The organism is Enterobacter cloacae complex sp. P1B, assembly GCF_014982345.1.
GTDB lineage: Bacteria > Pseudomonadota > Gammaproteobacteria > Enterobacterales > Enterobacteriaceae > Enterobacter > Enterobacter bugandensis.
Genome location: NZ_JADCLF010000007.1, coordinates 173,015 through 230,001 on the forward strand (window position 1 = coordinate 173,015; position 56,987 = coordinate 230,001).

At 55.9% G+C, this 56,987-nt stretch carries 53 protein-coding genes (2 of these 53 running past the window's edge); 17 read left to right on the forward strand and 36 right to left on the reverse strand.

The genetic code is table 11. The features are described 5' to 3' along the window. From INF77_RS08005 to rfaQ, 6 genes are all read right to left on the reverse strand, one after another. On the reverse strand, positions 1-114 hold the 5' end (the start) of the coding sequence (locus INF77_RS08005) for a glycosyltransferase family 2 protein (protein ID WP_041911668.1). Its footprint begins 657 nt before the window's first position; 114 of the gene's 771 nt are visible here — the first part of the coding sequence; its start codon is at positions 112-114; the stop codon falls past the left edge of the window. Next, positions 114-1,388 (reverse strand): lipid IV(A) 3-deoxy-D-manno-octulosonic acid transferase, encoded by a 1,275-nt coding sequence (gene waaA, locus INF77_RS08010; protein ID WP_028015020.1) that lies wholly within the window; start codon positions 1,386-1,388, stop codon positions 114-116. The genes INF77_RS08005 and waaA overlap by 1 nt, the downstream gene beginning before the upstream one ends. Before the next feature lie 66 nt (positions 1,389-1,454). Further along, positions 1,455-2,444: a glycosyltransferase gene (locus INF77_RS08015; protein ID WP_028015021.1), complete on the reverse strand. Its 990-nt coding sequence runs from the start codon at positions 2,442-2,444 to the stop codon at positions 1,455-1,457. 11 nt (positions 2,445-2,455) lie between these two features. Then, complete coding sequence (locus INF77_RS08020; protein ID WP_041911667.1) at positions 2,456-3,556, reverse strand: glycosyltransferase; 1,101 nt, start codon at positions 3,554-3,556, stop codon at positions 2,456-2,458. A gap of 2 nt (positions 3,557-3,558) precedes the next feature. Continuing rightward, the gene (locus tag INF77_RS08025) at positions 3,559-4,686 is read right to left on the reverse strand and encodes a glycosyltransferase family 4 protein (RefSeq protein WP_041911666.1); all 1,128 of its coding nucleotides are present in this window, start codon (positions 4,684-4,686) and stop codon (positions 3,559-3,561) included. Continuing rightward, positions 4,683-5,753, reverse strand: coding sequence for a putative lipopolysaccharide heptosyltransferase III (gene rfaQ / locus INF77_RS08030; RefSeq protein ID WP_049001246.1), 1,071 nt, complete (start codon positions 5,751-5,753; stop codon positions 4,683-4,685). The genes INF77_RS08025 and rfaQ overlap by 4 nt, the downstream gene beginning before the upstream one ends. Before the next feature lie 150 nt (positions 5,754-5,903). Here rfaQ and INF77_RS08035 point away from each other — a divergent pair, with 150 nt between their 5' ends. Then, entirely contained in the window at positions 5,904-6,860 is a 957-nt protein-coding gene (locus INF77_RS08035; protein WP_150145124.1) for a polysaccharide deacetylase family protein, read from the forward strand. Between the two features lie 24 nt (positions 6,861-6,884). On the opposite strand, the gene INF77_RS08040 is transcribed toward INF77_RS08035, so the two are convergent. From INF77_RS08040 to rfaD, 6 genes are read right to left on the reverse strand one after another with little or no spacing between them, the layout of a single operon-like run. Next, positions 6,885-8,099, reverse strand: coding sequence for an O-antigen ligase (locus tag INF77_RS08040; protein ID WP_150145125.1), 1,215 nt, complete (start codon positions 8,097-8,099; stop codon positions 6,885-6,887). Further along, the gene (locus INF77_RS08045) at positions 8,087-8,995 is read right to left on the reverse strand and encodes a glycosyltransferase family 2 protein (RefSeq protein ID WP_193531961.1); all 909 of its coding nucleotides are present in this window, start codon (positions 8,993-8,995) and stop codon (positions 8,087-8,089) included. Before INF77_RS08045 ends, INF77_RS08040 begins: the two co-directional genes overlap by 13 nt. 5 nt (positions 8,996-9,000) lie before the next feature. Further along, positions 9,001-10,101 (reverse strand): glycosyltransferase family 9 protein, encoded by a 1,101-nt coding sequence (locus tag INF77_RS08050; RefSeq protein WP_049137160.1) that lies wholly within the window; start codon positions 10,099-10,101, stop codon positions 9,001-9,003. Positions 10,102-10,104: 3 nt separating this feature from the next. Next, a complete protein-coding gene (gene rfaC, locus INF77_RS08055; RefSeq protein WP_047366919.1) occupies positions 10,105-11,088 on the reverse strand; it encodes a lipopolysaccharide heptosyltransferase RfaC in 984 nt (327 codons plus the stop codon). A 3-nt stretch (positions 11,089-11,091) separates the two neighbouring features. After that, the gene (rfaF, locus tag INF77_RS08060) at positions 11,092-12,138 is read right to left on the reverse strand and encodes an ADP-heptose--LPS heptosyltransferase RfaF (protein WP_150145127.1); all 1,047 of its coding nucleotides are present in this window, start codon (positions 12,136-12,138) and stop codon (positions 11,092-11,094) included. 2 nt (positions 12,139-12,140) lie between these two features. Next, entirely contained in the window at positions 12,141-13,073 is a 933-nt protein-coding gene (gene rfaD, locus INF77_RS08065; RefSeq protein WP_028015031.1) for an ADP-glyceromanno-heptose 6-epimerase, read from the reverse strand. Between the two features lie 215 nt (positions 13,074-13,288). On the opposite strand from rfaD, the gene kbl reads away from it, so the two are divergent. Next, positions 13,289-14,485: a glycine C-acetyltransferase gene (gene kbl / locus INF77_RS08070; RefSeq protein WP_045260056.1), complete on the forward strand. Its 1,197-nt coding sequence runs from the start codon at positions 13,289-13,291 to the stop codon at positions 14,483-14,485. A gap of 9 nt (positions 14,486-14,494) precedes the next feature. Beyond that, a complete protein-coding gene (gene tdh / locus INF77_RS08075; protein WP_006812404.1) occupies positions 14,495-15,523 on the forward strand; it encodes an L-threonine 3-dehydrogenase in 1,029 nt (342 codons plus the stop codon). Between the two features lie 26 nt (positions 15,524-15,549). Here the strand turns inward: tdh and INF77_RS08080 are convergent, their stop codons facing one another. Both INF77_RS08080 and INF77_RS08085 read right to left on the reverse strand, forming a co-directional pair. After that, positions 15,550-16,464 carry a hypothetical protein gene (locus tag INF77_RS08080; protein WP_193531962.1) on the reverse strand — a complete coding sequence of 305 codons (915 nt, stop codon included), beginning with the start codon at positions 16,462-16,464 and terminating at the stop codon, positions 15,550-15,552. 15 nt (positions 16,465-16,479) lie between these two features. Continuing rightward, entirely contained in the window at positions 16,480-17,685 is a 1,206-nt protein-coding gene (locus INF77_RS08085; protein WP_193531963.1) for a glycosyltransferase, read from the reverse strand. Between the two features lie 205 nt (positions 17,686-17,890). On the opposite strand from INF77_RS08085, the gene INF77_RS08090 reads away from it, so the two are divergent. Next, positions 17,891-18,691 (forward strand): glycosyltransferase family 2 protein, encoded by an 801-nt coding sequence (locus tag INF77_RS08090; protein WP_063943269.1) that lies wholly within the window; start codon positions 17,891-17,893, stop codon positions 18,689-18,691. A gap of 3 nt (positions 18,692-18,694) precedes the next feature. Here the strand turns inward: INF77_RS08090 and INF77_RS08095 are convergent, their stop codons facing one another. From INF77_RS08095 to gpmM, 3 genes are read right to left on the reverse strand one after another with little or no spacing between them, the layout of a single operon-like run. Next, on the reverse strand, positions 18,695-19,627 hold the full coding sequence (locus tag INF77_RS08095) for a divergent polysaccharide deacetylase family protein (protein WP_074147980.1): 933 nt from the start codon (positions 19,625-19,627) through the stop codon (positions 18,695-18,697). Between the two features lie 3 nt (positions 19,628-19,630). Continuing rightward, on the reverse strand, positions 19,631-20,890 hold the full coding sequence (gene envC / locus INF77_RS08100; protein WP_231940812.1) for a murein hydrolase activator EnvC: 1,260 nt from the start codon (positions 20,888-20,890) through the stop codon (positions 19,631-19,633). 33 nt (positions 20,891-20,923) lie between these two features. After that, a complete protein-coding gene (gene gpmM / locus INF77_RS08105; protein ID WP_100171117.1) occupies positions 20,924-22,468 on the reverse strand; it encodes a 2,3-bisphosphoglycerate-independent phosphoglycerate mutase in 1,545 nt (514 codons plus the stop codon). 246 nt (positions 22,469-22,714) lie between these two features. Here gpmM and INF77_RS08110 point away from each other — a divergent pair, with 246 nt between their 5' ends. The 5 genes from INF77_RS08110 (at position 22,715) to cysE (ending at position 25,825) form a co-directional block, all read left to right on the forward strand. After that, entirely contained in the window at positions 22,715-23,146 is a 432-nt protein-coding gene (locus INF77_RS08110) for a rhodanese-like domain-containing protein (RefSeq protein WP_014882007.1), read from the forward strand. 11 nt (positions 23,147-23,157) lie between these two features. Then, the gene (gene grxC, locus INF77_RS08115; protein WP_028015037.1) at positions 23,158-23,409 is read left to right on the forward strand and encodes a glutaredoxin 3; all 252 of its coding nucleotides are present in this window, start codon (positions 23,158-23,160) and stop codon (positions 23,407-23,409) included. Positions 23,410-23,441: 32 nt separating this feature from the next. Then, the gene (gene secB / locus INF77_RS08120; protein WP_003860835.1) at positions 23,442-23,909 is read left to right on the forward strand and encodes a protein-export chaperone SecB; all 468 of its coding nucleotides are present in this window, start codon (positions 23,442-23,444) and stop codon (positions 23,907-23,909) included. After that, complete coding sequence (gene gpsA, locus INF77_RS08125) at positions 23,909-24,928, forward strand: NAD(P)H-dependent glycerol-3-phosphate dehydrogenase (RefSeq protein WP_045630251.1); 1,020 nt, start codon at positions 23,909-23,911, stop codon at positions 24,926-24,928. The genes secB and gpsA overlap by 1 nt, the downstream gene beginning before the upstream one ends. Before the next feature lie 75 nt (positions 24,929-25,003). Further along, the gene (gene cysE, locus INF77_RS08130) at positions 25,004-25,825 is read left to right on the forward strand and encodes a serine O-acetyltransferase (RefSeq protein WP_008502718.1); all 822 of its coding nucleotides are present in this window, start codon (positions 25,004-25,006) and stop codon (positions 25,823-25,825) included. Here the strand turns inward: cysE and trmL are convergent. The 9 genes from trmL to INF77_RS08175 form a co-directional block, all read right to left on the reverse strand. Further along, the gene (gene trmL, locus INF77_RS08135; RefSeq protein ID WP_028015039.1) at positions 25,822-26,295 is read right to left on the reverse strand and encodes a tRNA (uridine(34)/cytosine(34)/5-carboxymethylaminomethyluridine(34)-2'-O)-methyltransferase TrmL; all 474 of its coding nucleotides are present in this window, start codon (positions 26,293-26,295) and stop codon (positions 25,822-25,824) included. The two genes, cysE and trmL, sit on opposite strands and share 4 nt — an antisense overlap. A gap of 45 nt (positions 26,296-26,340) precedes the next feature. Beyond that, positions 26,341-27,681, reverse strand: a complete 1,341-nt coding sequence (locus tag INF77_RS08140) for an aromatic acid/H+ symport family MFS transporter (RefSeq protein ID WP_193531964.1) — start codon at positions 27,679-27,681, stop codon at positions 26,341-26,343. Between the two features lie 180 nt (positions 27,682-27,861). Next, the gene (gene lldD, locus INF77_RS08145) at positions 27,862-29,049 is read right to left on the reverse strand and encodes an FMN-dependent L-lactate dehydrogenase LldD (protein WP_193531965.1); all 1,188 of its coding nucleotides are present in this window, start codon (positions 29,047-29,049) and stop codon (positions 27,862-27,864) included. Further along, positions 29,046-29,819 (reverse strand): transcriptional regulator LldR, encoded by a 774-nt coding sequence (lldR, locus tag INF77_RS08150; protein ID WP_063437270.1) that lies wholly within the window; start codon positions 29,817-29,819, stop codon positions 29,046-29,048. The genes lldD and lldR overlap by 4 nt, the downstream gene beginning before the upstream one ends. After that, complete coding sequence (gene lldP, locus INF77_RS08155) at positions 29,816-31,471, reverse strand: L-lactate permease (protein WP_045630254.1); 1,656 nt, start codon at positions 31,469-31,471, stop codon at positions 29,816-29,818. The genes lldR and lldP overlap by 4 nt, the downstream gene beginning before the upstream one ends. A gap of 272 nt (positions 31,472-31,743) precedes the next feature. Continuing rightward, entirely contained in the window at positions 31,744-32,106 is a 363-nt protein-coding gene (locus INF77_RS08160; protein WP_193531966.1) for a YibL family ribosome-associated protein, read from the reverse strand. A 57-nt stretch (positions 32,107-32,163) separates the two neighbouring features. Further along, positions 32,164-32,754 (reverse strand): mannitol operon repressor MtlR, encoded by a 591-nt coding sequence (mtlR, locus tag INF77_RS08165; RefSeq protein ID WP_028015045.1) that lies wholly within the window; start codon positions 32,752-32,754, stop codon positions 32,164-32,166. Then, the gene (gene mtlD, locus INF77_RS08170) at positions 32,751-33,899 is read right to left on the reverse strand and encodes a mannitol-1-phosphate 5-dehydrogenase (protein ID WP_150145133.1); all 1,149 of its coding nucleotides are present in this window, start codon (positions 33,897-33,899) and stop codon (positions 32,751-32,753) included. Before mtlD ends, mtlR begins: the two co-directional genes overlap by 4 nt. Positions 33,900-34,001: 102 nt before the next feature. Then, positions 34,002-35,909 carry a PTS mannitol transporter subunit IICBA gene (locus INF77_RS08175; RefSeq protein WP_028015047.1) on the reverse strand — a complete coding sequence of 636 codons (1,908 nt, stop codon included), beginning with the start codon at positions 35,907-35,909 and terminating at the stop codon, positions 34,002-34,004. Positions 35,910-36,543: 634 nt separating this feature from the next. Between INF77_RS08175 and INF77_RS08180 the strand changes: the two genes are divergently transcribed. The 5 genes from INF77_RS08180 (at position 36,544) to selB (ending at position 42,062) form a co-directional block, all read left to right on the forward strand. Then, the gene (locus INF77_RS08180) at positions 36,544-36,900 is read left to right on the forward strand and encodes a DUF3302 domain-containing protein (RefSeq protein WP_150145134.1); all 357 of its coding nucleotides are present in this window, start codon (positions 36,544-36,546) and stop codon (positions 36,898-36,900) included. Between the two features lie 2 nt (positions 36,901-36,902). Then, entirely contained in the window at positions 36,903-38,039 is a 1,137-nt protein-coding gene (locus INF77_RS08185) for an HlyD family secretion protein (protein WP_028015049.1), read from the forward strand. 90 nt (positions 38,040-38,129) lie between these two features. Further along, on the forward strand, positions 38,130-38,738 hold the full coding sequence (locus tag INF77_RS08190) for a glutathione S-transferase (protein WP_045630259.1): 609 nt from the start codon (positions 38,130-38,132) through the stop codon (positions 38,736-38,738). Between the two features lie 103 nt (positions 38,739-38,841). Continuing rightward, positions 38,842-40,227, forward strand: coding sequence for an L-seryl-tRNA(Sec) selenium transferase (gene selA, locus INF77_RS08195; protein ID WP_193531967.1), 1,386 nt, complete (start codon positions 38,842-38,844; stop codon positions 40,225-40,227). After that, positions 40,224-42,062, forward strand: coding sequence for a selenocysteine-specific translation elongation factor (gene selB, locus INF77_RS08200; protein ID WP_193531968.1), 1,839 nt, complete (start codon positions 40,224-40,226; stop codon positions 42,060-42,062). The genes selA and selB overlap by 4 nt, the downstream gene beginning before the upstream one ends. Before the next feature lie 3 nt (positions 42,063-42,065). On the opposite strand, the gene INF77_RS08205 is transcribed toward selB, so the two are convergent. Beyond that, positions 42,066-42,950, reverse strand: a complete 885-nt coding sequence (locus tag INF77_RS08205; protein ID WP_028015053.1) for an ROK family protein — start codon at positions 42,948-42,950, stop codon at positions 42,066-42,068. Between the two features lie 165 nt (positions 42,951-43,115). Between INF77_RS08205 and aldB the strand changes: the two genes are divergently transcribed. Further along, entirely contained in the window at positions 43,116-44,654 is a 1,539-nt protein-coding gene (gene aldB / locus INF77_RS08210; protein ID WP_041911639.1) for an aldehyde dehydrogenase AldB, read from the forward strand. On the opposite strand, the gene INF77_RS08215 is transcribed toward aldB, so the two are convergent. Next, on the reverse strand, positions 44,651-45,616 hold the full coding sequence (locus INF77_RS08215; RefSeq protein WP_065366019.1) for a LysR family transcriptional regulator: 966 nt from the start codon (positions 45,614-45,616) through the stop codon (positions 44,651-44,653). The two genes, aldB and INF77_RS08215, sit on opposite strands and share 4 nt — an antisense overlap. A 117-nt stretch (positions 45,617-45,733) precedes the next feature. Between INF77_RS08215 and INF77_RS08220 the strand changes: the two genes are divergently transcribed. Continuing rightward, a complete protein-coding gene (locus INF77_RS08220) occupies positions 45,734-46,474 on the forward strand; it encodes a MipA/OmpV family protein (protein ID WP_193531969.1) in 741 nt (246 codons plus the stop codon). Between the two features lie 52 nt (positions 46,475-46,526). Here the strand turns inward: INF77_RS08220 and INF77_RS08225 are convergent, their stop codons facing one another. Both INF77_RS08225 and INF77_RS08230 read right to left on the reverse strand, forming a co-directional pair. Continuing rightward, positions 46,527-48,476: a glycoside hydrolase family 127 protein gene (locus INF77_RS08225; protein ID WP_193531970.1), complete on the reverse strand. Its 1,950-nt coding sequence runs from the start codon at positions 48,474-48,476 to the stop codon at positions 46,527-46,529. Between the two features lie 10 nt (positions 48,477-48,486). Beyond that, on the reverse strand, positions 48,487-49,887 hold the full coding sequence (locus INF77_RS08230; RefSeq protein WP_193531971.1) for an MFS transporter: 1,401 nt from the start codon (positions 49,885-49,887) through the stop codon (positions 48,487-48,489). A gap of 225 nt (positions 49,888-50,112) precedes the next feature. Here INF77_RS08230 and INF77_RS08235 point away from each other — a divergent pair, with 225 nt between their 5' ends. Then, complete coding sequence (locus tag INF77_RS08235; protein WP_045260037.1) at positions 50,113-50,931, forward strand: AraC family transcriptional regulator; 819 nt, start codon at positions 50,113-50,115, stop codon at positions 50,929-50,931. On the opposite strand, the gene araD is transcribed toward INF77_RS08235, so the two are convergent. From araD to INF77_RS08265, 6 genes are all read right to left on the reverse strand, one after another. Then, a complete protein-coding gene (gene araD, locus INF77_RS08240) occupies positions 50,932-51,627 on the reverse strand; it encodes an L-ribulose-5-phosphate 4-epimerase (RefSeq protein WP_041911632.1) in 696 nt (231 codons plus the stop codon). Further along, the gene (locus tag INF77_RS08245) at positions 51,621-52,481 is read right to left on the reverse strand and encodes an L-ribulose-5-phosphate 3-epimerase (RefSeq protein ID WP_045260035.1); all 861 of its coding nucleotides are present in this window, start codon (positions 52,479-52,481) and stop codon (positions 51,621-51,623) included. The genes araD and INF77_RS08245 overlap by 7 nt, the downstream gene beginning before the upstream one ends. A 2-nt stretch (positions 52,482-52,483) precedes the next feature. Continuing rightward, a complete protein-coding gene (gene ulaD / locus INF77_RS08250) occupies positions 52,484-53,137 on the reverse strand; it encodes a 3-keto-L-gulonate-6-phosphate decarboxylase UlaD (RefSeq protein WP_049137185.1) in 654 nt (217 codons plus the stop codon). Continuing rightward, on the reverse strand, positions 53,134-54,639 hold the full coding sequence (locus INF77_RS08255; RefSeq protein ID WP_193531972.1) for an FGGY-family carbohydrate kinase: 1,506 nt from the start codon (positions 54,637-54,639) through the stop codon (positions 53,134-53,136). Before INF77_RS08255 ends, ulaD begins: the two co-directional genes overlap by 4 nt. Before the next feature lie 76 nt (positions 54,640-54,715). Further along, a complete protein-coding gene (locus INF77_RS08260) occupies positions 54,716-56,035 on the reverse strand; it encodes an MFS transporter (protein ID WP_041911629.1) in 1,320 nt (439 codons plus the stop codon). A 42-nt stretch (positions 56,036-56,077) separates the two neighbouring features. After that, a protein-coding gene (locus INF77_RS08265) for a DUF4862 family protein (protein ID WP_045260032.1) crosses the window boundary here: on the reverse strand, positions 56,078-56,987 show its 3' portion. 17 nt of this gene lie beyond the right edge of the window; the window shows 910 of its 927 coding nt (coding positions 18-927); its start codon lies off the right edge, out of view; its stop codon occupies positions 56,078-56,080.

Genomic DNA, 56,987 nt, shown 5'->3' on the forward strand with positions numbered 1-56,987 from the left:
GCTTCCGGAGTCGAGGATAACAATTTCGTCAGCCCAGGCGACGGAGGCCAGGCAGTCCGGAAGCAGGTCGGCGGCGTTTTTGGCAATCATGACGACCGACAGACGCGTAGACATTAGTGGCTCCGCTGAGGCAGATAAGGTTGCAGAAGCTGCAGCAGACGGGTGAGTGCGCCCTGGTTCTGGTGCAGCACTTCGACGGCGTGGCGACCGTACCACAGGCGGTAATCTTCATCCGTCAGAAGGGTCGATACTTCTTTGACGACCGAGTCCGCATCGGTCACGGTAATTAAACCATCGGCCTGCTGCAATTTAGCGCAGATATCTTTGAAGTTAAACGTGTGTGGACCCATCAACACAGGAATGGCGTGGGCTGCCGGCTCGAGCGGGTTATGGCCTCCGCGCTCCACCAGGCTGCCGCCAACAAAGGCGAGGTCAGCAATGCCGTAGAGCAGCATCAGTTCGCCCATCGTATCGCCAATCACCACCTGGGTACTGCCGGAAGGGATCTCTCCGCTGCTGCGCAGGGTGAAGCTGAAGCCGCCTTTCTGCACCATTTCGCGGGCATCTTTAAAACGTTCGGGGTGACGAGGCACCAGAATCAGCAGTAGGTCCGGGAAGGTTTCCAGCAGCTTACGGTGCGCCTGCAGGATAATCGCCTCTTCGCCCTCATGAGTACTGGTCGCTATCCAGACCTGGCGACGCGGAGCCCACTGGCGGCGTAGCGTGATGGCGCGGGCGGCCAGTTCAGGGGTAACGGAAATATCGAATTTCAGGCTGCCGGTCACAGCAAGCTGGTTGCGCTTCAGGCCCAGGGAGATAAAGCGCGCCGCGTCTTCTTCGTTCTGCGCGGCAATCAGCGTGATTTTGCTCAACAGGCGGCGCATAAATTTGCCCAGCTTGCCGTAGCCTTTCGCCGAGCGCTCTGACAGGCGCGCGTTGGCAATCACCAGCGGAATTTTACGGGCGTGCAGAGCGGAAATCATGTTCGGCCACAGCTCGGTTTCCATCACGATCACTAGCTTCGGGCGAACGGTGTTCAGGAAACGATTCATAGCGCAGGGCAGATCGTAAGGGAGGTAGACGTGATGAACGTCTTTGCCAAACGCGGATAACGCGCGCTCTGAGCCGGTCGGCGTCATGGTGGTGACGGTAATCGGCAGAGACGGGTAGCGGTGGCGCAGAGCGCGAACCAGCGGGATCGCCGCCAGCGTTTCACCGACAGAAACGGAATGCAGCAAAATACCGTCCGGGGCGACTTTATTGCGGCAAAAGCCATAGCGTTCAGCCCAGCGTTTACGATACGCAGGCGCTTTACGGCTACGAAGCAACAGTCTCAGCCACACCAGTGGCTGAATGATATAGAGCAGGGCGGTATACAACAATTCCAAGCGATTATCCGTCTTTTTAGTTTCGGCGGGCAAATTCTAAGCATTTAAGCCAGGTAAAGCTATCTCTTATGCCAGATACCGTTTTAAACGGAAGTAGCGTCGGCCCAGGCGCCAGCGCAAACGCGGGCTTTTGGCACTTTTCCAGATAAGCTTCCAGATCCCGGTGTCGAAGAACTCTTTGATAATCATTGTTTTCTTTGTCTCATCCTTCATGTTGTCGAAGGTATGAATGATCCCCAGCCCCTCTTTGGCGATTTGCCAGTGGCAGGCGGGGATATTTTTCACTTTATCCGGGTAACGCTGGTTAATGGCATCAAGCATCTGCAGGATTTTCATGTAGTGGCGCGCGGAGCGGATCAGCGTGTCGTCATTATCCGGCGTATGCGATACCGAGGCAGAGTGAATGTAGTAGTCATAAAAGCGTTCACTGGTGTACTGAACGCGCTCTGCGGCAAGCAGCACCTCGGTAGTCCACGGGATATCCTGATGGCGCAGGCCGGGTTCGAAATGGAAACTGTGTTTACGAATAAAATCGTGGCGATAGATATTAAGCCAGGTCACGTGCAGGAACTTACGTGAATCCAGCGCCATCTTTAACCATGCCGGGCCCGTCATAACGCCCGTTGAGGCGAGTTTATCCTCGGGGAAGATAGGTCGAGACGGTTTCTTATCATTTTCCCAGACGTAGTTGCCGTTGCAGGTGGCGACATCCAGATCCTGCGTGACGGCCATATCCAGCAGACGCTGGTACATGCCAGGTTTGAAGACGTCATCAATATCCGGGAAAGAGAGATACTGACCGGTTGCAACGGCCAGGCCGGTATTTCGCGCAATGGAAACGCCCTGGTTTTGCTGTTCAATCACCTGCATCTGCGGCAGTTTTTCACGCCAGCTTTCGACGATCTGCATCGAGCGGTCAGTCGAGCCATCATTGACAATAATGACTTCCATGCTGTCGATGCGTTGATTCACAAGGCAGGTAAAGAACTGATCCAGAAAAGCTTCGCCGTTATAAACGGCAACCACCACGCTTAACAATGGCGCTGAATTTTGCATAAGAAACCTGATTATTTTTGATTGTCGACCAAAGCAATGTACTGCTGGCAAATGGCATTGATACCGAACGACGCAATCGTTGCATCGCCAACGACCGGCGGGGCGGTATAAATATCTACCAGGGTTTTTGCCAGTGACGCGTCATTTAGCTCTGCCAGCCCGCGCGCTAAGGCGCCGGTGAGGATTTCTGCGGGGCCACCCGGACAATTGGTACTGACCGGTGGCGTCTGGCAGATAATGGATTCCACCAGCACATTACCAAAACCTTCGCAGTCAGAACTTAACACTAAGAGGCGTGCCCCTTTAATCCAGGGGTAGGGATTGGAGTCGAAGGGACGGAAAACCGTCTTGTCTTCAATACCCAGGTCGCGGGCAAGCTGTTTGAGCTTTTGAATTTTGGCTTCGGAACCATTGCCCATCATGACAAGCGTAGTGTCGAGCTGGCTCTGTGCGAACGCGCGTAAAAGACGGTCGTGGCGTTTGTGTTCATGGAAGCGGCCGACATGGATGATGTAATCCTTCCCTTGCATCTCGAAGGGGGCATCCGCCAGACGCTGAATTTCAGGGATATCAAAAGGATTGTGGATAACCGCTTTACGCCGGAGTTTCAGAGCCAGGGTCTCGGAAAGGTCTTTCAGCACGGCGCCTGAGACGGCGACAACGTTTCGGTTTTCGTAGGTATGACGAATTTTAAGATGCTTAAACCAGCGCGACAGCCCGCTGCGATGGCGAAGATAGGAGAAAGAGAACATGCCATGCACGCAGAACCAGACTTTTTCACGCTCCAGCGCGCGGCAGTGCGCCACAATGCGGTCAGTTTTGTGCAGATGAGAGAACACAACGTCAAATTTTCCGCTGCGCTCAGCCCGCTCAATTGCCTGATCCAGCAGGCGGGCTCGGCGTGGGATCTCCGTCAACTTGCGCCACGGTTTTTTGCAGGTATCCTGAACCACCTGATAATCAATGCCTTCCGGGATGGCGTAATCACACACTTTCCGCAGAGAGAAAAGGGAGACCTGATGCCCCATTTCCGTTAATCCGCTGGAAAGTGTAAGAACTGTTTTTTCAGCTCCCCCACCGGGTAAACCATCAATAATCATTAGGATGCGCATTTTTAATCCAGTAATTTTTGATAAAGCGAAATAAGCTGACTTGACAGTTTTTCGGGGGTGGCGTCTTTTACCCGTTCACGTGCCGCTTGCCCCATCGTGTTATTTTTTCCCAGAGAAGGAGTGGCTGCAATTGCCTCCTTCAATGTGTTGATATCCAGGGCGTCACAATAAAATCCGTTCTGGCCTTGCTGAATAAATTCAGCGCCTCCGCAACTCTCTGAAGTAATGACGGGCAAGCCGCAGGCCATCGCTTCAAGAATGACGTTTGGAAAGGGATCATACAGCGTTGGCAACAGTAAACCATCGGATAGCTGATAAAAAGGCAGCGTTTCTTTCTGCATCCCCAGGAAACGGATTTGCCCTTCGCAGCCCAATGAACGGGCGAGGTCACGATAACGATGTTCTGCTTTATCCTGTCCAACCACAATCAGCCAGGCTGAAGTTCCTGCGATAGCGCGTATGGCGCTGGCCAATCCTTTTCGTTCAAATCCCGATCCTACAAAACAGAACACCACGGCATCGGCTGGCAAACCAAATTGCTGACGCAGCGCGGCACGCTGTGCTTCCTGGGCCGGAACGAAGCGGCTGGAATCAATTGAATTATAAATCACATGGATCTTTTTTGCGTCAATATCAAAGTCTTCGACGATTTCGCGTTTGATCATCTCCGCATTACAGATAACCGCTTTCAGCTCTGGCGCCTGGTACATTTCACGCTCGGCGTGCATCACGTAGCGGTGATAGCGGTCGACCATCAGCATTTTCGCGCGCCAGGCGGGCAGGATGCGCGCACGCTGTAGCAGCCAGCGGCGATGAACGCCATCGCCAGCGCGGTAGATATCACAGCCCGGAATCCGCTCGTGGCTTTGCACAATATCAAACTGCTGTTGCTGCCACAGCGCGCGGGCAGCATGGGCAAACCCGCGTTCGCGGCTAATTCGGCCCCATTTGCGCGGGTCGCAAATATGGATATGCCAGTCGTCCTGTCTCTCGCCCTGCCATTCACGCGTAATGACGTTGAGTTCAAGATTCTGATTGCTCAGCGCGGTGAGCGCACGTGAAACGAAGCGCTCCGCTCCGCCATCAGGGCGATACTTTTGGCGAACAATCGCCAGACGATGGTGTTTCATGACAAATATCTCCTTGCAGCGGAGACGACAGCATCAACAGGAATGGCGTCGAGATAGCGTTCTTTCGTTTTGGTATCAATAGCGTCGGGATCGGGAAGGGGACCGTAGTCGCCAGCCCAGATGACTTCACCGTTGACTTGCCATGGAGACCAAAACGTCAGTTTGGAAGGGCCAAACAGCGCCACGCAGGGCGTCTGCAGCGCGGCGGCCATATGCATCGGAACGGAGTCAACGCCAATAAAAAGACACGCGTGGTCGATGAGTGAGGCCAGCTGGCGCAACGTTAGCTGTCCCGCCAGCGAGACGACCCCCGTTTTCGGTGAGGCGGCGAGTATGCGATCTATCATCGCCAGCTCTTTTTTATCCGGCCCGGCCGTGAGTACAACGGTATGCCCATCCTGCTGCAGCGCGGTGATGGTTTGCGCCATTTTGCTTTCATCCCAGCATTTGAAGAACCAGCGTGATGTCGGCTGAATGACGATGTAGTTATCGCCCACTCCTTTTTGCACCAGCTGCTGGCGGGCGTGGTGCCAGTCTTCTGCGCTGTAGGCCATGGTAACAGCTGGCTCAGGTGCGACCTGTAATGGTGACAGAATGGAGAGATTTTGTTCGACAGTGTGCAGGGATTTGTGATTTGCAACAGAGACTAAATCGCTATGACAGAAACGCCAGAATGGATTGTTGCGTTTGTTAAAGGCGAATCCGAGGCGAACCGGCGCACCAGTGAAACGGGTGACGATAGCGCTACGCCACTGATCGGCAAGATTTATCACCAGATGATAATGTTGCTTTCGTAACGCGCAGAGTAACTGCCACTCCTTTTGAAGGTGCTTTAGCGTGCCCAGTTGCTTCCATTTACGATCGATTCCATAAATAGTGCCAATCGTCGGATGCGCGGCGAGCATATCGCGCGTTTCTTCATACAACAGCACGTCAATTTGCGCTTGTGGCCATTTTTGACGTAATGAATCAATGACGGGGGTGGTCAATAACATATCGCCATGATGGCGGAGTTTGATCAGTAGAATGCGCAAATCAGGCGTGTCAGGTAAGTTATTCATCATCATCTTATCGGCGTTGTACTGTTGGCAATTCTAATAGACCTGGTAGCGACTTGCACTCTTTCTCCATAATCTCAGGAATTTCCCAGGGAGGCTTTACTCAGGCTTTGGTGAGTGCGTAACATAGCGCTAACTTCCCTGTCATGCGGACTCATTATGAAAAAACCAGCGTTTATCATCACGATTGATACTGAGGGCGATAATCTCTGGGAGAATCACCGCGTCATTAAAACGGAAAATGCGCGCTATCTGGCCCGGTTCCAGGCCCTCTGTGAGCGTTTTGGTTTTAAGCCCGTATGGCTGACAAACTATGAGATGGCAATCGAGCCCGTTTTCATTGAATTCGCCAGGGACGCGATCGCTCGTGGTCAGGGGGAGGTGGGTATGCACCTTCATGCATGGAATAGCCCACCTGAGCACGATCTCACGGGAGATGACTGGCGCTGGCAACCGTATCTGATTGAATTTTCAGACGAGGTGATGCGTGAGAAAGTGCTGTTCATGACCCGTCTGCTGGAAGAGACATTTCAGACCAAAATGCTGAGCCACCGCGCCGGGCGTTGGGCATTTGATAGCCGCTATGCAAAATTGCTCGTTGAACTGGGCTACCAGGTTGATTGCTCCGTGACGCCACGCGTGAACTGGCGCAATGCGAAAGGTGCTCCGCAGGGCAATGGTGGAACGGATTATCAGCATTTCCCCGACCACGCCTATTTTATGGATTTAGATACTATTTCCCAGGCGGGAAATAGCCCCTTACTCGAAGTGCCGATGAGCATTCAGTATAAACATCCGGCCTGGTTGAACACGATCAAACAGGGATACGATCGGCTTCGCGGTAAATATCGCTCGCCTTCCGTGAACTGGCTACGACCGACCGGTGGCAATGCGTCGCAGATGATTCAGGTCGCGCAGCAATGCCTGTCGCAGGGACAGGATTATGTGGAGTTTATGCTTCACTCGTCTGAATTTATGCCAGGCGGAAGTCCGACCTTTAAAGATGAGGCGGCGATTGAAGGTTTATATCAGGATTTAGAAGCGCTTTTTAGCTGGCTATCCGATAAGACGGTGGGGATGACGCTGGCGGAGTTTTATCAATACAAGAAAAAATAATGCCCGGCTGGCGGGCATTATCTCTTAGTGATGTTGTCTGGTTTGCGAGAAGGGAGTACTCAATGCAAACAGAGTAACAAAGAATATTAGGGCTTCTGAGCTCAATAAAATGACGTCCGTCAGGCCATAGAGTAATAAAAGAAGCATCGTTGTCAGCAGCAGGCCATTTCGGTTTTTAAGCGCGTAAGCAATCATCGAAACGAAGAAAAAGAGTAATATCGCCAGACCCGGAAGCCCCTGCAGAGAGTATTTTTCAATAAATTCATTGTGTAGGTGTATTTTTAAATAGCCAAGTGCAGTGATTAGATTAGGATGTCCATCATTAATATAATGTTGCGTCCAGAAATACCTTTCTTCTAATGATTGCCCTAGTGGATGTGCAAGCCCGTTCTGAATACCTACATTCCACATGGTAAAACGAGAGCCAAGTGAGGTGCCGTCTACTCCGCTTTCATATTTCTCAAGCTCAGCCTGTGCTTGCATAATCTTGGGTGAAATTAATGGTTTGTAACTAACGACAACCACACCTGCCACAATACATAAAAAAATCAGCGTTGATTTCATATGAATTCTTCTGAAGTGGTAGAGCGTGAGTACAATCGCAAGGAGCAAATATAATCCCATTGCAGCACGCGTCCCCGTTAAAAGAATAACGAAGTAAGATATTAAGATGGTAAGACCCGCGACGACATACAGTTTTCTGTTTTTTTGAAGATAAAGGCTGTATACCAGCGCCAGTGACAGTACGGAGTAAACATAGGCAGACACGGTGGCGCGATTGATGGCCATCTCTATACGTGCCATGCCCTGCGTCGCCTGCCATAAGCCATATCCCGTGGCGAGGACAAACCCTGTACCTGCCGCGTACAGGAAGTACTTCTGGAAAGCGCTTTTATCGACGTAAGTTTTAAACCGGTCAAGATAGAAAACGAGAATGCTCGCTAATATCAGTTTCTTACTGGCACCCAGATAATCGCTGTAAGCGTTTAAACCTTCGCTATGATATTCGTACACCATATACCAGACAAGATTGAGTAGCCCAATCAGCAATATGGGGAGCGCGATTGAAAAGGGGCGCAGGGTGATTTTTTTATATTCGCAAGCTAAGCCGATAATGCTGGCATAAACCGCAATATAGAAAAATTCGCGTTGTTTACCTGAGCTCAGCAGCGCCAGCGCAAGCGAAATGAGGCTCAAAATCAGCGTCAGCTGATAGAGCCGCAGTTTTACTTTTTCCATAATGCCTCAATGACCCTTTTTTTGTAGCTGAAACGTACATCTCTGGAGAAGAAAAAAGAGAAAGAATAAAGTGCATTCACCCGCAGCTTAACCAGTTTGAGCTGCAGGTCGGTCAGATATTGTCGGTGATTACTGTAAATATCAAACCAGTGGCAATTAATAAGATGCTTAAATGATTGCGGGAATGTATTTTCCATCTGTAGTGTACATTCAATCAGCGTAGCGATTTTACTGGCGTCAAGACGGCTCGACAAACTGTCGCTGCGTTTGATGTAAAAATAGTGTCCCTGATACTGAAAAAAGATTTTACGCGATTGCATCAGCATGCCGGGAAATACCGCGAAATCTTCATAGCAGACCATAGAAGGGATAGGGTTGGTTGCGTATAGCCTGCGGTGGATGAATTGCCCGATCAGATGCGCCTGAAAATCTTTGTGCTGCAGGAAACGCTTTATTGCATCATTTTGCGATAATGAGAGGGGCGTGAATCCCTGCCAGGCGGAGGTGATTTTCCGCATATCGCGTATTTCCAGCAGGCGCGTCAGCAACATATCAGGACGCTCTGCTTTCAGGAAGGCGACGGCATCCCGGATGCTACCCGGCTTTAACAGATCGTCGCTATCAAGCATCGTGATGTAATCGCCTGACGCCAGCGAGACTGCGCTGTTTCGAACATGCCCTACGTTACGGTACTCAACGTATTGGCATTGCGCATGCGGAAGCTTTGGCAACCACGCCTCAATAATATCCTGTGTGGAATCGTTGGAACTGTCATTAATGATAATAACTTCTACATCATCGCCTGCATTCTCAATCGCGTTTTGCAGACTTTCCAGCGTGGCGTGAAGCGTGTTTTCGGCATTATGTGCGGCAATAATGATGCTGAGAAAAGCCATAGTAATTAGTTTCCCTGAGCATCAAAGGCAGATTTTGCTGTTGGTAGACCGCAAATGAAATGTTTGAGTTCGTCCAGCGATTCATCTGTTACCGCGAAGAGTTCTTCCCGGCCTTGCGAGAAATAATAACGAGTTTCAAAAACATACGAGCAAATATTGTCATCGTTGCCAATCAGCAACACGTTGCCAAGCGGGCGCTGCTCGTAGTGACAGCACGGACCGAACAGTAAGACGACCGGCACGCCAACCGCATCGGCGATGTAGACATTCCCCGAGTCGGAGGCGATATAACAATCCATTTTAGAAATTGCCCACGGAAGCTCTTCAAGCGAGATCTTGCCAATCAGATTAATAAAGTTGGGCAGTTCACCGTAAGCGCGGGTGATGTCATCCATCCAGGACTGTTCATTCGGGGCGCCAAAGACATAAAACTCGCAGGGCAGGTCGGCGAGACGATCGGCAATTTGCTTCCAGATGACAGGCGGAACGGTTTTGGCTTTATTCCCGGCGGCGATACTGATGCCAATGCGGACCGCGCCGGGTTTGTCAAGGATTGCCGGATAAGTCGCGGGTTTAAACAGTGGCTTTGTGGCGTGCTTTGGAGAGTCTTGCCAGGTCAGAGCGCGGTCGGCCAGCTTAAGATAGTTAGTGACTGTTAACGTTTTTCTACCGTGGTCAACCGTACCATCGGCCGTTGAATAGAAAATCCCGTGATACCACCTGCGCGTGTAAGTGCTTAAGAACTGCTTGTTTTTGGCGTTACAAACGGAGGCGAAAAAAAGATTCACGCTGTTAGGCTGCAGAAGGTAGACGTTGTCATAGCGGTTCATGATCCTGCAGGCGAAACAGAGCTTTCGCCACAGGTTACGCTTATGCTGCTCGATAAAATAAATCTCTTCGACCGTCTCGTCGTGCTTCGCCAGCGCACCCACGCTGCGGCTGATGAGCACGTCGCTTTTTTGCAGCCAGGCCAGAAGAGGCGTTGCATTAACAAAATCACCGATTTTGGCTGTCTGAATGACCAGGTTTTTCCCTGTCTCTTTGCGCAACAGCTTCCGGATAAGCTTCACCGGAAAGAGTAAAATCAGCAGAAATACGTAACTCATGGGTTAAATATCCCTGTTGGAAAGCCAACGGCTGCCCTGTAAAAATGAAAAAATCGCATCTGCGCTGATATCCTTCGTTTGCTGAGTCGGGCTGACCATCTGATGCTGGTTTTTGCCATAGCCCCCGATCAGGCCGGGATCGGTCGGGCCAAAAAGGGTGATATTTGGGCGATCCAGCGCCGCGGTTAAATGGCTTAAACCCGTATCCACGGAAACAACGGCGTTAGCGCCTGCCAGCTCTGCGGCAACCTGCGCCAGCGTGAGTTTGGGTAACACCTCGACGTGGGAAAAGCCTGCTGCCAGACGCGCCGCACGCTGCCGCTCATGCTCAGCGCCCCACGGGAGTTTAATATGGATACCGGAGGGTTGCATTAGTTCAATCAGCCTTCGCCAGTGTGTTTCCGGCCAGTGCTTATCGTCGCGCGTTGTGGCATGCAGAAAGACAAGATAAGGCTGAGCACAGGGATCTGTATTGCGCAAAAAGTGCTGCGCAATGGCGTAGTCGCCCTGCGCTTCCGGTTTCGCATAGCCGAGGCTTTTCGCAAACAGCTCGCGGGTGCGTTCTACGGCGTGCTGCTGCTTTGCGATGTGGTGGCGGCGGTTATAGAACAGACTCGCCAGCGGTTCGCGGGCGGTGTGCCAGTCCATGCCGTGCTTTACGCCGTGTGCCAGACGCGTGACCAGCGCCGCGCTTTTCACCAGCCCCTGCGCGTCGATAATCGCGTCGTAACGCTGCGCCTGCACCGTTTCACGGAAGGCTTTACGCTCGGCTTTAATCGGCGCGGAGAACCACGCTTTGCGCCAGCGGCGAATCGCGACCGGGATCACGCGGTCAACCGCTTCATGCCAGGTGGGGATCTGCGCGAAGCCTTCTTCTACCACCCAGTCAAAACGGATGCCGGGGATGGCCCGCATCGCGTCCGTCAGCGACGGTAGCGTATGCAGCACATCGCCCATTGAGGAGGTTTTAACGATCAATACCCGCATCCGTTATCCTTCTTCGCTCAACAGCAGTTCGTTGAGCTCTTCGAGAACGCGCTCTGGGGTAATGTCGATCAGGCTCTGATGGTAACCTTCAGCGGCATCGCCTTTGCGTACCTTGTGGTAGCCGGTGATCAAACGGATTACGCGCGCTTTGTGCGACAGCGGCGGCGTGAAGTCCGGGCTGCTTGGGCCATACAGCGCAACCAGCGGACGATCCAGCGCGGCGGCGACGTGCATCAGGCCAGAGTCATTGCTGACCACGGCCTTACAGGCGGCAATCAGGATAACGGCCTGCTCAAGCTGCGTTTCTCCAGCCAGGTTGCGGCACCAGGCCTGTTGCTCGGTGCTCAGCGTGGCGAGAATTTCGTTGCCCGCCTCGTGATCCTTCGCCGAGCCAAACAGCACAATCTGGTAGCCCTCGTCGATCAGCTGTTTCGACAGTTCGGCGTAGTGGTAGTGCGGCCAGCGTTTTGCCGGGCCAAACTCGGCGCCGGGGCAGAAGCCAATCATTGGGCGTTCGGACGAAAGGGCAAACGCGTTGCAGGTGTGGGATTTCTCCCCCTCGTTCACCTGAAGCTGCGGCCACAGCAGCGGCTGCGGCAGGTCTTTCGCGCTGCGCATCACCCCTTTGTCGTAGGCCAGCGCCACGTAGCGCTCCACCATCAGCGGCCAGGCCGCTTTATCCAGCACCCGCGCGTCGTTCAGCAGACCGTAGCGCATTTCGCCGCGCCAGCCGGTACGGTGCGGAATGCCCGCAAAGAAAGGTACGAGGGCGGATTTAAAGGAGTTTGGCAACACGTACGCACGGTCATAGCGCTTCTCGCGCAGGCTATGACCGAGCTTGCGGCGTTCGCCGATTTCCAGCGCCCCGTGGCCGAGCGGCATCGGGATCGCCTCGTTTACTTCCGGCATACGCGATAACAGCGGACGGCACCAGGCGGGTGCCATCACGTCGATTATCGCCTGGGGATAACGCGCCTTGAGCGTGCGATAGAGACTTTGCGACATCATCATGTCGCCCACCCATGACGGGCCGATCACCAGAATCTTCATACTTACGCGTCGCGGTTCAGCCAGGCCATATATTCCGTTACGCCTTCGGCAACGGTCTTGAACGGCTTGTCATAACCCGCTGCGCGCAGGTTAGTCAGGTCGGCCTGCGTGAACGCCTGGTAGCGGCCTTTCAGCTTATCCGGGAACGGAATGTACTCGATGCTGCCTTTCTTATGGTATGCCAGCGTGGCGTCAGCCACCGCCTGGAAGGATTCCGCGCGGCCCGTGCCCAGGTTGAAGATGCCGGACACACCGTTTTCCAGGAACCACAGGTTTACGGCTGCAACGTCGCCTACGTAGACGAAGTCGCGCTTGAAGCCGTCGCTGCCTTCGAACAGTTTCGGGCTTTCACCGTTATTCAGCTGGGTGTTCAGGTGGAACGCCACGCTCGCCATGCTGCCCTTGTGCCCTTCGCGCGGCCCGTAAACGTTGAAGTAGCGGAAGCCGACAATCTGCGAGTTCGCTTCCGGCAGGATCTGACGCACGTACTCGTCAAACAGGAACTTGGAGTAGCCGTAGACGTTCAGCGGCTGCTCGTATTCGCGGGACTCGATGAAATCAGAAGTGCGGCCGCCATAGGTTGCCGCAGACGAGGCATACAGGAATGGAATTTCACGCTCCAAGCAGTAGTGCAGGAGCTCTTTAGAGTACTGATAGTTGTTATCCATCATGTACTTGCCGTCCCACTCGGTGGTGGAAGAGCACGCACCTTCGTGGAAGATGGCTTCGATCTCGCCGAACTCTTCACCCGCCATAATCTGGATAAGGAAGTCTTCTTTATCCATGTAGTCAGCGATGTTCAGATCCACCAGGTTAACGAACTTGGTGCCGTCTTTCAGGTTGTCCACCACCAGAATGTCGGTGATGCCCTTATCATTGAGAGCCTTGATAATGTTGCTGCCGATAAAGCCCGCGCCGCCGGTAACGATGATCATAACTGTAACCTTTGAAGTGTTGAGCCCGGGGACAATCCCGGACGCTAATATTCATATCATATCATCACAATGCCCGGTCTTCAGCCATTCACCGATATGCAGCAGGGGTACACGTGATTTATGCTGCAAAAACGAGAAGAGATACGGTGTCATCTCGTCATGAACTATAGGTTTGGGTAATATGTGCCAAAATTTGCCGAGTCTGGAGAATTGCAATGCGTGGTGATTTTTACAAACAGTTAAACAGCGACCTCGACACCGCACGTGCGGAAGGGTTGTTCAAAGAAGAGCGTATTATCACGTCTGCCCAGCAGGCGGATATCACCGTTGCCGACGGCAGCCATGTGATCAACTTTTGCGCGAACAACTACTTAGGTCTTGCGAATCACCCTGAGCTGATTGCCGCCGCGAAAAACGGCATGGACACCCACGGCTTCGGCATGGCCTCCGTGCGCTTCATCTGCGGCACCCAGGATAGCCACAAGCAGCTTGAGCAAAAGCTGGCGAACTTCCTCGGAATGGAAGACGCGATTCTGTACTCCTCCTGCTTCGACGCCAACGGCGGTCTGTTTGAAACCCTGCTCGGCGCAGAAGATGCGATTATCTCCGACGCCCTGAACCACGCCTCCATCATCGACGGTGTCCGCCTGTGTAAAGCGAAGCGTTTCCGCTACGCCAACAACGACATGGTTGAGCTGGAAGCGCGCCTGAAAGAGGCCCGTGAAGCGGGGGCCCGCCACGTGCTGATCGCGACCGACGGCGTGTTCTCCATGGACGGCGTGATCGCCAACCTGAAGGGCGTGTGCGACCTGGCGGATAAATACGATGCGCTGGTGATGGTCGATGACTCCCACGCGGTCGGTTTTGTCGGCGAAAACGGCCGCGGCTCCCACGAATACTGTGACGTGATGGGCCGCGTGGACATCATCACCGGTACGCTGGGCAAAGCGCTCGGCGGCGCGTCCGGCGGTTATACCGCTGCGCGTAAAGAGGTGGTTGAGTGGCTGCGTCAGCGTTCCCGTCCGTATCTGTTCTCCAACTCCCTGGCGCCGGCGATTGTGGCCGCCTCCATCAAAGTGCTGGAAATGGTGGAGTCCGGCGCCGAGCTGCGCGACCGCCTGTGGGCAAACGCCCGTCTGTTCCGCGAAAAAATGAGTGCCGCAGGGTTCACCCTGGCCGGCGCTGACCACGCGATCATTCCGGTGATGCTGGGCGACGCAGTTGTGGCGCAGCAGTTTGCCCGCGAACTGCAGAAAGAAGGAATTTACGTCACCGGGTTCTTCTTCCCGGTGGTACCAAAAGGTCAGGCGCGTATCCGCACCCAGATGTCTGCGGCGCATTCGCCTGAACAAATTGAGCGTGCGGTGGAAGCCTTTACCCGCATCGGCAAACAGCTGGGCGTCATTGCCTGAGGACGTGTGATGAAAGCGTTATCCAAACTGAAAGCGGAAGAAGGGATTTGGATGACCGACGTGCCGGAGCCGGAAGTCGGTCATAACGATCTGCTGATCAAAATTCGTAAAACCGCCATCTGCGGTACTGACGTTCACATCTACAACTGGGATCAGTGGTCGCAAAAAACCATTCCTGTCCCAATGGTTGTCGGTCACGAATATGTTGGTGAAGTGGTCGGCATCGGCCAGGAAGTCAAAGGCTTTAGCATTGGCGATCGCGTCTCTGGTGAAGGCCATATTACCTGCGGTCACTGCCGTAACTGTCGCGGTGGCCGTACGCACCTGTGCCGCAACACCGTCGGCGTGGGCGTAAACCGTCCGGGCTGCTTCGCGGAATACCTAGTGATCCCGGCGTTTAACGCCTTCAAAATCCCGGACAATATCTCTGACGATCTGGCCTCCATCTTCGACCCGTTCGGCAATGCGGTACACACCGCGCTCTCCTTCGACCTGGTAGGTGAAGACGTGCTGGTTTCCGGCGCCGGCCCAATCGGCATTATGGCGGCAGCCGTGGCGAAGCACGTGGGCGCGCGCAACGTGGTGATCACCGACGTGAATGAATACCGCCTGTCGCTGGCGCGCAAAATGGGCGTCACCCGCGCGGTGGATGTCTCGAAAGAAAGCCTGACCGACGTGATGGAAGAGTTGGGTATGACCGAAGGCTTTGACGTCGGCCTGGAGATGTCCGGCGCGCCGCCGGCGTTCCGCACCATGCTGGACACCATGAACCACGGTGGCCGTATCGCGATGCTGGGCATTCCGCCGTCAGATATGTCCATCGACTGGAACAAAGTCATCTTCAAAGGGCTGTTCATCAAAGGCATCTATGGCCGCGAGATGTTCGAAACCTGGTACAAGATGGCAGCGCTGATCCAGTCCGGCCTGGATCTGTCCCCGATTATCACTCACCGTTTCTCCATCGATGAGTTCCAGCAGGGCTTCGACGCGATGCGTTCCGGTCAGTCAGGGAAAGTGATCCTGAGCTGGGATAAGTAATAAAAAAGGGGCCAGCGGCCCCTTTTTTACTGATTCTTTTTCTCTTCGTCCGTCAGGTAGCGCACCTTGCGGGTATAGTCCTGCCCTTTGAACAGCAATTTGTTATCCGGAGATTCCAGATACTTCTGCCATTCGGAAAGCGGGAAACCCCCGTGCGCGCCAATCACCTCTTTCGGCACAACGGCTTCCTGACCGCCGATCTTCTTGGAGACCGGCCAGTTCATCCAGTCACCCAGATTAACCGTTTTAACATCCAGCATGTCCAGCAGCGCAGCGAGCGGCAGCTGATCGGTCGGCGGCTGGGTATCGTCCATCAGTTCCCAGGTATCCTGGAACAGCGTCAGCCACAGCGGGCAGATGCGACGCCAGGTCTTTTTGGTTGCGGCAAGAAACGCGCCGTTAACGTGATCGACCAGATACGGGCGCACCGTTTCTTTGTAATATGCCGGCACTTTTTCTGCGGGGGCGCCGTCCAGCTTGGCGATCATTTTGCCCTGACGGAAGCTGGAGTAGATGTGCATATCGGCCATGTTGATCTGGGGCATCTTCAGCAGGTTGAGATCGGAGTCGATCATCAATACGCCTTCTCCGCGCGCCTGAAGCGGAGCGTTAAGCTTCACCAGACGGCTGAGGTAGATTTGCTTATAGCGGTACCCCTCTTCACGTTTAGGCAGCGTGAGGGTCACAACGCGGGTTTTTGGCGGCAGCTCGCCGAAAGCGGATTCAGGCTGATCGCTGACGATAACAATCTCGCTGACGTCGGCGGCGTAACGCTCTGCAAAGGTCGCTGACAATAACGCCTCTTCGACGAAATCCGCGCCCGTACAAGGGATCACGATGGAATCAACCGCAACGAGATCGCGCGTGACCGGAAGGGAAGCGTACGGAATGTTATGACGCCCGGTAATGTGGCGGTAGCGAGCATTCAGGAATTTAAACATGTTCTTCTCGTTTGGTTATTGCGCGCCAAGAACGGCCTCGACACCGTTAACATAGCTTTCAATGGTATACACGTTGCAGACATTCTGGTGCGCGGCTGCGGCGAGCCGGGCGCGCAGAGCAGGATCCTGCCAGATATTATCCAGATGTTGAGCAAGTTGCGACACATCGCTCCACGGAAACAGCAGCCCGGTCGACTCATGGTCGATCAATTCTGCCGTGCCGGTTACCTTTGAGCCAATCACCGGGATATTCAGCAGCATTGCCTCCAGCACGACGCGGGGCAAACCTTCGCTCTTCGAAGCCAGAATAAACGCGTCAAAGGTGGCGAGATAGTCAAAAGGCGTGTTCTGGAAACCGGTAAAAATGATGTGCTCAGCAATCCCCAGCGCGTCAGCCTGCGCCGTCAGCGCGCCGCGTTCAGCCCCTTCACCGACCAGCACCATCTTCCATTTTGCCTGCGGGTGCATCTGGCTGAACTGGGCCAGCGCCTCCAGAGTATGGTGGTTGGACTTGCGAGGGATAAGCGACCCAATGCTGCCGAACACAAAGGTGTCGTCATCAATGTTCAGACGCTGGCGCATGGCGCGTCGGTCGGGCAAAGGCTGGTGGATGTCGATGGCGTTGTTGACCGTGGTACACAGCTCGGGCCGGACGCCATGCTGAAGAAGCACGCGTTCAACGCCGTGCGAAACCGCGATAATTTTTGTGGCATGTGCGTTGACCAGCTTCACCAGCGGCGGGGTCAATACAGGTTCAATGCGACAGTGCTGAATCAACCGCGCCTGCAGTTTCGCTGCCGCGAGATAGCCTTCCTCATTTGAGCCGGGTTGGTTATTCATATAGAGCGTATCGAAACCGCCCTCCATGAAAAGCGTCTCGATTTTGCTGACGTTAGGCCTGATTCGCCACAGGATATCCACGTAACGAGTCAATGCCTTACGGGCGCTGCGTGAGAAAAAAAGCAGGCTACGTCCCGCTTCCTTCAGTAATTTGGCCCAGAGCGGCTGCTGACGCTGAGGGATCACGATGAGCGGGATCCCGATGCTGTTGAGCACCTGACCAATCGTCTCACCTTCAGCGCGACTATAATCACTGTAAAAACAACACGTAATATCGAATTTATCGCGATTGATCCGCTTCAGGAGCTCAAGCATACTGTTGGTGCCTCCCCCCCATTCTTTACCCGTATCCAGGAGGAGAATTTTACTTTTGTGCGGCATGTCTGAATCCGTGTGCTACCCTTCATTTGACTGCATTATAAAGAATCTGTTGAAATAAAATAGATTTTTCTATTTTATTGCGCTTCAGAATTAGACAAAACGTCATACGTGCTTATTTGAAAAGTGTGATTCAGGACTTTAATCATCTCTACTCATTTATATAGTATTAATCATATTCATTTATGCTGCTGTTGAGAGTGGAAACATGTTTAAAATAACGATCTGCTTATTAACGTTTAATTCTGAAAGATTATTGCACGATGTTATTCCGCCTCTTTTAAAAATAGCGGATGAGATCGTCGTTGTAGATTCAGGCAGTACGGACAAAACACGTTTTATTTGTGAGAGCTATGGACTGCTCCCTGTCTATAAAAAATTTGGCTGGCATGGTGAGCAGATGAATCATGCCATATCCTTAGCCAGCAATGACTGGGTCCTGTGCATCGACAGTGATGAAATTCTTGACCAGGAAACAGTTGATGCTATTTCAGCGTTAAAAGCAGGTGATGAGCCTGACCCCGGAACGGCATGGCGAATATGCCGCCACTGGTTTGTTCTGGGTAAAGAAGTCCGGACGATCTATCCTGTTTCATCCCCTGATTACCCTGTACGTCTTTTTAACCGTAAACAGTCCCGATTTAATAACAGACCGGTAGACGATCAGGTGGAAGGTTTTCTCCGTTGTGAATGTATTCCGGGCTATGTAAAACATGATACGTTTCCCACTCTGCATGAGCTTTTTAACAAATTAAATTGTTATACAACCCGTCTGGTACAATATCATAAAATACGCCCCTCTATCGGGCGCGGCATCATCAGTGCCATCGGGGCTTTTTTTAAATGGTATTTGTTTAGCGGCGCCTGGCGTCAGGGTAAAGTGGGAGTGGCGACAGGACTGTATGCCACAGCCTACAGCTTTTTGAAGTATTTCAAATCTTGGTATTTGCATCAGGAGAAAAAAGAGCCCGTTGCGAATGAGCAGACGGGCTCTCAGATTGCGAAATAAGCGTCAGGCTTTCTTGCCCCATCCCTGCCACTGCTGCTGGACGTATTTCACCAGCGTACTGTTACTGATGCTGTCTCCTATGACAGAGAAGACTCGGGTCGCGTAGACCGGTTCTAGCGGCTGCTTCGGTACACAGCGCTTCACGCCGCGGAACGGGTTACGCGGTGCCGTCGGGACGGGCTGCGCAGAATTCGGCGTAGAGGTATCCACCTGCGGCTCGTTCAGCAGATCGCTCGGGCGTACCAGGGTGATATCGGCGGGTAAGGTCGGCAGCATTTGCTGCAAAACGCGAACGGTAGACGGATGCGGGTGCCCGATGGCAATCGCCGAACCGTTACGGCGCGCCAGCTGTACCGCGCGGTTGAACTGCACGCGGATATCCGCTTCGTTCTGGGAGTCGTCCAGGAAGACTTTACGCTTGATGACCTTCACCCCCGTACCCTGAGCGGCACGCATCGCCTGGCTGTTGCCAATGGTCATGCTGTCGAGGAAATAGAGATTGTAACGCTCCAGCGCCTGCATCACCTTCAGCATACCGTACAGGCTGGAGGTCATCGCGCTACCCATATGGTTGTTCAGACCCACGGCATACGGCACCTTGTTGTAGGCGTCGCGGATGATGCGTTCGATCTCATCGCTGCTCATATCCGGGCGCAGGGTGTCTTTTTCCAGCGGCTGCTTGCTGAGCGGTGCCATCGGAAGATGGATGAGGACCTGGTGGCCGCTATTGTGCGCTTTGGTCGCCATTTCATGCGCGTGAGGCGCATTCGGCAGGACGGCGACGGAGATGGCTGATGGCATCGCCAGCACCTGATTTTCATAGTGTGGTCGATAACCGAAGTCATCAATCACGATGGCGAGTTTACCTGCATATACCGGTGCAGCCAGCGCCAGTGCGCTGACGACGGAGAGAACCATTCGACGAAATTGAAGCAAAACTTATCTTCCCAACCACGGCTGTGGATTGACCGCCTGACCCTGACGACGAATTTCGAAATAGAGTGACGGGCGGCCCTGACCGCCACTGCTGCCCACAAGGGCGATGGGTTGGCCGGCGCGCACCTGGGTGCCGACGCTGACCAGCGCGCTCTGGTTGTAGCCGTAAAGACTCATGTCGCCTTTACCATGCTCGACCACCACCACCAGCCCGTAACCCTGCAGCCAGTCGGCCAGAATCACGCGGCCATCGGCGATGGCTTTCACTTCGCTACCTTCAGACGCACCGATAACGATCCCTTTCCAACGTAGCTCACCCTGCAGCTGTTCGCCATAGCGATGCAGAATAGTGCCGCGAACGGGCCAGTAGGCCTGACCGCGCGGGGAACCCAGACCGCCGGTACGCGACATCAGGGAGCGTTCGCTTTCGCTTGGCTTGTAGGTGGTCCCTTTGCGGGAGGCTTCCTGCTGCTTGTCGCGAACCGCCTGCGCCTCGCGGGCCTCTTTTTCGGCGCGCGCCTTCGCTGCGGCTTCCGCACGGGCAATGCTGTTACGCAGTTTTGATTCGTTGGCGCGCATTTCGCTCAGCTGGCTCTGTCCTGCCTGAATGGAGGACTCAAGACCCGACAGCGTTTTCTTGCGTTCGTTACGGGCCTGCTCAAGTTTCGCCTGCTGCGCTTTTTGTTCGTAGAGCAACGTCTGCTGCTGGCTCTGCTTCTCTTCCAGCTCCGCTTTTTGGGTGGAGACCTCTTCACGCGTTTGTTTCAGCTGTGCAATGGTCTCCTGACGCGCCTGGTTCAGATAGCCGAAATAGGCCTGCAGACGCTGGCCGCGCTGGCTCTCTTCACCGCTGAGGATCAGCTGGAGTCCGGTATGTTCACCCTGGCGGAATGCGGCATCCAGCTGTGCTGCGAGGTTGCGCTCCTGCGCATCACGCTGGCGCTCCAGTTTGGCAATCGACGCATTCATCTCGTCGATCTGTTTGTTCAACTGGGTGAGGGTGTTTTGCGTTTCACGGAGTTTACGTGCGGCAGCGGAGATGGCCTCTTCCTGCTGCTTAAGCTGGGCGAGCAGGGTGGCGCGCTGCTGTTGCTGCTGGCGTACCGCACGCTCTTTGGCGGCGATATCGGCCTGAATGGATTTCAGCTGGTCGCGGTCATCCGCGTGGGCGGATGCGGCGCACAGCAATACGCCAGCGCTGAGTGCGCTGGCGCAAAGCAGAGGTCTGACTGATAGCCTAAGCGGCTTCACGACCCATGTGATTGAAAAAATCGCCTTTCCCCTCATGGGGAGCGATTATTCCACGATGAACAGCGGCTTACCAGTCATCTCTTCAGGGATCGGCATACCCATCAGCGACAACATGGTTGGCGCGATGTCGGAAAGCTTGCCGCCTTCTACTGCTTTCAGTGATTTATCACCCACATAAATCAGCGGAACAGGCAGGTTGGTATGGGCGGTGTGCGCCTGACCGGTTGCCGGGTCACGCATCTGCTCGGCGTTACCGTGGTCAGCGGTGATCAGCAGCTGGCCGCCAACGGACTCAACCGCTTTCGCAACCTGCTCAACGCAGTGGTCCAGCGCTTCAACCGCCTTCACTGCCGCTTCCATCACGCCGGTATGGCCGACCATGTCGCCGTTCGGGTAGTTACAGATGATGGTGTCGTACTTGCCGCTTTCGATGGCCGCGACCAGTTTTTCAGTCAATTCCGCAGAGCTCATCTCTGGCTGCAGATCGTAAGTCGCGACTTTCGGCGAGTTGATCAGAATGCGCTCTTCGCCTTTGAACGGCTCTTCAACGCCGCCGTTAAAGAAGAAGGTCACGTGCGCGTATTTTTCCGTTTCGGAAATACGCAGCTGGGTTTTGTCGTTCTTCGCCATCCACTCACCGAAGGTGTTAGCCAGCGAGGCTGGTGGGTAAGCGCAAGGGGCTTTGATGTCTGCCGCGTATTCGGTCAGTTGGATGAAGTCGATGTTCACCACTTTCTTACGGGCAAAACCGTCGAAGTCGCTGTTGACGAACGCACGGGTGATTTCGCGCGCACGGTCAGCGCGGAAGTTCATAAAGATCAGCGCGTCGCCATCTTCCATTGCGGCATCGGCCTGGCCTTCCGCGCGAATCACGGACGCTTTTACGAATTCATCGTTTTCATCACGCGCGTAAGCGGCTTCCAGCGCTTCAACCGCAGTCGGGAAATGGAATTCCCCTTTTGCCAGAGTCATCAGGTCATAGGCCTGTTCAACGCGATCCCAGCGGTTGTCGCGGTCCATAGCGTAGTAACGGCCAATGATGGAGGCCACGCGGCCTTTGCCCAGCGCAGCGAATTTGTCTTCGAAAGCTTTCAGGGACCCTTCTGCGCTGCGCGGTGGCGTGTCGCGACCGTCCAGGAAGGCGTGCAGGTAGATTTTTTCCGCACCGCGTTCAGCGGCCAGTTCAACCATCGCCATGATGTGATCTTCGTGGCTGTGCACGCCGCCTGCAGAAAGCAGACCCATGATGTGTACCGCTTTACCTGCCGCAACGGCTTTATCTACCGCACCGCAGAGAATCGGGTTAGCGAAGAAGGTGCGTTCTTTGATTTCGACGTCCAGACGGGTCAGATCCTGATACACGATACGACCCGCGCCGAGGTTAACGTGGCCAACTTCGGAGTTGCCCATCTGGCGATCCGGCAGGCCCACTTCCAGACCGGATGCGTCAATCAGGGTATGCGGACGTTTTGCCCACAGTGCATCCATGACCGGGGTTTTTGCGTTGAAAATAGCGTTATCCTGGCTATCTTCACGGTAGCCATAGCCATCCAGAATCACCAGTACCATAGGTTTTTTAGAAACCGACATTGCAACAACCTCATGCTCAAGAGTCAAAATTTGCGTAATTTTACTACAGCTGAATCGATCAAATAGCCGCAGAAGATCAAAGAAAACGCGGGGGCAAGATGCTGACCGGACCATTTTGAGGCATTTTTTTAGGTGGCATGCCGCAGAAAATGGATTAGGTTATGGTCGCTGGCTGTATTTGCCAGAACGCACAGGTATACTCCTGTCCTGGTTTTTTTATCACTTAGTCGGGAGTAGTTACCCTCCATGCAAGAAATTATGCAATTCGTTAGCCGCCATCCGGTACTGAGCATCGCGTGGATTGGCCTGCTGGCTGCTGTGCTGTTCACCACATTTAAGAGCCTGACGTCTAAGATTAAGGTTATCACCCGTGGTGAAGCGACGCGTCTGATTAACAAAGAAGATGCCGTCGTTGTCGATCTGCGTCAGCGTGACGATTTCCGTAAAGGTCACATTGCCGGCGCAATCAACCTGTTGCCAGCTGAAATCAAAGCCAACAACGTTGGTGAGCTTGAGAAACACAAAGCCCAGCCCATTATCGTTGTGGATGCGACCGGTATGCAGGCGCAGGAATCTGCCAGCGCGCTTTACAAAGCGGGCTTCGAAAACGTAACGGTACTGAAAGAAGGGATTTCCGGCTGGAGCGGGGAAAATCTTCCTTTGGTTCGCGGTAAATAAGGAGTTCAGTCATGGCCAATATTGAGATCTACACCAAAGCGACGTGCCCGTTCTGCCACCGTGCGAAAGCGCTGCTGAGCAGCAAAGGCGTCACGTTCCAGGAACTGCCAATCGACGGTGACGCGATCAAACGCGAAGAGATGATCCAACGTAGTGGTCGTACGACGGTTCCGCAGATTTTTATTGATGCGCAGCACATTGGCGGCTGTGATGACTTGTATGCGCTCGACGCCCGTGGTGGACTCGATCCGCTGCTGAGCTAAGAGACTTTAGGACAATTAAAAAGGGTATTTCCATGTCAGAACAAAACAACACCGAAATGACTTTCCAGATCCAGCGTATCTACACCAAGGATGTCTCTTTCGAAGCGCCAAATGCGCCGCACGTTTTCCAGAAAGACTGGCAGCCAGAGGTTAAACTTGATCTGGATACCGCATCCACCCAGCTGGCGGATGACGTGTATGAAGTCGTACTGCGTGTGACCGTGACCGCCTCTCTGGGCGAAGAAACTGCATTCCTGTGCGAAGTACAGCAGGGCGGTATCTTCTCCATCGGCGGCATCGAAGGCAACCAGATGGCGCATTGCCTGGGTGCATACTGCCCGAACATCCTGTTCCCGTATGCCCGTGAATGCATCACCAGCCTGGTTTCTCGCGGTACATTCCCGCAACTGAACCTTGCGCCAGTGAACTTTGATGCGCTGTTCATGAACTATCTGCAGCAGCAGGCTGGCGAAGGTGCCGAACAACATCAGGATGCCTGATGAGCACTGTTAATGCGTCAATGACTGTGATCGGTGCCGGCTCATACGGCACCGCTCTTGCCATCACGCTGGCAAGAAATGGTCACGACGTGGTCCTGTGGGGCCACGATCCAAAACATATCGCCACGCTGCAGCGCGACCGTTGCAATGTGGCGTTTCTCCCGGACGTTCCGTTCCCTGACACCCTGCACCTGGAAAGCGATCTTGCAACCGCGCTGGCGGCCAGCCGCAACATTTTGATTGTGGTGCCAAGCCATGTCTTCGGCGACGTGCTGAATCAGATCAAGCCGCTGATGCGCCCGGATGCGCGTATTGTCTGGGCGACCAAAGGGCTTGAAGCGGAAACCGGACGTCTGCTGCAGGACGTTGCCCGCGAAGCGCTGGGGGATGAGATCCCGCTGGCGGTCATCTCCGGGCCGACCTTTGCCAAAGAGCTGGCTGCGGGCCTGCCGACGGCGATCTCGCTGGCATCCACCGATCAGGCCTTCTCCGACGATCTCCAGCAATTGCTGCACTGTGGCAAGAGCTTCCGCGTCTACAGCAACCCCGATTTTATCGGCGTGCAGCTGGGCGGCGCGGTGAAGAACGTGATTGCCATCGGGGCCGGGATGTCTGACGGTATTGGCTTTGGCGCCAACGCGCGTACGGCGTTGATTACCCGCGGCTTAACCGAGATGTCCCGTCTGGGCGAAGCGCTGGGTGCCGATCCGGCCACCTTTATGGGGATGGCGGGTCTGGGGGATCTGGTGCTGACCTGTACCGATAACCAGTCTCGTAACCGCCGCTTTGGCATGATGCTCGGACAGGGCAGCGATGTAAAAAGCGCGCAGGAGAAGATTGGACAGGTGGTGGAAGGCTACCGCAATACCAAAGAAGTCCGCGAATTGGCGCACCGGTTTGGTGTCGAAATGCCAATAACCGAGGAAATTTATCAGGTATTGTATTGCGGAAAAAATGCGCGCGAGGCAGCATTGACCCTATTAGGTCGTGCGCGCAAGGACGAGCGCAGCAGCAATTAGCCGGGAAGTATCGTCACCTGAATGACCCAGCCAGCGCAGAACTGGCTGGTCATTAACTATCGTCTGGAGTTAGCAATGCCGTGTGAAGAACTGGATATCGTCTGGAATAATATTAAAGCCGAAGCCCGCGCTTTGGCGGACTGTGAGCCTATGCTGGCCAGTTTCTATCACGCGACGCTACTCAAGCACGAAAACCTCGGCAGCGCCCTGAGCTATATGCTCGCCAACAAGCTGGCTTCCTCCATCATGCCTGCTATCGCCATTCGTGAGGTAGTGGAAGAGGCCTACGCCGCCGACCCGGAAATGATCGCCTCTGCCGCCTGTGATATCCAGGCCGTGCGCACCCGTGACCCGGCGGTCGATAAATACTCCACGCCGCTGCTGTACCTGAAAGGCTTCCACGCGCTGCAGGCGTACCGCATTGGCCACTGGCTGTGGAATGAAGGCCGCCGCGCGCTGGCGATCTTCCTGCAAAACCAGGTTTCCGTGACGTTTCAGGTTGATATTCACCCGGCGGCGAAGATTGGCCGCGGGATCATGCTCGACCACGCCACCGGGATCGTTGTCGGGGAAACGGCGGTGATTGAAGACGACGTCTCGATCCTGCAGTCGGTTACCCTGGGCGGTACCGGGAAAACCAGCGGCGATCGCCACCCGAAAATTCGTGAAGGGGTGATGATTGGCGCAGGCGCCAAAATCCTCGGCAATATCGAAGTCGGGCGCGGCGCGAAGATTGGCGCGGGGTCGGTTGTGCTCCAGCCCGTGCCACCGCACACCACCGCCGCTGGCGTACCGGCGCGCATCGTTGGTAAGCCAGACAGCGATAAGCCGTCGATGGATATGGATCAGCACTTCAACGGCATTCACCATACCTTCGAGTATGGTGACGGCATTTAACTTCTGAGAATGGCGCCCGGGTAACCCAGCTGGCGCCAGGCCTCATACACCACCACCGACACCGCGTTCGACAGGTTCATGCTGCGGCTGTCCGGCATCATCGGAATACGGATTTTCTGCTCAGCGGGCAGGGCATCCAGGATCGTGGCCGGCAGGCCGCGGGTTTCCGGGCCAAACATCAGATAGTCACCCTCCTGATAGCTCACGGCGCTGTGCGCTGGCGTGCCTTTGGTGGTCAGGGCGAACATGCGCTGCGGCTTCTCTGCTTCCAGAAACGCGGCGTAATCGTGATGGCGAACCACGGCGGTAAATTCATGGTAATCCAGCCCCGCGCGGCGCAGGCGTTTGTCGTCCCACGTAAAGCCCATCGGCTCGATGATGTGCAGACGAAAACCGGTGTTGGCGCACAGGCGGATGATATTGCCGGTGTTCGGCGGAATTTCTGGTTCGAATAAAACGATGTTAAGCATGCTGCCCCCTTAATTGCGGGGGCAGAATAGCAGAAAAGAGAGGAACTACGCGACGCCGGGTTCCTGCGAGCGGCTATACAGCATTTTGTAGACGGTTGCCGCAGCGGCCACTAAAGCAGGCACGCTGAGGATCATTAAAATACTGTCTGCCTGCCACTGCATCGAAAGAAGCTGGGCGCTGGTCATGGTTCCCGCCACGCCGCCAAAGCGGCCGATGCCCTGCATCCAGGCGATGCCCGTCGCGCGGCACTCGGTAGGGTAAAAGGTGGCCGCGAGGGTTTGCATGCCCGACTGCGCGCCGTTCATCGCGATCCCCATCAGGAAAATCAGCCCGCCAAACAGGGCGATATGGTTATGCTCAAGGCCAAGCAAAAGAATCAGGCCCATCGTCAGCACAAAACCACCTGCGACCACCTTGTGCGCTTCCCAGCGGTCCATCATCCAGCCCGCGAGCAGAATGCCTGCGGTGCCGCCGAAGGTAAACAGCGAGGTGAGCCAGGCGGATTCCGCCAGGGCATAACCCATCCCCTGCATCAGCGTCGGCATCCAGCTAAGCAGGACGTAGTAAATCACCAGCCCCATAAAATAGGTCACCCACAGCATCAGGGTGCCGGGTAGCCAGGGCATGGAAAACAGCTGCCCCACGCTTCCTTTTTTAGACGCGGCTTTCTCTTCCGCCAGGAAAAAGCCCGTAACGCTCTCCAGCGTGCTGCGGCTGAACCGGCTGGCAATGCGGCGAACCTGCGCGACGTCTTTCCCGCGCTGCACCAGAAACTTCACCGATTCCGGCAGCAGCAGCGCCAGCAGCACGGTTAAAATCAGCGGCGCAATCGCGCCGGTCAGCAGCACGCTTCGCCAGCCGTGGTGGGGAATTAGCCAGGAAGAGATCGCGCCGCCGCCCGCCGCACCCAGAGGGAAGCCGCAGTACATGGTATTAATCGCCATGGCGCGGCAGCGCTGGGGGGCAAACTCTGAGATCAGCGTGATGGCGTTTGGCATGGCGGCGCCGAGCCCGAGACCCGTCAGAAAGCGCCACAGCGTCAGGGTATTCAGGCTTTGCGCCCAGGCCGTCCCCAGGCTCGCCAGGCCGAAGAACAGGCACGAAAAGACCAGCACGCGCTTGCGTCCCATCCGGTCCGATACCGGACCTGCAATAAGGGCTCCCAGCGACAGCCCCAGAAGCGCCGCACTCAGCACCGGCCCCAAATCCTGTTTGTGTATTCTCCACTCCGCCGACAGCGTAGGCGCGATGTAGCCCATCGCTGCCGTATCAAAACCATCGATCGCCAGAACCAGAAAGCCCAGCACGATAAGAAGCCAGTGAAACCCTGAAAAAGGACTCTCGTCGATCACCTGCTGAATATCCACCTTACCTGAATAGGTCATACGCTCCCCTCCGATGTGATGTTGTTTTTGTGTTCTTGTATTTGCTTGTCTATACAATTGCGAACGGGAGGGATGTGTCAAATTTTCTTATCCAGAATGTTACGCAGGTGTTATTTTCAACAAAAAAAGCGCCCGAGGGGGAAATCGGACGCATGGGAAAGGTGGGGGAACGGGAGAGGATCAGGCCGCGTCGCCACGTGACAGCGGAGCCAGCGCCGCCGGTAGTTTGCTCAACTCCTGCACCAGCGAATCCTTGCTGATTTCACTGATCGACTTCGCGCCGGTCAGGGTCATCGCCACCTTCATCTCTTTCTCGATCAGGTTCAGCAGATTTGCCACGCCCGCCTGGCCGCTGGTGGCCAGCGCGTACAGGTACGCGCGGCCCAGCAGCACGCTGTCGGCACCCAGCGCAATCATGCGCACCACGTCCAGCCCGTTGCGGATGCCGCTGTCGGCCAGAATGGCAATATCGCCTTTCACCGCATCGGCAATGGCCGGCAGGGCGCGGGCGGAAGAGAGCACGCCGTCGAGCTGGCGTCCGCCGTGGTTAGAGACCACAATCCCGTCTGCACCAAAGCGTACCGCATCGCGGGCATCTTCCGGATCGAGGATCCCTTTGATCACCATCGGTCCATCCCAGAACTCGCGGATCCACTCCAGGTCTTTCCACGAGATCGACGGATCGAAGTTGTTCGCCAGCCAGCCGATGTAATCCTCCAGCCCGGTCGGTTTGCCAAGGTAGGCCGAGATGTTCCCCAGATCGTGCGGACGGCCGTTCAGACCCACATCCCATGCCCACTGTGGATGCGTTACCGCCTGCCAGTAGCGGCGCAGGGCGGCATTCGGGCCGCTCATGCCGGAGTGGGCATCACGGTAGCGCGCGCCGGGCGTGGGCATATCGACTGTAAAGACCAGCGTGGAGCAGCCCGCCGCTTTAGCGCGCTCCAGCGCGTTACGCATAAAGCCGCGATCGCGCAGGACGTACAGCTGGAACCACATCGGCCGCTTGATGGTCGGGGCGACCTCTTCAATCGGACAGACCGAGACGGTAGAGAGGGTAAACGGAATGCCTTTAGCATCTGCCGCGGCGGCGGCCTGCACTTCACCGCGACGGGCGTACATGCCGCATAAGCCGACAGGTGCGAGCGCCACCGGCATGGAGAGCGTTTCGTTAAACAGTTTCGTCTCAAGGCTCAGGTCAGACATATTCTTCAGCACGCGCTGGCGCAGGGCCACTTCTGACAGATCCTCCACGTTGCGGCGCAGGGTGTATTCGGCATACGCCCCACCGTCGATGTAGTGGAACAGGAACGGCGGCAAAATGCGCTGCGCCGCGGCGCGGTAGTCACTGGCTGCTGAAATAATCATGCTTTGTTCTCCCTGGAAATATCACTGTCGCCAGGCAGACGGGTAATACGCGCCTGTCGGGCCTGGTCTTCATCAAATCGTTTAATGGTGGTGTGCACGAAGCCGAGATGCGCCATCATCGCTTTGCGCGCGGCTTCGGCATCGCCGGCCAGAATGGCGTTGAGCACCGCCTCGTGCTGTTCGGTCAGCTGGGCAAAGACCGGCGGGACCAGATACATACGCTGGCGGCTCTGCTTCACGGAGGATTGCAGCAGGTCGAAGAACCCGCGCATGGTCTGGAGCAGCACCACGTTGTGCGACGCCTCGGCGATTGCCAGATGGAAACGCACGTCCGCCTGGGAGGCGATGTCCGGGTCGCTGCTTTGCGTGGCTTCGAAGCAGGCTTTGAGCTTCTCTTTGTCGGCTTCGGTTGCCCGCATCGCTGCGTGCCATGCGGTACTGGTTTCGATGGCGTGACGCGCTTCAAGGATGTCGAAGCTGTAGTCCGGGTCGTTTTCCAGCAGCGTCTTCAGCGGCTGAACGATGTTTTGCTCGGACCAGTCATCATGCTGCCAGCGCACAAAGGTGCCGCCGCCGCGACGGCTCACCAGTACGCCTTCGCTGACCAGCGTCGCCAGCGCCTCGCGCAATGAGTTACGCGATACGCCAAGCCGGGCGGCAAGCTGGCGCTCGGCGGGCAATTTCATGCCCGCTTCCAGCTGTTGTTCTTCAATCAGCGCCCGCACGCGAGAGGCAATCTCGTCGGACAGGCGTCTGGGCATCACTATCATGGGATCATCCAGGTTAAGACATAGGCCTGCAGGGTGGTGATCACGCCCACCATGCAGGTGAATATCAGGCTGTGCTTCACGGTGAAGCGGAACAGGTCCGACTCTTTGCCCACCAGTCCCACCGCCGCACAGGCAATGGCGATGGACTGCGGGGAGATCATTTTGCCGGTCACGCCGCCGGTGGTGTTCGCGGCGACCAGCAGCACGTCCGACACGCCAATCTGCTGCGCAGCCGTCGCCTGCAGGGCGGCAAACAGAGCGTTAGACGAGGTATCTGAACCCGTCAGGAACACCCCCAGCCAGCCGAGGAACGGCGAGAAGAAGGTGAACGCGTGTCCGGTGTGCGCCAGCGCTAACGCCAGCGTTGACGACAGGCCGGAGTAGTTCGAGATAAACGCGAACGCCAGCACCATGCCGATGGAGTAGATCGGCAGCATCAGCTCTTTAATCGTTGCCGCAAAAGTCTGTACCGCGGCGGCAGGCTTCATGCGCAGCCACACCACGGAAAGGAGTGCCGCAAACAGGATGGCCGTACCGGTGGCGGAGAACCAGTCAAACTTAAACACTGCCGCATACGGCGTGGCGTCGTGCACCACCGGCGGCATACGGGCGACCATCTTGTCGAGGAACGGCACGGAGATGTTAATCACCATGTCGTACAGCGCGCCGCCGGGAGCGAACAGCGCTTTAAACGGCGGTATGCTCCACAGCGTCACGGTGGCGGTCAGGAACAGGAACGGCGACCACGCGCGGACGATCTGTCCTGCGGTATAGCCCGTGCGGGCGAGGGTCTGATCCACATGCGACGCGCCCATGTCGGCAAAGCGGAAGATGCGCACCGGCTGCCAGCGTTTCAGGAACAGCGTCAGACAGACCAGCGACACCAGCGAAGAGATGATGTCCGGCAGCTCCGGGCCAAGGAAGTTCGAGCTGAGGTACTGGGCAATCGCGAACGAGCCGCCTGCCACCATCACCGCAGGCCAGGTCTCCTTCACGCCGCGCCAGCCGTCCATAATCGCCATGATCCAGAACAGCACGATAATGGTCAGGAACGGCAGCTGGCGGCCCACCATCTGGCCGATCTCAAAGCTGTCCAGCCCGGTCACCTGACCCGCGACCAGAATCGGAATCCCCATCGCGCCAAACGCCACCGGTGCGGTGTTCACAATCAGGCACAGGCCAGCGGCGTACAGCGGGTTAAAGCCCAACCCGACCAGCAGCGCGGCGGTGATCGCCACCGGTGCGCCGAATCCTGCCGCGCCTTCAAGGAACGCCCCGAAGGAGAAGCCGACAATCAGCATCTGCAAGCGCTGGTCCGGGGTGATGGAGAGAATCGACGAACGAATGATGTCGAACTGCCCGGTCTTTACCGAGATTTTATAGACAAAGACCGCGGCGATGATGATCCACGCAATCGGCCACAGGCCGTAGAAGAAACCGTAGACGACGGAGGCCAGCGCGCGGTCGACCGGCATCTTGTAAAAGAACAGCGCCACCAGCAGGGCGATGGCAACGGTGTACGTCGCGGCGAGGTAGCCCTTCAGCTTGAGCTTAATCAGCGCAAAGAAGAAGAACAGGATCGGTAACGATGCGATCAGGCTCGACAGCCAGATATTGCCGGCCGGGTCGTAGTTTTGTTGCCAGAGGCTCATGCAGGTCTCCTGGGGACCAGACAGCCTGTGCTGCGGGTGAGTCTCCGCTCAACTCTGCGTCACAAGCTGTGTAAAAGTGGTCCTGCCAATATTGTGTTGTAGGGTTAATGACAATGAATGGTTAACCAGATGTTATGGAGTGGCAATGGTTTTGTGAGCGCAAATAATGGAATTGTGAACCGGGGGAGGATTGATTGCGCTATTGGTTGGACCAATTCACGCGAAGGGGGAAAAGAGTAGGCCGGGTAAGCGCAGCGCCACCCGGCATGAAATCAGAATGCGGTCTTACAAAAACCCGTCATCTCTTTCAGGCCCATTTCGCGGCCAAGCTCGGTCATCGGGTGTACCACCACCAGACCACGGAAGCTTTTCTTCAGCTTGCCCATATCGGCCTGCTCTTTTTTGGTGATCGCGCGGCGGTGCGGCATGTTCATCAGCTTCTGCGCTTCTTTGCTCAGCTTCTGGCCTTTCACTTCGCGCAGGCGCTCAATCTCCGCTTCCAGCTTCGCGGTCTCTTTTTCCAGCTCGGCATATTTCTCGGCGGAATCAACCAGAGACAGGCCAGCCATCTGGTGACGGATCAGATCCAGACGGTCGCTCAGGCGTTTAATTTCGTTCTTTTCGACTTCTTTCATGACAATTGACTCTAAATCGGGGGAATTACAGGGAAGGATACACCAATGTGAACGGGCTTACTTCTGAAACGCTTTTTTTAAGCTGATTTTAGAAATCAGCTCAGTCAGGGAGAGGACCATAGTGGAACGGACAACCTGTTGATAGCGCAGCTTTTGCATCGCGTACAGTTCAGGGTCGCTGTTATCAAAATGGGGAGCAGGAGGCAGGGCGGTGACGCAGTGCAGCTCGCCGAACGGCCCCAGGATTTCATCATCGGTAAAAGTGTACTCATTACCGTCATGATTGAGCTCTTCGCGCAGCGCCATTAACAGTTCAGCGTCTTCATACTCCTGGCGGTTGAGCACGCCAAGACCATAAATCAGCTTCAGACGCACCGACAGATCGCCCAGCGGTCCGTCTCCGTCCAGTAACGGCTCTACAGCGTACTTTACCGCGTAGTCGTCTTTGCGAAACACCTGAAGCACCAGGATATTCACCGCCTCGGTTAACAGCTCGACGGCGGCAATCAGGAAACTTCGTACGGTTTTGCCAGCATTCAGACGCTCAAGCACACGATTTTCAAAGGCCTGGGTTTGTTCCATTATTGCCTGCATATCTGACAATCTGTTATTCGGGCGCAGGCTTACCTGCGCCGGATTCTGCATCATTTGGTTGCGTTGTATGCGTTAACCGCCTCCGCAACCACGTCGCTGCTGGCGTCCAGACCGGAAATCTGCGCCAGCGCAGCCTGCGCGCCTTTGTCATCAATCAGCTGAGCCAGCTCAATCGCCTGCGGGTCCTGCTCGCTGCGGTAGTGCATCGCGGCAGCAATTCCTTTCACCAGGTTGGCGTGCGGCAGACCGTATTCCAGCGTGCCCAGCAGCGGCTTAATCAGGCGGTCGCCCGCGCTCAGCTTACGCAGTGGCTGACGGCCCACGCGCTCAACGTCATCTTTCAGATACGGGTTTTCAAAACGACCGAGGATTTTCTGGATATATGCTGCGTGTTTATCAGCATCAAAACCGTAGCGTTTGATCAGCACCGCGCCGCTCTCTTCCATTGCCCCTTTCACCACCGCGCGGATCTGCTCATCGAGGATCGCGTCGCGAATGGTCTGATGACCGGCCAACTTTCCGAGGTACGCGGTTATAGCATGCCCGGTGTTCAGCGTGAAGAGTTTGCGTTCGACAAATGCCATCAGGTCATCAGTGAGTTCCATTCCCGGAATGGTCGGCAGCGCGCCCTTGAACTGAGTTTTATCGACGATCCACTCGCTGAAGGTTTCAACAGTGACTTCCAGCGGATCGTTGGTGGCGGATTCGGACGGCGGAACGATGCGGTCTACAGCGGAATCCACAAACCCGACGTGCGCTTCAACCCAGGCTTTATCTTCCTCAGCCACGGCCGCCATAACGTGGCCTTTCAGCTGCGTGGTGCCGCGCACCATGTTTTCACAGGCGATGATGTTCAGCGGTGTTTCAATGCCCTGTGCTTTACGCTTCGTCAGGCCTTTCGCGACCGCAGGAGCAATACGTTCAAGCACCACCGGGCCCACGGCGGTGGTCACCAGATCAACGCTGGCGATCAGGTCAATCACGTCGTCGCCGATGCTGCTGACCGCGTTGACGCCAGAGACGGTTTCAACCTGTTCGTTTTCACCCACCACATGAACCTGATAGCTATGACGGGCATTCAGGGCATCCAGAACCACCTGATTCACATCGGCGAATGTCAGGGTAATGCCCGCGTCTGCCAGCAGTTTACCGATAAAGCCACGACCGATATTACCTGCGCCAAAATGTAATGCTTTCATAGTGTTAACCTTCATCAATGTTTTTACCCGAGAGGGCTGGGGTGAGGAACGTTTCCCCCTCACCCTAGCCCTCTCCCCGAAGGGGAGAGGGAAGAGGCGCTGCTATTTGTTGAGCAGGGCCAGAACTTCTTCAACGCTTTCAGTTTGTGCCAGGCGCTCGATGACGGACTCATCATCCAGCGCGTTGGTCAGGCTGGTAATCACCTGAATATGCTCGTTGTTGCGAGCGGCGATACCAATCACCAGACGGGCGATGTCGTCCTCTTCTTCACCGAAGCGCACGCCGTCAGGATACTGACAGAACACCACGCCGGTTTTCAGCACGCGGTCTTTCGCTTCAACCGTACCGTGCGGAACCGCGATGGATTCACCCAGGTAGGTTGGCGTCAGTTTTTCACGTTCCAGCATCGCGTCAACATATTCTGGCTGAACGTAGCCGCCCTTCACCAGCTGTTCACCGGCAAAGCGAATCGCCTCTTCTTTGGTGCTCGCGGTACGGCCGAGGAAGATGTTCTCCGCGCCCAGCTTAAACAGGTGAGCGTTGCTCTCGTCAAAACTGTCCTGCAGGCTGGTGCGCACCTTCACTTCGTTGTCTTCGTGGCGCTGCGCGGCAACCAGACGTTCGGTCAGGCTGGTGTACAGGCCGCTGTCCAGGAAGTTGGTCAGCGAGATGTGCTGTGCCTGCGGTACCTGACGCATAGCGCGCTCGGTCAGATCGCGGTGCGTGATGACCAGGTCAACGTCCGGCGGCAGGTTGTTAATCGCGCTGTTGGTCACAGAGATATTGGTCAAACCCGCATCCTGCACTTTCTTACGCAGCACGCCGGCACCCATTGCGCTGGAACCCATACCGGCGTCGCAGGCAACGATGATTTTACGCACGTGGCTCAGGTCGTTAGAAACATCGCCAGCCGCCAGCGGGGTCGCACCTTTGGATTCGGCTTTCATGTCGTGCATACGACGGGTTGCCGCTTCGATATCGTCGTCTTCTTTCACCTTGCTGGTTTTCAGCAGGATAGAAGAGACCACGAAGGAGACCGCCATCGCCGCACAGATCGCCGCGATGTTCGCGAAGTATGCGCCTTTCGGCGTCATCGCCAGCACCGCCAGGATAGAGCCTGGAGAAGCAGGGGAGACCAGACCGCCGCCCAGCACGCTCAGGGTGAACACACCAGTCATACCGCCGAGGATAACGGCCAGGATCAGACGTGGGTTCATCAGCACGTACGGGAAGTAAATTTCGTGGATACCGCCCAGGAAGTGGATGATAGCCGCGCCGCCAGCAGACTGCTTCGCGCTGCCGCGACCAAAGAACATGTACGCCAGCAGAACGCCCATACCCGGACCCGGGTTCGCTTCAATCAGGAAGAAGATGGACTTGCCGAGATCGTGAGACTGCTGAATACCCAGCGGCGAGAAGATACCGTGGTTAATGGCGTTGTTCAGGAACAGGATTTTCGCCGGTTCAACGAAGATAGACGCCAGCGGCAGCATGTCGTGCGCCACCATGAAGTTAACGCCCGCCGCCAGCAGTTTGGACAGCACTTCAACAGCCGGACCAATGCCAAGGAACGCCAGAATCGCGAGGATCATCCCGATGATGCCCGCAGAGAAGTTGTTCACCAGCATTTCGAAGCCGGACTTGATCTTGCCATCAACCCAGACGTCGAATTTCTTAATCGCCCAGCCGCCCAGAGGACCGGCAATCATCGCACCGAGGAACATCGGCATATCCGCACCGACGATCACGCCCATGGTTGTGATGGCACCCACGACGCCACCACGGTCACCGCCCACCAGACGACCACCGGTATAACCGATGAGCAGCGGCAGGAGATAGGTAATCATTGGGCCAACAAGTTTCGCCAGCGTTTCGTTAGGCAACCACCCTGTCGGAATGAACAATGCGGTGATAATACCCCACGCGATAAACGCGCCGATATTTGGCATCACCATGTTGCTGAGGAAACGACCAAAGCTTTGAACTTTGATCTTGAAATCGGATGACATAAAACACCCCTTCTTCTGTTTACGCTTAGGCTTGCGGCCCGAGGTTTATTGTTAATGAGGCGGCAGAGGTAGCCGGACCCTGTTCTGATGCTGTGAAATCTGGCACTGAATCGTTCAACTGTCCAGACAGCGGAATTTTGTGTGATGTATGTCACGTAAATGTAGGGGGTGTGGCGTTGAATGAAGTGATCTGAGTCACAAAATAGGCGAGTAAAAAAAATACGATGGCGAAAAATAGAGCAAAAACCACCTCTTTATGTGATTGATGTCACATTTTGTTTTTGCGTGTTTGTTTCCGGATTGTGACTGATTTCACAAAATATTTTTATGCGGATTTCTCCGACTGCGATCGGCGTCAGGACGGCCTCGAGTAACACGGAAAGCTAATAAAACAGTTTTCATATGTAGTATGGCGGAAAGTTGAAACCTGAATTACGCTCATAATGTAAGGTTGAGTATATTATTATTCAGGATATATTTTGACACGCTTATAAACTTGCGTGGAGATATTATAAAAACCGATACTCCCCGGCTCTGAAATAATCAGTGTGCCTTTTAAATTTAAAAATAAATTAATTAGGCTGCGTGCTGTTTTATTAATGTAATGAGTTGACGTTGTTTAAGTGAGGAGACTATGTTTCTCAACTATTTCGCGCTGGGCGTATTGATTTTTGTATTTCTGGTTCTTTTTTACGGAATCATCGCCATCCATGACATCCCCTATAATATGGCTAAAAAGCGTAATCATCCCCATGCCGATGCTATTCATACGGCAGGCTGGATCAGCCTGTTTACGCTCCATGCCATCTGGCCGTTCCTGTGGATTTGGGCCACGCTGTACCGCGAAGATCGCGGCTGGGGCATGCAGAACCACATTACTAAGCCTGATGAGGTTCCGGGGATGAATGCGCTGGCCAAACGCGTGGCCGAGTTAGAACACAAGCTGGCAGCGGTTCAGCCCTCTGATGATAAAAACACGCTGGAGCGCTAATCATGGATCTGTTGATTATTCTAACCTATGTGGCATTTGCCTGGGCAATCTTTAAAATATTCCGTATTCCGGTAAATCAGTGGACGCTTGCTACCGCGACGTTAGGCGGGGTGTTTATTGTTGCCGGACTCATTCTACTAATGAACTATAACCATCCGTATACCTTTACGGCGCAAAAAGCGGTAATTTCCATTCCGATTACGCCGCAGGTCACGGGGGTGGTTACTGAAGTGACCGATAAAAATAACCAGCTCATTAAAAAAGGCGAAGTGTTATTTAAACTGGATCCGGGCCGCTATCAGGCGCGCGTCGACAGACTGAAGGCGGACCTGGTGACCGCGACGCACAATATCGACACTCTGAAAGCGCAGCTTTCGGAAGCGGTTGCCAATACGACACGCGTCTCCGCTGAGCGCGATCGACTATATAAAGATTATCAGCGCTACCTCAAAGGCAGCCAGGCGAAGGTGAATCCGTTCTCTGAAAGCGATATTGATAACGCGCGGCAGAACTATCTGGCGCAGGATGCCATGGTGAAAGGCTCCGTTGCTGAGCAGACGCAGATTCAAAGCCAGCTGGACAGCATGGTGAACGGCGAGCAGTCGCAGATTGCCTCGTTACGCGCCCAGCTTGCTGAAGCAAAATACAACCTCGATCAGACCGTGGTGCGCGCGCCGAGCAATGGCTATATCACCCAGGTGCTGATTCGTCCGGGAACCTATGCCGCCGCGCTGCCGCTGCGCCCGGTGATGGTCTTCATTCCTGAACAGAAGCGCCAGATTGTGGCCCAGTTCCGTCAGAACTCGCTGCTGCGTCTGAAGCCGGGCGATGAAGCGGAAGTGGTATTTAACGCGCTGCCGGGCCAGGTTTTCACCGGTAAGCTCACCAGCGTTCTGCCGGTAGTGCCGGGCGGGTCGTATCAGGCGCAGGGTGCCTTGCAGGCACTGACCGTTGCGCCGGGTACGGATGGGGTACAGGCGCTGATTGAACTGGAGCCTAACGCCGACGTCGATGCTTTGCCGGACGGTATTTATGCCCAGGTGGCGGTCTATTCGGATCATTTCGCCCACGTCTCGGTGATGCGTAAAGTGCTGCTGCGTATGACCAGCTGGATGCACTACCTCTATCTCGATCACTAATCCTTCCGGGGCGGGAATGCGACACGCATAACTGCCCTTTTTTCATCGCTTGATCCATACTGACTTTTTCCCGGCATCAAGGATCAGGCAATGAAACTCATCGGTAGCTACACCAGTCCCTTCGTGCGAAAAATCTCGATTCTCCTGCTGGAGAAAGGGATTGAATTTGAATTCGTTAATGAACAGCCCTACAACGCCGAAAACGGCGTCGCGCAGTATAACCCGCTGGGGAAAGTTCCGGCGCTGGTGACGGACGAGGGCGAATACTGGTTCGATTCCCCCATTATTGCGGAGTATATCGAGCTGCTGGGCATCGCCCCGGCAATGCTGCCGTCTGACCCTAAAGCGGCGCTGGCGGTGAAGCAAATTGAAGCCCTGGCCGACGGCATTATGGATGCAGCACTCACCTCCGTTCGCGAGCAGGCAAGGCCCGCCGCCCAGCAGTCAGAAAGCGAGCTGCTGCGCCAGCGGGAAAAAATCAGCCGCAGTCTGGATATGTGTGAAAAGCTTATCCGGGAGGGCAAGATCCACACCGACAGCCTGGACCTGGCAACCATCGCCATCGCCTGCGCCATCGGCTATCTCAACTTCCGCCGGGTGTCCCCTGGCTGGTGCGTTGACCGTCCGCTGCTGGTGAAACTCGCAGAAACACTCTTTAGCCGCGAGAGCTTTGCCCGCACCGAACCGCCAAAGGCTTGACGCGGGTTATAACACTTCGGCGTCGGAGGCGGTACAATCCCTCCACATGTTAACTCCCTCTCCCGTCGGGAGGGGGGAAGATATTTACTCGCCAGGCGCTTTCATGACTACTCATCATTCGCTGTACAGCCAGATCCCCGCGACCGACCGACTTCTTCGCGAGCCCCGCATTCACGCTGCCGTTGAGCGCTTCGGCCATACCGCGACGGTGGAGATGTTACGTCTGCTTCAGGATGAAGCCCGAGGCCATATCCAGGCCGAAAACGCCTTGCCCGACTGGTGCGCAGCGTGGGAGCAGGAAGTTGAGTATCGGCTGGGTGAGAAGGCGCAAAGCGCGTTACGCCCGGTGGTCAACCTGACGGGGACCGTGCTGCACACCAACCTGGGACGCGCCCAGCAGGCGGAAGAGGCGGTGGCTGCGGTCGTGCAGGCCATGCGCTCGCCGGTGACGCTGGAGTACGATCTGGACGGCGCCGGGCGCGGGCATCGCGATCGCGCGCTGGCGGATCTGCTCTGCCAGCTAACCGGTGCGGAAGATGCCTGCATTGTGAATAACAACGCGGCGGCGGTGCTGCTGATGTTGGCGGCGACCGCGAGCGGCAGAGAGGTGGTGGTGTCCCGCGGCGAGCTGGTGGAGATTGGCGGGGCGTTTCGCATCCCGGACGTGATGCGCCAGGCGGGCTGCACGCTGCATGAAGTGGGTACGACTAACCGTACCCATGCGAAAGATTATCGCGCGGCGGTGAATGAAAACACCGCCCTGCTGATGAAGGTCCACACCAGCAATTATCATATTGAAGGCTTCACCAAAACGGTTGAAGAGGCCGAGCTGGCGGCGATTGGGGGTGAGCTGAATATTCCGGTGATTGCCGATCTCGGCAGCGGTTCGCTGGTGGATCTCAGCCAGTACGGGCTGCCTAAAGAGCCGATGCCGCAAGAGATGATTGCGGCGGGCGTGAGCCTGGTCAGCTTTTCCGGCGACAAACTGCTGGGCGGGCCGCAGGCCGGAATTATCGTCGGCAAGCGCGAGCTGATTGCGCAGCTGCAGCAGCACCCGCTCAAGCGCGCCCTGCGGGCCGATAAAATGACCCTTGCCGCGCTGGAGGCGACGCTGCGCCTCTATCTCCACCCGGAGAAACTGGCTGACCGCCTGCCCACGCTGCGCCTGTTAAGCCGGGATGCCGCCTCGATTCGCGCCCAGGCCGAACGGCTGCTGCCGCGCGTTGCCCCGCACTACCCCGATTTTGACGTTCGCATTGAGCCCTGTCAGTCGCAAATTGGCAGCGGTTCGCTGCCGGTGGACAGGCTGCCGAGTCAAGCGCTCACCTTCACCCCGCGTGACGGGCGCGGTAGCCGCCTTGAGGCCCTGTCGTTGCGCTGGCGTAGCCTGCCGACGCCGGTTATCGGACGGATTTACGACGGCCGCATGTGGCTGGATCTGCGCTGCCTTGAAGATGAAGAGCGATTTCTGGAGATGTTGTTGAAATGATTATTGCCACCGCCGGTCACGTCGACCACGGAAAAACCACGTTACTGCAGGCAATTACCGGCATAAATGCCGATCGTCTGCCGGAAGAGAAAAAGCGCGGCATGACCATCGATCTGGGCTATGCCTACTGGCCCCAGCCCGATGGCCGCGTGCTGGGCTTTATTGATGTTCCGGGGCATGAAAAATTTCTTTCCAACATGCTGGCGGGCGTGGGGGGCATCGATCATGCCCTGCTTGTGGTGGCCTGCGATGACGGCGTGATGGCGCAAACCCGTGAGCATCTGGCGATCCTCCAGCTGACAGGCAACCCGCAGTTGACCGTGGCGCTGACTAAAGCCGATCGCGTTGACGACGCGCGCGTCAGCGAGGTGCGCGAAGCGGTGCAGGCGACCTTACGGGAATATGGTTTTGCCGATGCACCGCTTTTTGTCACCGTAGCGACAGAAGGGCGCGGTATCGGCAAACTTCGCCACCATTTGCAGCAGCTTTCGTCGCGAGACCACGCCAGCCATCACCGCTTCCGTCTGGCGATTGACCGGGCGTTTACCGTCAAAGGCGCGGGGCTGGTGGTCACCGGTACGGCGTTAAGCGGTGAAGTGAAGGTGGGCGATAGCCTCTGGCTGACGGGCGTTAATAAACCGATGCGCGTGCGCGGCTTACATGCGCAAAATCAGCCTGCGGAGCACGCCCACGCCGGGCAGCGGATCGCGCTCAACATTGCCGGGGATGCGGAAAAAGAGCAGCTTAACCGCGGCGACTGGCTGCTGGCCGACGCCCCGCCCGAGCCGTCTGAACGCGTCATCGTCTCCCTGCAGACAAACGTCCCGCTGACCCAATGGCAGCCGCTGCATATTCACCACGCGGCCAGCCATATCACCGGGCGCGTGTCCCTGCTGGAAAACGATCTTGCCGAACTGGTTTTTGATTCGCCGCTCTGGCTGGCGGATAACGACCGTCTGGTACTGCGGGACATTTCCGCACGGGAAACGCTGGCCGGGGCGCGGGTAGTGACGCTGAACCCGCCGCGACGCGGCAAGCGTAAGCCTGAATACCTGCAATGGCTGGCTGCGCTTGCGCAGGCTCAGGATGATAACGCCGCGCTGCGGGTTCATCTTGAGCGCGGGGCCGTGAGCCTGAGTGATTTTGCATGGGCACGCCAGCTGAGTGGCGAAGGGTTGCATCAGCTGACCCAACAGCCGGGCTTTATTCAGGCCGGCAACAGCCTGCTCGATGCGCCGGTTGCGGCAAACTGGCAGCGTAAGATCCTGAACACGCTCGCCACTTACCATGAACAGCATCAGGATGAACCCGGTCCTGGTCGTGAGCGCCTGCGACGCATGGCGCTGCCGATGGAAGACGATGCGCTGGTGCTGCTGCTGATTGAAAACATGCGCGAAAGCGGGGTGATTAAAAGCCATCACGGCTGGCTGCATCTGCCGGATCACAAAGCCGGGTTCACCGCAGAGCAGGAGGCAATCTGGCAAAAAGTGGCCTCGCTGTTTGTCGATGAACCCTGGTGGGTTCGCGATCTGGCGCGTGAAACGAACACCGACGAGCAGGTAATGCGCCAGGTATTGCGCCATGCGGCGCAGCAGGGGCTGATAGTCGCGATCGTGAAAGATCGTTATTACCGTAACGATCGCATTGTGGCGTTTGCTAACCTGATCCGCGAACTGGATCAGGCGCGCGGCTCCACCTGCGCAGCCGATTTCCGCGACCGGCTGAACGTTGGCCGCAAGCTGGCGATCCAGATCCTGGAATATTTCAACCGCATCGGTTTTACGCGTCGCCGGGGTAATGACCATCTGCTTCGCGACGCGCAGTTGTTCCCCTGAGCGCTACGTGCGGCGGGAGAGTTTTTGCTTAGCCAGCCATACCGCGCCCAGCCTTCCCGCCTGGTTACCCAGCTCGCAGGGCAGAATGGGCACCTTGAGCGCCTCCCACTCCTCGAATCGCTGCAGGTACTTATCGAGCAGGAGATAGATTTTCTCCTGCTCGCTTACCCCGCCGCCAATCAGCACTGCCTGTGGATCGAACATCGAGATTACGCTGTAAACGCCGCGCGAGAGGCAATGGGCCCACTCCTCAATGGCCTCACGCAGATGCACGTCGCTCTCCATGCGTTTAAACAGCTCCTCGCCGTCAGGCATCTCTTCTTCTGATACGGCCAGCGCGCGGCGGCAGGCTTTCATCAGGCCGCTGGCCGACGCCACGTCATGCATGGGTTCGCCGTTATTACCCACGGGCAGCACGCCAAATTCGCCGGCGCGGTAATGCGACCCGCGATAAAGATCGCCTTCCATCACAATCCCGCCACCGATGCCCGTGCCGATGGTGATGCAGACGAAATGCTCGTAGTCCTTACCCGCGCCCTGCCAGCGCTCGCCCAGCGCCGCACAGTTGGCGTCGTTTTCCACGGTGACGGGAAGATCGGTCAGACCGGCGAAGAGTTCGCACAGGTTTTCGCCGTCGAGATAGTCGAGCGCGCCCGCTTTTGCCGCTTCGCCGCTGTGGTGGTTAATATGGCCGGGAAAGCTCACGCCGATGCCGACGATGTCGTGTTCGTCCTGATACGCTTCAACTACCGCTTTCCACTTCTTTTTGAAGGTGTTTTTATCCTCAGGAGTATCGTACTCGTCCGTCGTCAGCTCCTTGCCATTTTCATCAATCACGCCGTGTTTGATGTGGGTTCCGCCTACGTCAAAACCGATAAACAGCTGCATCGCATCGTTCCTCATGAGCCCTTGAGCTGTTAAGTATGGCTCAGTGGCAGAAACGAAACGTAAAGTACGGTAATCCGTGATACGGCTCGTAAACCCGTCACCCACTGGCGAGAAAACCGCCAGCCGGGACTACCCTTGTTGTACACCAACAGCAAGGAGACGGTCATGACAAACAATCCTCCCTCTTCGCGAATCCAGCCCGGCGAGTATGGTTTTCCCCTCAAGCTGAAGCCCCGTTATGACAATTTTATCGGCGGCGACTGGGTGGCCCCCGTCGACGGCGAATACTATTCCAACCTGACGCCCGTTACCGGCCAGCCGCTGTGCGAGATTGCCAGCTCCGGCAAGCGGGATATCGATCTGGCGTTGGATGCGGCGCACAAAGCGAAAGATAAATGGGGCCATACCTCCGTTCAGGAGCGCGCGGCCATTTTGTTCAAAATCGCCGACCGGATGGAGCAGAACCTGGAGCTGCTGGCGACGGCGGAAACCTGGGATAACGGCAAGCCGATCCGGGAAACGATGGCGGCAGACGTGCCGCTGGCTATCGACCACTTCCGCTATTTTGCCTCCTGTATTCGCGCGCAGGAGGGCGGAATAAGCGAGGTAGATAGCGACACCGTGGCGTACCACTTCCACGAGCCGCTGGGGGTCGTCGGGCAAATTATTCCGTGGAACTTCCCGCTGCTGATGGCGAGCTGGAAAATGGCACCCGCGCTGGCCGCCGGGAACTGCATTGTGCTTAAACCGGCGCGTTTAACCCCGCTCTCTGTCCTGCTGCTGATGGAAATTGTTGCCGATCTTCTGCCGCCGGGGGTGATTAACGTGGTGAACGGCGCGGGCGGTGAGATAGGGGAATATCTGGCCACCTCAAAACGGATCGCTAAAGTGGCGTTTACCGGGTCGACGGAAGTGGGCCAGCAGATTATGCAGTACGCCACGCAAAACATCATTCCCGTGACCCTGGAGCTGGGCGGGAAGTCCCCGAACATCTTCTTCGCGGACGTGATGGAGGAAGAGGACGCTTTCTTCGACAAGGCGCTGGAAGGGTTTGCGCTGTTTGCCTTTAACCAGGGCGAAGTTTGCACCTGCCCAAGCCGCGCGCTGGTGCAGGAGTCCATCTACGAGCGCTTTATGGAGCGGGCCATTCGCCGCGTCGAGTCTATCCGCAGCGGTAACCCGCTCGATAACGTTACGCAGATGGGGGCGCAGGTCTCGCATGGCCAGCTGGAGACTATCCTCAACTACATCGATATCGGCAAGAAGGAAGGGGCGGATATCCTGACCGGCGGTCGCCGTAAGGTGCTCGGCGGAGATCTGCAGGAAGGGTATTACCTTGAGCCGACGATCCTGTTCGGGCAGAACAACATGCGTGTCTTCCAGGAGGAGATTTTCGGACCGGTGCTGGCGGTGACTACCTTCAAAACGATGGAGGAGGCGCTGGAAATTGCCAACGACACGCCGTATGGCCTGGGGGCGGGAGTCTGGAGCCGTAACGGTAATCTGGCCTATAAAATGGGCAGGGGTATACAGGCGGGACGCGTATGGACCAACTGCTACCACGCCTATCCGGCTCACGCGGCATTTGGCGGGTATAAGCAATCGGGCATCGGGCGTGAAACGCACAAGATGATGCTGGAGCATTACCAGCAGACGAAATGTCTACTTGTCAGCTACTCCGATAAACCGCTGGGGCTATTCTAATCGCCCAGTTCAGGCCGTCCATGGACGGCCTGAGCAATTTGCTGGCGCAGACAGTTGAGGACACCATCCAGAACATATTGTACGCGCCAGGGCTGATATTCGCGCTTGCGGAAGATGGCGGTCAGATCGAGCCACCACTCTTCCTGATGCGGGAAGCAGGGGACCAGCGTGCCTTGCGTTAATTCCTTCTTCAGGCTTTCTTTCGGCGCGAACACAATGCCAAGATTATTTCTTGCCAGCTCCAGGGCCGTCTGGGTATTGTCGCAAATATAGTTTCCGGTTACCCGATAATCATGCACATCATCACTGCCATGCATGCGAAAACGCCAGATGTTGGCGTCGTCGACCAGCATAGAGTCGATCAGAATACAGGAGTGATTAATTAAATCTTCAGGTCCGGTTAAAGGATGTTTATTTAAATATTCCTGGGTTGCGAATGCAGTGACGGAATATTTTGTTAATACGCTGGCGACCAGACTTTCATCTTTTGGCTGAGCATAGGTAATTAAAATATCACAGTCATCCGGGAAGGACACACCTTCTGAATATTCGTTGCGGTCCAGGTTGTAGGTTTTCAGGGAAATGCGAATGTCCCCGATGTCCTTTATCTGGTGGATCACGTGGCGCGCGAGATAGGTCACAATGCCCGTTGGAGCGTAAATCGTGACTTTTCCACGCTTTTCATGCTTATAATCGGCAATGAAATTAATAAGTTGCGTGTTTTTGTCCAGCGTGGCGTCGACATAAGGGAGTAATGCTTCACCGAACTGCGTCAGAGCGAGCTGGCGGGTCGTGCGCTCAAAAACCTTAAGCCCAACCCGCGTTTCAAAATCCGAGAGATATTTACTGACATTGGCCTGCGCCATGCCCAGCAGGGCGGCGGCATCACCAATGCTGTGGGTGGCTGCGATGACGGAGATTATTTTTAACTCGCGTGGCTTTAGCTGTAATTTATTCATCATGCGCACCCATCTATATGGTTTTATATATAATATTATATAAACTGCAGCGTTGCACCGGCAAATTTGTAACCATTATTATTCGCCCCGCTTATTTGGCGTATAAATGGATTACTTCACATGACTATTAAATACAATTTACTGATTGCTGCCACGTTATTTGCAACCTCTTCTGCAATGGCCGGTGATTTTTCACTTGGCGCGGGGACCGTATTTAATGAGTCTCCTTATAAAGGCTATAACGAAAATACCACCGCGGTGCCGTTAATTAGCTATGAGGGCGATCGTTTCTATGTTCGCCAGACCACGGGCGGATGGATCCTGTGGAAAGACGCAAAAAATGAACTCAGCCTGACCGCATCCTGGATGCCGCTGCATTTTGATCCGGATGATAACGACGACCACCAGATGAAGCAGCTTGATGAGCGTAAAGCCTCTGCGTTCCTCGGCGGTGCGTACTACCGCCACGAAAGCTGGGGTTCTCTGAAAGTGGCGGTTTCAGGCGATGCCACGGATGAAAGCGGCGGCGTGGTGGGCGAGGTATCCTACTTCCGTCCAATCAGGATGGAGCGTTTGACCCTGACGCCTTCTGTCGGTGTTTTTTACAGCGACGAGAGCTATAACGACTACTACTACGGCGTATCCGGCAGCGAGTCACGCCGCTCAGGTCTGGATCAATACACCGCCGGCGACAGCTGGACGCCCTACGTTGGTCTGGTAGCTAAATATCAGTTAACCCAGAAGCTGTACCTCAACGCCAGCGCGGTCTACACCGTGTTGCCTGATGACGTGAAGAACAGCCCGATGATCGACCGCGATGATAGCTTCGCGCTAATGACCGGCCTGACCTGGCGCTTCTGATGCGGTAAAGCCGGTTTACTCCCTCTCCCGTGGGAGAGGGCTGGGTGACTATTCAGCCTTCATCCACCCATATCCGCATTTCCCCTTCTCCCCGGTTAGCCCAGCTAAACCACGGAATAAAGGTCAACGTCCGGGGCTGGCGCTGTACCGGCGAGCGGTCGTACTGCCACAACGCATCCGTTTCCTTCATGTGACACCCAATTCCCTCTGTCTGTATTAGCATCTTATGCGCGAAAATGCCTTTGCCTTCACACACCCGGAACTCGCTATCTCGGGGCAAGGAGAGGTTATGCAGGTTGGCGCCGTTATCAGCTTCTTCCAGGCAGTAAACCAGCGGCCCGCGCTGTAGCGCGACTTTACCCGCCTGCTGGCGCACCTGGGGGTTACCGTACACGCGGCGGACCGGCATCGGTAGCGTCAGGGTCAGGGTGTCGCCTTCCTGCCAGCGGCGGTTGAGGTAGAGATATCCGCGTGACGCTTCACCGGTAATGGCTTCGCCATTCAGCGAAACGGCAGGCTCCGCGCACCAGTCCGGCAGCCTGAGTGCCAGCGTGTGGGTGACCGGAACCGGCGAGGTGATTTCGATCTTCACCTGCTCCTGCCACGGATAGTTACCGCTAATGCGCAGCTGTAGGGCGTTATCGCCCACCGGAATGGCGACGTCGTTCCCCACGTACAGGTTTATCAGCAGCGCATCCGGGCGAACGGTATAAATGTAGTGCCCCAGCGAGGTCAGCACGCGGGCGATATTCGGCGGGCAGCAGGCGCAGCCGAACCAGCGCTGACGCACCGGCTTCACGTGGTCATAGATATGGTTAAAGGCCAGCGTTTTCGGATGCACTTCCAGTGGATTGACATAAAAGAAATGCTTACCGTCCAGCGCCATCCCGCCCAGCACCGTGTTGTACAGCGCGCGCTCCATCACGTCGGCGTAGTGGCCGTCTGCCTCCATCTCCAGCATCCGGCGGGCGAACATCATCAGGCCGATTGAGGCGCAGCTTTCGGCGTACACCGTATCGTTGGGCAGATCGTAATCGCTGCTGAACGCCTCGCCGCTGCTCTGCGAGCCAATCCCGCCGGTAATGTACAGCTGGCGCTGCGCCATGTTGTTCCACAGACGCAGACAGTCCCGGCGTTTACCTTCGTCGTTGCTCAGGCGCGCCAGATGCGCCATGCCCGCCATCAGATAGACGAAACGCACGGCATGGCCGATGGCCGTTTGTTGTTCCGCAAGGGGCAGATGCGCCTGGCTGTAGGCTTTGTCCTTGACCATCCACGCCGGACCATAGGTGTTCCAGTAAGATGTTTTGCCGCGCTTCTCGTATTCGCTATCGTAGAAGTGAGGCTGCGCGCCGCGTTCTTCAATAAAGTATTTCACCAGATTGAGATAACGCGGCTCCTGCGTGACGTCGTACAGCCTCATCAGCGCCAGCTCGATTTCCGGGTGACCAGGGTAACCGTGTAGCTGTGTTTCTCCCGGGCCAAACACGCTGTCGATATGGTCCGCCAGCCTGCACACCACGTCCAGCAGGCGACGTTTTCCGGTTCCCTGGAAATACGCCACGCCCGCTTCAATCATATGCCCGGCGCAGTACAGCTCGTGGCATTCGGCCAGATTCGTCCAGCGTTCCTCGGGGGCTTTTACCGTAAAGTAGGTGTTGAGGTAGCCATCTTCACACTGCGCCGCCGCGACCAGCTCAATCACCTCGTCGGCGGTTTTTTCCAGTTCTGCATCCGGCTTCTGGCACAGCGACCACGCCACGGCTTCGAGCCATTTCGCTACGTCGCTGTCCTGAAACACCATCCCGTAAAACTCCCCCTGTTCCAGCCCGGCCGCGATGCGGAAGTTGGCGATGGCGTGGCTGGGTTCGGCCTCCGCCACGCGGTCGTTTAGCGCATCCCACTGGTAAGGGATCACCACGTCACGGACCAGCCGTTGATATTGCCCGAGAAACGGATCGTTGATTTTCAGCTGGTGCAGGTCGGGTTCCATTATGGACATAGCGTTCTCCTCAGGACGGTACGTGACGCTGGCGCAGGTCGGTGGAAATGCGCGACATCATTGGGTTATTAAGCCTGCACCAGCGGATAGCGACCGCCAGCAGCAGGTGGAAAAGGGCAGGCAGCAGCGTCTCCATGGCGGTAATGCCCTGCAGTGAGGCTGGCGTCTGGTTGCCCGCGCCTGGCTGATAGGCCACGGCAATAAACACCAAGCTGATAATCCCGGCGCTTGACGCCCACGCAAGCTTGATGAAAAACAGGTTGAAGGCGAAGTTCATGCCCGACGAACGCACGCTGGTTTTCCACTCGCCGTAGTCATCGGCAAAGGCCATTAGCGAGAAGTGCAGCGGCAGGGTGAAGCCCAGGATCACGCCGTTGCTTAAAATAACGATCAGCCATAGCGTCTGATGCGCCGGGCCACCCGGCAGAAACCACATGCCCACCGCAAGCGCAGCGAGCACCAGGTTGGTGTAGTAGTAGAGTTTGACGGTATCAATACGGCGCGACAGCGGGCTGACGATCACCGCGCCCAGAATAGCGGCAAAGGTCACCATGGTGAAAAACAGCGAGGTGTACGCCGTGCTGCCCTGAAGCACGTAGGTGATAAAGTACATATATCCACCGCCGCGAATGTTGAAGACGTTGATCAGCAGAAACGACATCAACAACATCAGCAGCAGCTGATCGTTTTTACGCAGGCCCGCCAGGTGCTCGCGCAGGGTGAATTTGCCCATCAGCGCCAGCGGAACGCGTTCACGAACCCAGAAGAAGCAGCACAAGAACATCACCACGGCGATAGCGCACAGCACGCCAACGCCCAGTTGATAACCCTTCGCGGCATCGCCCTGACCCAGCTCCGCTACCAGCCACGGCAGGCCAACGGAGACCAGAAAGCCCGCCACGCCGCACAGCACAAAGCGCCAGGACTGGCAGGCGATCACCTCGTTGTGGCGGGTGGTCATGGTGTTAATCAGCGCGCAGTAGGGCACGTTGATGGCGGTATAGCCCACGGATAACAGCAAATAGGTGCCGAACGCCCAGGCGATTTTCACGCCCATGCTGGCTTCCGGAACGTTGAAGGTCATTACGCCGATAATGCCTATCGGGACGGCGACCCACAGCTGCCAGGGACGAAATCGGCCCCAGCGGCTCTGCGTGCGGTCAGCAATGACGCCCATCACCGGATCGGAAATGGCGTCAAACACGCGAAGGGCAATAAACAGCGTGCCCACCAGCGCAGGGGTGAGACCAAATACATCGGTATAGAAAAAGGTCAGAAAGTTCATGATCAGGCAGGTAATCACCGTGCCGCCCGCATCGCCCAGGCCGTAGCCCATTTTCTCGCGGACGGACAGCCGGTCATCGACTTTCTGTTTTGCAGCGTCTGCGTCTGTAATCGGTGTGGAAGTCATGAAGTAACTCCTCGGAGATCGAATTTATTATCGTATTTATGCTGGGTACCTCTTTATTCTGCATCGAACGGGAAGGCCAACAAGGGAAGGGAAAAGTATAAAAAGGTGACGATTCCGACCTGATGATAAAAATGTGATTCCGATCGGACAGATATTTTAATATTGATTAATAATCAACGGGTAAGTCGAATATTAACGACAATAAAAGCGGAATGGTGAATATCCATGCTCGAATTATCCATAGCGCTTCCGGTTAAGGTTCAAAATGGCGGGCTATTTATCTCCCGCGGAGTGGGCCGCCACCCTGCGCGAAAATTAACATCATGGGAGATTATTTTTGTCGAAAAAGGGACTTTAACGATCCAGGAAGAAAATCATGTTTTTGATGTTAATGCGGGTGAGAGTTTATTGCTCTGGCCGCAGCGTCGGCATGTGGGTGTGGAGGATTTCCCGGCGGACCTGCGCTTTTACTGGCTGCATTTTGAGGTGGAGCCGCAAGACCCAACGTTACCCAACGCTGCTCCTCTGGCAATAGAACAACACTGCCGCGTAAGGGATGCGGAATATGTGATTGCGCTCTTTCGTCAATTCCTCAGCGAGCAGGAGAAATTACGGCGTAGCCTGGCGCTGGAGATGATTTTATTATTGATTTTACAGCAGGTGTCGAACTCTTCAGGATATGAAGACAGCGCAGATCAGGCCGGCGCGGCGATGGCATGGAAGGCAAAACAGCTTATTCGCACGCAGTTTCATTTACCGATATCCACCTCGCAGCTGGCAAAAGCGTTGCACTGTAATGCAGATTATCTCGGGCGCGTCTTTCGCCGGACTTTCCATTTAACCCTGACGGAGGCGATACATCGCCAGCGCGTCAGGGCGGCGGAAAAACTCCTGCTCAACGACGCTGCGTCATTAACCGAGGTCGCAGCGCGCTGCGGCTTTAACGACGTGGGATATTTCCGGCAGATATTCTCGAAGCATACCGGGTTAACCCCCGCCGTCTGGAAACGGCGGTACTGTAAAGAGCATATTAATTCCGGTTGATTACTGCCCGTAATAGGCGTTCGCCCCGTGCTTGCGCAGATAATGCTTGTCCAGCAGCGCCTGCTGCATAGCCGGTAACTGTGGTGCGAGCTGGCGTGAGAACAGGCCCATATAGGCGCACTCTTCCAGCACGACGGCATTGTGGACCGCATCGGCAGCGTCTTTGCCCCAGGCGAACGGGCCGTGGGAGTGAACCAGTACCGCCGGGACCTGCATTGGGCTGAGATCGCGCTCCTCGAAGGTTTTAATGATCACTTCGCCCGTCTGGTATTCGTATTCCCCGGCAATTTCTGCCGTGGTCATCAGCCGCGTGCAGGGGATCGCTCCGTAGAAATAGTCTGCGTGCGTCGTGCCCCAGGCGGGTAAATCCTGTCCCGCCTGCGACCAGATGGTGGCGTGGCGGGAATGGGTATGTACGATGCCGCCAATCTCCGGATAACGGCGATACAGTGCCAGATGGGTTGGTGTGTCAGAGGAGGGTTTTTTACTGCCTTCGACCACCAGGCCGGTGGCAATGTTCACCACCACCATATCCTCCGCCGTCATCACGTCGTACTCCACGCCGGACGGCTTGATGACCATCATGCCGCTTTCGCGATCTATTGCGCTGACGTTGCCCCAGGTAAAGGTCACCAGCTGGTGGGCTGGCAGCGCCAGGTTTGCCGCCAGTACCTCGGTTTTGAGTTGTTCTAACATGTCATGCCTCCTTCCTGCATACGGGCTTCAATCCAGCGGCGTGCCTGGATAATCTCCAGCACCGGCTCTTTGGCTTTTTCGGTCCACATTTCAATCAGAAACGCGCCGCGATAGTTCAGCTTATTCAGCGTGTTAAACACGCCGACAAAATCGACGCAGCCATCGCCAAACGGTACATCGCGGAACTGTCCGGGGCTTTGCGCGGTAACGGGTTGGGTATCTTTCAGGTGAATAGCCGCAATGCGGTCAATGCCCAGCGTCAGCTCGGCGGTAACGTCGTTACCCCACGCGCTCAGGTTGCCAACGTCCGGGTAAACGCTGAACCACGGCGAGGCGAGCATGCTGTCCCACTTTTTCCACTTGCTGATGGAATTCATAAATGCGGTATCCATGATCTCGACCGCCAGCATCACCTGTGCGGCGGCGGCCTGCTCGACGGCCCATGCCAGTCCTTCGGCAAAACGTTGTTGAGTACCTTCATCGTGCTCTTCGTAATAGACGTCATAACCCGCAAGCTGAATGGTGCGAATACCTAAGTCGCGTGCCAGCCTGATGGCTTTGGTCATGATCTCACGGGCGCGCTGGCGCACCGTTTCGTCGCGGCTGCCGAACGGGAAGCGACGGTGGGCAGACAAGCACATAGAAGGGATAGACACCCCTGTTTCCAGCATCGCCTCAACCAGAGAGGCGCGCTGCGTGGTACTCCACTCAAGACGCGATAAACGCTCGTCGGTTTCATCAACCGACATCTCAACGAAATCGAATCCGCAGCTCTTCGCCAGGACCAGGCGTTCCGGCCAGGAGAGATCTTTCGGCAGCGCTTTTTCATAAATACCTAACGGATGCTGACGCATGGTTACGCTCCCCAGATATCGCGGATTTGCGAATGGAATGCCTGTGCCACCTGCGGCGGATTATCCGCGCCCGCCAGCGCGCGCCCGGCGATAAACGCTTTGACGTTGATTTGCTTAAACAGGGGGAGATCGGCAGGCGTGATGCCGCCGGTAATCGAAAGCTGTAAACCGATATCCGAGAGGGCTTTCATTCTGGCGAGATCCGTCTCACCCCACTGCTGACCGCTGGCCTGCGCGTCTCTTCCCCGGTGGTATATCGCCTGTTTTACGCCGATACGTTGCCATGCGCGCGCGTCGTCCAGCGTCCAGTTACCAAAGAGCTCTATCTGGATTTCTCCTCCGCAGCGCAGTGCCACCTCGTGGCCTCGCTCAACGGTGGCCAGCGGAGCGGCGCAGATAATGGTCATCCAGTTCGCGCCCGCGCCAAACGCCTGTTCTGCCAGCGTCTCCCCGGCATCGGCCACTTTCCAGTCCGCCACGATAATTTTCTCCGGGCACTGTTTGCGCAGCGCGCGGACGGCGCTTAGTCCTTCGGTCAGACATAAAAGGGTACCGGCTTCGACGATATCGACGTGATCCACAAGCAGGGCAACATCGCGCTGCGCGGCCTGAAGTGAGGTGTGATCGAGCGCCAGCTGCAGTAATGGTCGGCTCATAGGTCGTGCTCCTTAACCTGGGCGTGATAGCCTTGTAATGCTGAAATCAGTAACTGATAGCGGTGATATTTGCGTTGATAGGCCGCATGGGCGTCCATGTCGGGTTCAATCACCCGGATGTCATGTTTAAGGGCGCGTTGCGCCGTGTGGAAATCGGGATAGATGCCTGTACCGACCAGTGCGGCCAGCGCTGCACCGGAACAGCCAGTCTCTTCTACCTGGGGTAATTGAATTGTCAGACCGCTGACGTCCGCAAGCATCTGCATCCACACGTCCGAATGGGCCGGGCCACCCGTGACGCGCAGTGCCTGCACCTCGGTAAAGCGCTCAAGCATGCGGTTAAGATGGGTCATGTGGCTGAATACCACGCCTTCGTAAACCGCCTGCAGCAGGTGCGCGCGGGTGTGTAGCGCCTGCATGCCGTAGAAACCGCTGGTCATCTCCAGACCCGCGTTGCTGCCATAGAGGAAGGGCAGGAAAATCAGATCGCTTCCGGCTTTTGGCAGACCGGCGACGGCATGGTTGATTTCATCGAATGACATATCGCCCCACTGCGCGGTGAGCCACTCAAGATTGCCGGAGGAAGTCGGGCTGGCTTCGTGAACGATGTACTGCTGCGGATGAACGTAGCGGCCATAGACGTAGGGGTACGGCTCGCTGTCGCGGATGCCATGCGCAATCCCGCTGGTGACGGCCCAGGTGCCCATTACGGCATTCAACGTGTGTTCGTCGTGTAGCCCGGCGCAGATCGCGGTGGAAACCACGTCAAACAGTCCACCAACGACGGGCGTACCCGCCGCGAGACCGGTCAGGGCGGCTGCCTGAGCGGTGATTTCCCCGCAAATTTCTGCTGAACCGACAATCGGCGGCAGGGCGCCGTCAATTTCGCTGATACCGAGCCAGCGTGTGAGCTGTGGGTCGTACTGGCCGGTATTCATATTGTAGAGATTGGACTCCGAAATGTTGCTCTCTTCGCAGGCTTTGGTGCCGGTGAGGCACCAGCGAAGATAATCGTGCGCCATCATCACGCAGCCAATTTTTTCGAAGCGCTGAGGCTCATTCTCTTTTACCCAGCGCAGAAGCGAGGCCGGATGCCCGGTCCACAGCGTCTGGCGCGTATGCGGATAGAGTTTTTCTGGAATGCCGTCCTGCTGCCAGCGTTGCACAATCTCCAGCGCCCGGCGGTCAGAAGAGAGCATGGCGTTGCCCAGGGGCCGATCCTGTTTATCGAGTAGAAACAGTCCCTTGCCCTGAGCAGAAATGCCGACGCCTTTGATCTGCTCTCCGTCTACGCCTGAATGTTTGAGCAGCGTAGCGACGGTAGCGTGGCAGTGCTGCCAGAGCTGGTGCATATCCCGCTCCGCATAGCCTGCGCGTGGGCTGAGCGTGGCCACCGAGCGACGTTCGATACACACTTCCTTTCCCTGGCGGTTGTATAACCCGGCTTTCAGATAAGTACCGCCACAATCGATACCCAGCCAGAAGGGCTCTTTTTCACTCATCTTCATCTCACTTATTCGCCGGGTGGCGCTTCGCTTACCCGGCCTACGGTTCGGTTTAGTGGGTTGGGTGAGGGCATCAGGCCGCACGTTTATGCGGATTCACCGTGGGATTGGGTTCTGCTCCGGCATCACATTTCGCTGGTAACAGCAGGGCCAGCAGCGCAGCCAGTGCCAGAGAAATCGCCAGGCAGTAAACTCCCGCATCTTTGCTGTACAGCGTTATCAGTACGCCTACCGCATAAGGGCCGCAGAATCCGCCGAGGTTACCAAGCGCATTGATCACACCGCGCGCACCGCCTGCCATTTCGGCGCTAAACAGACGTGCAGGAATCGTCCAGAACACCCCAGCGGCGGACTGCAGGAAGAATCCGCAGCCGACCAACGCGGCATAGGCCAGCCAGGTGTTTGCCTTCAGCGCCACGGAGAGGAACATGCAAAGTGCGAAGCCAATCAGCGGCAGGGAGACAAACAGCTTGCGCTTGCCGGTGCGGTCAGAAAGCGTAGAGAAGAGGAACATCCCCGCAATGGCACCGATGTAAGGCAGAATGGCGAGCACCCCGACCTGGCCGATGCTGGTGTGCGTCAGCTCTTTCAGGATGGTGGGCAGCCAAAGGGTATAACCGTAAATCCCGGTCTGGTAGAAGAAGTTCAGGGCGATTAATTGCCACATGGTTTTATCGGAAAGCACGGCGCTCAATGAGGCATTTTTCACCTCTTTTCCGGCGATGGCCTGCTGTTCAGCGGCCAGCGTTTGCACCAGATAGTTTTTCTCGGCCTCTGAGATCCAGCGGGCTTCCTGCGGACGGTCGTAAACGGTGAACGCCCACAGCACCAGCACCACTATGGACATCAAACCTTCAATGATAAAAAGCCAGCGCCAGTCGAGCGCGGTAATAATCCAGCCAGAAAGTGGCGCGGTGATGATCCCGGCAATCGGCACGAACATGATCACAATCGCGTTGGCGCGGCCACGTTCGGCATCGGGGAACCAGTTGCTTATCATCGTTAACACAACGGGCAGCATCCCGCCTTCCGCCACGCCGAGTAAGAAGCGCAGCACCAGCAACTGATACTGGTTAGTGACAATACCGGTCAGGACTGAGATGACTGCCCAGGCGACCAGGGACCAACCGATAAACTTCTTGCCGCTACCATGAACAGCAATCTTGCCGCCCGGAACCTGCAGGAACAGATAGCCGATAAAGAAGATCCCGCCTGCCAGGCCTGCCATGGTGGCGGAAATACCCAGTTCTTCATCCATACCTCCGGGCATCGCAAAGGCGATATTTACGCGGTCCATGTAAGAAATAATGCAGGCGATAAGAATAGGTGGAATGATTCTTAGCCAGCGCTGGCGCGGAATATCCGCATGTAGAGCATTCGTTGAAATATTCATAGTTAATGTCTCTGTGAATGTAATCGGAATATGTTTTTATTTTTATTGTGTCGCTTTATTCATAGCGCTAATGCCGTCACGCAAAATGGCGATGCGATGGCTGACATCAGCATTAGCATTTATTTCCAGTAATTTAATACCGGAGAATTTCAATGTTGCGGCGCTCGCCGCAGTAAAGAGTGATGTAGCCTGTTCAGTCGTCATTAAACTGTCGGCACAGAACGAAGAAAACGGCGCGTGCAGATCCTGCCACTCGCCATATTCGCCGCGTGTGGTGGTGCCAGAGAACATCAGCGCGCCCAATTTTCCGGCTTTACATGCGGCCTGAACGTGTTCAAGCGGAACGGTGGAATTACGGCCTTCAATGGCCGACCGTGCCCAGTTGATGCAGACGCTGATGTCGGTTCCGTTTACCACCTCCAGCACCTGTTCTAAGGGTAAAAAACCTTTACGCGGTGCAGGTCCGGTCATGGCATCGCAGTGTTCCAGCACCAGATCGCAGGACCAGTTCCAGCTCACAATTTCGCGGATTGAGCGGGAGAATGCCTCAGTGGCCTGTTCGACGGATGCGTTCCCGGCCTGCGGCGCCGCCTGCATCTCCAGGGCTATGACTTTTCCCGGAAAACGCACATTTACAGCGTCAATTTTCTGGTGCAGATGCCGGTAAAATTCAACGCATGCTTTACGTTGTTCTTCGTCTGCTGATGCCAGACCAAATGCGCCGTTCGTGCCACGACGGCGCATGGTTTCCATCACCGCCGTGACCACGATTTGCCACTCGTCCGGCGTATGACGGAACAGCCACTCGTCACCGAAAGGATGAAGGTTTTCCAGGCAAGGTTGTTCCAGCCCGCGTATGTACGGTGTGTCGGAAAGTTCCCGCCAGAAGGATTGTTCTTCTTGTTCCCCTTTCTGGTGAAACGAGGGTGCGCAGGGGTACGCACCAATAATA

What these genes read in the sequence shown, in the direction of transcription:
- INF77_RS08015 (WP_028015021.1), bottom strand. Translation starts at nt 2,444, where the DNA reads ATGCAAAATTCAGCGCCATTGTTAAGCGTGGTGGTTGCCGTTTATAAC.
- INF77_RS08020 (WP_041911667.1), bottom strand. Translation starts at nt 3,556, where the DNA reads ATGCGCATCCTAATGATTATTGATGGTTTACCCGGTGGGGGAGCTGAA.
- INF77_RS08025 (WP_041911666.1), bottom strand. Translation starts at nt 4,686, where the DNA reads ATGAAACACCATCGTCTGGCGATTGTTCGCCAAAAGTATCGCCCTGAT.
- rfaQ (WP_049001246.1), bottom strand. Translation starts at nt 5,753, where the DNA reads ATGATGATGAATAACTTACCTGACACGCCTGATTTGCGCATTCTACTG.
- INF77_RS08035 (WP_150145124.1), top strand. Translation starts at nt 5,904, where the DNA reads ATGAAAAAACCAGCGTTTATCATCACGATTGATACTGAGGGCGATAAT.
- INF77_RS08040 (WP_150145125.1), bottom strand. Translation starts at nt 8,099, where the DNA reads ATGGAAAAAGTAAAACTGCGGCTCTATCAGCTGACGCTGATTTTGAGC.
- INF77_RS08045 (WP_193531961.1), bottom strand. Translation starts at nt 8,995, where the DNA reads ATGGCTTTTCTCAGCATCATTATTGCCGCACATAATGCCGAAAACACG.
- INF77_RS08050 (WP_049137160.1), bottom strand. Translation starts at nt 10,101, where the DNA reads ATGAGTTACGTATTTCTGCTGATTTTACTCTTTCCGGTGAAGCTTATC.
- rfaC (WP_047366919.1), bottom strand. Translation starts at nt 11,088, where the DNA reads ATGCGGGTATTGATCGTTAAAACCTCCTCAATGGGCGATGTGCTGCAT.
- rfaF (WP_150145127.1), bottom strand. Translation starts at nt 12,138, where the DNA reads ATGAAGATTCTGGTGATCGGCCCGTCATGGGTGGGCGACATGATGATG.
- rfaD (WP_028015031.1), bottom strand. Translation starts at nt 13,073, where the DNA reads ATGATCATCGTTACCGGCGGCGCGGGCTTTATCGGCAGCAACATTATC.
- kbl (WP_045260056.1), top strand. Translation starts at nt 13,289, where the DNA reads ATGCGTGGTGATTTTTACAAACAGTTAAACAGCGACCTCGACACCGCA.
- tdh (WP_006812404.1), top strand. Translation starts at nt 14,495, where the DNA reads ATGAAAGCGTTATCCAAACTGAAAGCGGAAGAAGGGATTTGGATGACC.
- INF77_RS08080 (WP_193531962.1), bottom strand. Translation starts at nt 16,464, where the DNA reads ATGTTTAAATTCCTGAATGCTCGCTACCGCCACATTACCGGGCGTCAT.
- INF77_RS08085 (WP_193531963.1), bottom strand. Translation starts at nt 17,685, where the DNA reads ATGCCGCACAAAAGTAAAATTCTCCTCCTGGATACGGGTAAAGAATGG.
- INF77_RS08090 (WP_063943269.1), top strand. Translation starts at nt 17,891, where the DNA reads ATGTTTAAAATAACGATCTGCTTATTAACGTTTAATTCTGAAAGATTA.
- gpmM (WP_100171117.1), bottom strand. Translation starts at nt 22,468, where the DNA reads ATGTCGGTTTCTAAAAAACCTATGGTACTGGTGATTCTGGATGGCTAT.
- INF77_RS08110 (WP_014882007.1), top strand. Translation starts at nt 22,715, where the DNA reads ATGCAAGAAATTATGCAATTCGTTAGCCGCCATCCGGTACTGAGCATC.
- grxC (WP_028015037.1), top strand. Translation starts at nt 23,158, where the DNA reads ATGGCCAATATTGAGATCTACACCAAAGCGACGTGCCCGTTCTGCCAC.
- secB (WP_003860835.1), top strand. Translation starts at nt 23,442, where the DNA reads ATGTCAGAACAAAACAACACCGAAATGACTTTCCAGATCCAGCGTATC.
- gpsA (WP_045630251.1), top strand. Translation starts at nt 23,909, where the DNA reads ATGAGCACTGTTAATGCGTCAATGACTGTGATCGGTGCCGGCTCATAC.
- cysE (WP_008502718.1), top strand. Translation starts at nt 25,004, where the DNA reads ATGCCGTGTGAAGAACTGGATATCGTCTGGAATAATATTAAAGCCGAA.
- trmL (WP_028015039.1), bottom strand. Translation starts at nt 26,295, where the DNA reads ATGCTTAACATCGTTTTATTCGAACCAGAAATTCCGCCGAACACCGGC.
- INF77_RS08140 (WP_193531964.1), bottom strand. Translation starts at nt 27,681, where the DNA reads ATGACCTATTCAGGTAAGGTGGATATTCAGCAGGTGATCGACGAGAGT.
- lldD (WP_193531965.1), bottom strand. Translation starts at nt 29,049, where the DNA reads ATGATTATTTCAGCAGCCAGTGACTACCGCGCCGCGGCGCAGCGCATT.
- lldR (WP_063437270.1), bottom strand. Translation starts at nt 29,819, where the DNA reads ATGATAGTGATGCCCAGACGCCTGTCCGACGAGATTGCCTCTCGCGTG.
- lldP (WP_045630254.1), bottom strand. Translation starts at nt 31,471, where the DNA reads ATGAGCCTCTGGCAACAAAACTACGACCCGGCCGGCAATATCTGGCTG.
- INF77_RS08160 (WP_193531966.1), bottom strand. Translation starts at nt 32,106, where the DNA reads ATGAAAGAAGTCGAAAAGAACGAAATTAAACGCCTGAGCGACCGTCTG.
- mtlR (WP_028015045.1), bottom strand. Translation starts at nt 32,754, where the DNA reads ATGATGCAGAATCCGGCGCAGGTAAGCCTGCGCCCGAATAACAGATTG.
- mtlD (WP_150145133.1), bottom strand. Translation starts at nt 33,899, where the DNA reads ATGAAAGCATTACATTTTGGCGCAGGTAATATCGGTCGTGGCTTTATC.
- INF77_RS08175 (WP_028015047.1), bottom strand. Translation starts at nt 35,909, where the DNA reads ATGTCATCCGATTTCAAGATCAAAGTTCAAAGCTTTGGTCGTTTCCTC.
- INF77_RS08180 (WP_150145134.1), top strand. Translation starts at nt 36,544, where the DNA reads ATGTTTCTCAACTATTTCGCGCTGGGCGTATTGATTTTTGTATTTCTG.
- INF77_RS08185 (WP_028015049.1), top strand. Translation starts at nt 36,903, where the DNA reads ATGGATCTGTTGATTATTCTAACCTATGTGGCATTTGCCTGGGCAATC.
- INF77_RS08190 (WP_045630259.1), top strand. Translation starts at nt 38,130, where the DNA reads ATGAAACTCATCGGTAGCTACACCAGTCCCTTCGTGCGAAAAATCTCG.
- selA (WP_193531967.1), top strand. Translation starts at nt 38,842, where the DNA reads ATGACTACTCATCATTCGCTGTACAGCCAGATCCCCGCGACCGACCGA.
- selB (WP_193531968.1), top strand. Translation starts at nt 40,224, where the DNA reads ATGATTATTGCCACCGCCGGTCACGTCGACCACGGAAAAACCACGTTA.
- INF77_RS08205 (WP_028015053.1), bottom strand. Translation starts at nt 42,950, where the DNA reads ATGCAGCTGTTTATCGGTTTTGACGTAGGCGGAACCCACATCAAACAC.
- aldB (WP_041911639.1), top strand. Translation starts at nt 43,116, where the DNA reads ATGACAAACAATCCTCCCTCTTCGCGAATCCAGCCCGGCGAGTATGGT.
- INF77_RS08215 (WP_065366019.1), bottom strand. Translation starts at nt 45,616, where the DNA reads ATGATGAATAAATTACAGCTAAAGCCACGCGAGTTAAAAATAATCTCC.
- INF77_RS08220 (WP_193531969.1), top strand. Translation starts at nt 45,734, where the DNA reads ATGACTATTAAATACAATTTACTGATTGCTGCCACGTTATTTGCAACC.
- INF77_RS08225 (WP_193531970.1), bottom strand. Translation starts at nt 48,476, where the DNA reads ATGTCCATAATGGAACCCGACCTGCACCAGCTGAAAATCAACGATCCG.
- INF77_RS08230 (WP_193531971.1), bottom strand. Translation starts at nt 49,887, where the DNA reads ATGACTTCCACACCGATTACAGACGCAGACGCTGCAAAACAGAAAGTC.
- INF77_RS08235 (WP_045260037.1), top strand. Translation starts at nt 50,113, where the DNA reads ATGCTCGAATTATCCATAGCGCTTCCGGTTAAGGTTCAAAATGGCGGG.
- araD (WP_041911632.1), bottom strand. Translation starts at nt 51,627, where the DNA reads ATGTTAGAACAACTCAAAACCGAGGTACTGGCGGCAAACCTGGCGCTG.
- INF77_RS08245 (WP_045260035.1), bottom strand. Translation starts at nt 52,481, where the DNA reads ATGCGTCAGCATCCGTTAGGTATTTATGAAAAAGCGCTGCCGAAAGAT.
- ulaD (WP_049137185.1), bottom strand. Translation starts at nt 53,137, where the DNA reads ATGAGCCGACCATTACTGCAGCTGGCGCTCGATCACACCTCACTTCAG.
- INF77_RS08255 (WP_193531972.1), bottom strand. Translation starts at nt 54,639, where the DNA reads ATGAGTGAAAAAGAGCCCTTCTGGCTGGGTATCGATTGTGGCGGTACT.
- INF77_RS08260 (WP_041911629.1), bottom strand. Translation starts at nt 56,035, where the DNA reads ATGAATATTTCAACGAATGCTCTACATGCGGATATTCCGCGCCAGCGC.